Origin of the sequence: Tsuneonella deserti, from assembly GCF_014644315.1 — a bacterium.
GTDB classification, from domain to species: Bacteria; Pseudomonadota; Alphaproteobacteria; order Sphingomonadales; family Sphingomonadaceae; genus Tsuneonella; species Tsuneonella deserti.
Genome location: NZ_BMKL01000001.1, coordinates 1 through 55146 on the forward strand (window position 1 = coordinate 1; position 55146 = coordinate 55146).

The window sequence follows — 55146 nt, forward strand, 5'->3', positions numbered from 1 at the left end:
GGCCCTGCGCCGCAGCGCTCCGAGGCGCCGGCGCGTACGCGCACGCGTCTCGCCCCAGGCGATCAGCGGGAGCTCGGCGCCCGTCCGATTGCCGCTCCGGGGGCGCCTCGTGCGGCAGGGCGCGCTTCGCTCAGCCACGGTCGCCGCCGCGCGCGCGGGCCTTCGACCAGGCTTCGATGTCGTCGATATGATAGCGCCAGGTGCGCCCGTGCAGGCGGCACAGCGGGCCGGTGCCGGCGGCGCGCATCGCCTTCAATGTCGAATAGGCGAGGCCGAGATGGAAGGCGGCCTGCTTGGCGGTGAGGAACGGGCATGTGGCGCGCGCGGCCTGCGCGCGGGCGGCGGTATCGTCCATGGGTCCAGGTCCGAAGCGGCGGCGCCCAGTTGCGCCGCGACGCGCCCGGGATCGCCTGTCCCGGCCGCCGCCGGCAGGGTCGCAATCGCGGGCATGCGTTTTCGACCCCCATGCGCCCGTGGCCGAGGACCAGGACCCCCGCGCGCGGGGCGCGGGGGCCGGCGGCCTCAGTCGGCCGGGTTCCAGATGATCGCGTAGGTCTCGCCGTCCTGGCCGGCGGCGCGGCCGAGATTGGCGTAGAGGCGGCGCGGGCCGAACTCGGGAGCGGCGAGGCTCAGCGAGACATAGTCCTTCCCGCTCGTTTCGCCGCGGCGGACCCAGCCGGCCCCGACTTCGACGCCGCCGGCGGTGACGCGGTAGTCGGGCTGCGCGTCCGAGCTCTTGGCGTGGTTGGGCACGATCTCGATGTCGGTGCGGATCGACAGCGTCTTGAGCTGGCCCTTGAAGCCTTCGCCGTCGCGGGTGACTTGACCGATTGCGGGCATTGTTCGTCTCCTTGCCTTGATTCGTCCGGACCGTTTTCCGGGCGATGGGCAGGCCGAACGGGACGGCCGTACAGCCGCCCGCGCGAACCCGATGAGGGCCGCAGCGAAGCGGAGGACCGGAGCGCCGCGCTTATTTGAAAGCGAAGCGTGCGCGAGGAGCCGCGCCCCGGCGCGGCGGGGAAATAAGCGCATGGGCGCGATGGTTTGGCGCGGGCGGCGGCCGTCCCAGGACCTCGCCCGAGGAGCCGGAAACGTGGCCGGAAGGAACGGCAAAGGGAGCAGGAGACGATGCCGCCGGCTGGTGTCGCACCGCTTTCGGAAGGCGTTCGGGGACAGGTTGTGATGCGGAGTTTCGCACCGGGCGAGACGCGGCTGCCGCCCCTGCGTGTGGCCCGTCGCACGACCTGCGGGGGCATCCCGTCGGCAGCCAGGGCCGCGGCCGGGACCGCCCAAACGAACGCGGCCGCATGGGCTAACGCGGCGCGAGCCCGCTGTCGTCCGGCGTCGCGCCGTGCGCTCAGGTCTCGACGATGCGGAAGACTTCGCCCGAGGCGGCGTCGCGATAGAGGTCCACGCGCGTGCCGTCCCAGTGGTAGTCGAGGTGGCGGCCCTGGCGCGGATTGCGTGCAAGGTCGGGATAGAACAGGGCGGCGCATTCGCCGCCTTGGGCGCGCGTGCTGGGATAGACGACCCCGTCCGAACCGGCGGCGCGCAAGGCCGTGCCGAGCTGCCGGCCTGCGGCGTGGGTCTCCGGATCGAGCGCCTCAGCAAGCCCCGGCTCGCCGGTACGCAGCTCGTGCAGCTCGGCGTCGATATCGAGCAGGATCTCGCGAAACTGCGAGGTCCAGCCGGCGGCTTCGCGCGTCTTCGCCATGAAGCGGGCGTGGTAGTGGATGGTCTCGAGCAGCGCGGTCTCGAAGCGGTCGCCGGCATAGAGCACGCCGTAGCTGCCGTCGGTGAAGCGGCTCGGCCGGTCGCGGCTGACATGGGTGAACGGCGCCATCAGCCAGCTGGCGCCGGGGCCGGCGACGCGGCGTTCGGGCGGGACGAGGTCGAGCGCGCCGATCGTCTCCATCAGCCGCGGATTGGTCTTCTGCTCGGCGGCGATCAGGAGCGGCCAGTCGGCCGGGTCGGCGATGTCCTCGAACAAGTCGATCGGCGGATAGAGGCTGCGGATGATCCGCACCGCCCCGTTCCATTCGACCCGCGTGCGCGCCACCGCTGCGGGCGCGATCACCAGCCGCCGCGCTCCGCGTCGAGGTAGCGCCGCAGGCGCATGAGGTCGGTGAGCTCGCCGCCGAGCATCACGTCGAGCGCGGTGCGCCCGGCGAAGGCCTCGTTCGGCGCCTTGACCCAGGCATAGGCGCGCTGCGCTTCGCGGAAGACCAGCCGCAGCGCCTTGTGGATGCCCATGAGGTTGGACAGGCGCGCCTTCTTGTCGCGGTCGAGCCGGCCCCCGCCGCCCGCCTTCCAGCGGCGATAGGTACGCACCGGCATGTCGAGGAGGGTCGCGGCCTGCTCGTCGGTCAGGTCCCAGGTCCGGAACAGGTTGACCGCCGCGCGGAACATCGCCGCGCCTTCGGCGTCCGAGATCGGCTCGGCGGCAAAGGGCGGCGGGGTGGTATCGACCCGGTGCAAAGCGGTCATCGGTGGTCTCCTGATGGCAGCATATAGGAGTTTAGTTGCCATTTGGCAACGTCGCCCCGCGTGTCCGGCCTGCTCTCCGGCTCAACACGGCCCCGACTGCCCACAAAAACCGCGCGCCGAGGCCCGACAGGCCGAGACGCGCGGCAAAATTTTCGAGCTTCCGAGGAAAGGGGCAGCGGCCGCCGGGCCGCTGCCCCAACCGAGAAAAGCCCACCGGCGATGCCGCGAAGCATCGCCGGGCGGTTGGGAGGAGCGCCGGTCAGGCGGCGAGCGGCTCGGCCTGCTGCGGCTCGCCGTCCTCCCACGGCGGCGTTTCGGCCTCGTCTTCGGGAGCCTCGACACCTGCGGCGAGCGGGCCCGGCGCGTCGGGGTCGGGCTCGCGAAGACCGGCGCGGGCCGCTTCGACCAGCGCATGGGCCTCGACCGTGCCGACGCCGCCGCGTGGCGTGTAGGCAGTGGGCGGGAAGGCCATCCACCGGGGCACCCAGCGCTCGGCCTTGGGCCGTCCGTTGCTCCCTTCGAGGCAGTCGCGGGCGATGGTCCGAAGCGTCTTGAGCTTCTCCTTGGCGTTGGCCTCGGCGGCGGCTTCCCCGGCGAGTTCGGCGACGATGGCAACCATGGCCTCGCGGTCGCGGACGAGCGCGAAGAACGCCTCGTCCGGCTGCCACAGCGCGGCCATGTCGACGCCGATCTCCCGGCCGACCGCCTCGATGACCGCGCCGCCCGCCATGAGCGTCTCGCCCATGATGACGGCGAGCACGTCCATGACCGCCTCGTCGTCGAGCGCGAGCAGGCGCAGGAACACCCCGACAAGGCCGTAAGGATCGCCGTTGCCCCGGGTGACGGTGGGAGCCTCGGGGTCGAAGCCGAGACGCTCAAGCATCGCGCGGCGGCGCTCGTCGAACAAAGCCTCGGCGGCGCTGGTTTCGACGCTCTCGCGCACCTCGTCGCTGCGCGCCGTCTGCGGCTCGATGCGCACGGTCCACAGCGGCGAGCCGGCAATGGCGTGCGCCACCATCAAGCGCAGCGCCACGTCCGGACGGGCGAGCAGGCAGACGCGCACCGCCGCATGGCGATGCAGATCGATATAGGCCTGCATCGTGCCGGTGATCTCCGGGCGCTGCGGTTTGCGGGCTTCCTCCGCCTCGCCGCCGCGCGCGGCGCGGCGGGCTTCGGCGCGGCTGACATAGCCTTCGTGGAAGGTGACCTCGCCGCTTGCGCGCACGTCGATATAGACGCGCCCGCCCTTGCGCTTGGCGGCCTTCTCATATTCCCAGCTATGGAAATGTTCGTCCGGCGGCACGATCACCACGTCGGGCCAGCCCGCCTCGAGATAGGCCTCGCGGCGCGCGGCGATGGCCGCGTTCTGCAACGTCCAGAACGCATCGGTGTCGGCGACATGGCATTCCTCGCCGAACAGGTCGGCGACGGTGGCGATGCCGCTGGCGTCGATGTCGAACAGGGCATGAGCGGCGTTGATCGCCTGTCCGCCGAACAGCCAGCCCTTGAGCTGGTAGCCGGTCGGGAGATAAGCGTCGGGGTCGTCGGCGAGCGCCAGCCAGGCCTTCTGCTGGCTTTTGCTGGCGAGCGTCAGGTGCCGAACCGTGGCGCGGTCGATCTCGCCATCGCGGTAGAGCTGGCGAATGCGCGGCAAAAGGTTGCCGAGCGCGAGCACGCGTTTGACGCCCAGTTCGGGCAGGCCGAACGTGGCGGCAATCTCATCGACGCTGCGGCCTTCGCGCACGAGGCGGGTGAAGGTTTCCCACTGGGTCACCTCGTCGGGATCGAGCCGGGCGAGGTTCTCGATCAGCGAGGCCTCGACCGCAGCCGCGTCGTCGCCGTCGTCGAGAATGGCGCAGGGAAGCCGCAGGCTGTCGGGGTCCGGCTCGCCGGTTTCGCCGCGCCGCTCGTCGGCGACGATCTTGGCGGCGTGGAAGCGGCGGCTCCCGGCGACGATCTCGAACGCCTCGGGCGCTCCCCCTTCGACCCGCTCAGGGCAGAGATTGGGACGTACGATCAGCGGCGTCAGGACGCCGCGCGCGCGGACGGTCGGCAGGATATCCGACAGGTCCGGGGGACGCTTGGCGTAGCGCATGTTGGTCTTGCTCACCGAGAGCTTGTCGAGGGCGATAAAGTCGAGTTTCATTGGACTACTCCTCATGGAGGGCCGGTCCGTCGCTCTTGATCGGGATGGCGGACCGGCTTTCGTGGAAGCGGCGGAACGCGCCGCGCGTCATCCGCCTCCCTCGTCGTTCGAGGGCAGCGGAAGGTCGGGTGCCGCGCGGCCATGGCGGACGGCGTGGCGCAGCAGCAGTTCGGCGGCGGCAATCGAGCCGCATTCGCGCGCGGCGCTTGCCCAGCGCGACAGCGGCTGCGCGCTGATGAAAAGGAGGTCGCGCTCTATCCGCATGCCGAACGGCAGGCGCAGCGCAGCGATTTCCGACAGACCGAACGTGCCGAGTTCGGGACAGCCGAAGCCGAGGTCGGCAAGGCCGAACAGGGTGTCGCGGTCCTCGGCGAGTTCGCTCGCCAGCCAAGTCGCGGGTCCGAGCGGGTTGAACAGCTTGAGCACCGGCGGCGGGTCGAAGCCCCGGCCTGCGGTGTTCGCGGCGGCGCTGGCGGCGGCGTTCGCGCGAAGCCGGGCGGCGAGCGGAGGCGGGAGCAGGATCATGCCGCTGCCCTCCCGTCTTGGTCTTGCGCTTCGGCTTCGTGCGCGGCGCGCCGGCGCGCGAGCAGCCAGTCGGCGGCGCGGCTCGCGGCGGCGGCGGCGCGGAAGATCGCGCGATTGTCCTCGCGCAGCACCGCGAGCCACGAGCCTATATAGTCGGCGTGGCGCACGGTCGGCACGATGCCGAGGCTCGCGCACAGGAACGCCGAGCCCATTTCGGCGACCAGTTCCTCGCGCGCATAGCCCGCCGAGCCGAACGGGTTGGACAGGTCGCGGCCCACGCGCGAGGGGTGGCCGGTCGCGTGGGTCAACTCGTGCAGGCAGGTGCGATAATAGTTGATCGGCTCGAAGAAGGCTTGTCTGCACGGCACCTGCACCAAGTCGAGCGCGGGCATGTAGAAGGCTTCATCGCCGCCTATGCGGAAGCGGACGCCGCTCGCGGCGATCACCTCCTCGGCGACGGGAATGGTTTCGCACTCGGGGAGCGGCACGGGGTCGGGCGCGAGGCCGGGGCGCAGCCCCTCGCACTGCGCGACGTTGAACACGGTGAAGCGCTTGAGGAACGGAATGGCGCGCGCGTCCTCGCCGCTCTGGCGGGCGCGTTCCTTCTCGCTCTCGGGGGTGAAGCGGTCGGCATAGACGACGCACTGCCCGCGCTCGCCCTTGCGGACATTGCCTCCGGCTTGCAGCGCCTGCCGGAAAGTCAGCCAGCCTTGGCTCGGATAGCCGTGCTCGATCACGGCGCCCCACAGGATGAGGATATTGATCCCCGAATAGGGGCGGCCGGTGAGCGCGTTGCGCGGCAGCGCGGGTCCGGCCCCGCCCGCCGTGCGGCCCCACGGCTGGACCCATGGCAGCCGCCCGGCTTCAAGCTCGCCGATGATCCGCTGGGTGACCTCGTCGTAGAGATTGGCGCGCTCGGTGGCGGCGTTGCCGCCACGGGCTTCTTGGTGTGACGGAGTCCGGCGCGCGGAACGGGCGCGGCGGTGGTGGGTCGGGCGCATGGCTTGCCTCCTCATCCGCCCCAAAAACCCGCAGGCCTCCCCGGAAAAGCGGGGGTGGGCGGCACCGAGCGATCGGAGAGGCCCGCGTCACAGCGCCGCCGGCACCACAGGCCGGAACCTCAGTGGAGGAGCCGGGGCCGAGCGAAGTCGAAGGGCCCGGCTTGCCGGCGGGGCGCGCGGGCCTAGGCGGGAGCGCCGCCCACGCCCGCTTGGACGGGAGAGGCCGACCAAAGCGCCGCCGCGCAAAAGGCGCGGCGTCCGCTTTGAGGGCGCCGCACGGCGCCCGATGCGCCAGCCGATCGTTACCGTGAGGCCGAGACCCGCGTCAGCGGGGCTCGGTGGCAAGGCCTTGGCCGCGCCATAGAGCGCGGTCGCGCCGAAGGCGCGAGGCGCGTCACAGCCGCTTCGGTTTCGAGGGGTCTCGCCGAGACCGCTTTCCTGCTTTCATCGCCCTTTCGGGTTAATCGAGCAGCCACGGGCCGAAATAGCCGTGTACGCGGCGGACCTCGGCTTCGGTGTCGAGCTTGGGCATGCCGCCAAGTTGCTTGCGCAGCTCACGCTCGAACGTTGGCCAGCTAACCGCGCGCGAGCGTAGTTCCGTGAGCAGCTCAAATGCGTTCTGCTCGTCGCTCGGGTGTTGCGCAAATTCCCGATCCTCGAGGCCAAAGCACCAATGGATCATCGATTTCCAATCCTTCATGGGACACTCCTTATTGCCAATTGCGGCGAAACAAATTGAGCACCGGGCATTGCTGCTCGACGCGCCTCGCCTTGTGGCATTTTTACAAGTGTGGCTTCCGCAAGGGTTTCGCCCACGGTCGTGCGCGATCAGACGCCACTTCGGCTCCGGATACCGTGCGGGCTAGACGCCGTTGTGAGTCCCCGCTGCCGGCGCCGGCTCTTCGGCCGCTTCGGTCTCGGGTTCAGATTCAAGCAGTGCGTCGAAGTCATCAGGATCGCCGTAATCGAATTCGATTTCGCCGAAATCGACGCTGTCGATTGCCTCGACCACCTCGACTTCGCCTACGTCGATATCATCAAGGGGACCCGCGAGATCGCCGTAGAGCGTGACGAGGAACGCGCCTTCGAACTCGATCTCCGTTTCGGCCGACGCACCGCCCATGTTCACGTACTCGCGATCGATGCCGTCCCAGACGGCCAGCGAGAAATCGGCTTCCGCCGTGGCGGTGAAGGTTGCGCCAATACGCGCCGCCACGATCTCGTGGCCGAGGCGCACGACCGTGATGTCGTAGTCGTCGCCGATCTTGGCGAGCTCGTACGAGCCGAAACGCAATGTGTTGCTATCGGCCTCGAGGTAGAAGCTACCGCTGCCTTCGGCGGAGAACACCCAGTCAGCGAGCGATGCGGTCAGTCCTTCCTCGATCGCGTTCGCGGCGTCGGGCTGCGTGCCCGCAACTACGGCTTCCATGAGCTTCGCTACCGTCGCTTCCGCTGCCGCGGCATGTTCCTGGAGCGTCTCGAGCGCTTTGGCGAGATCCTCCTCGACGTCGATTTGTTCGGACGTCTCGGCGAACGCCGCCCAGCCCTTGTCGGCAGACACCGCTAGAATGCGCTTCCCGCCGTCCACGGCCCATTTCTGCAGGCTGAGCAAAGCGATGGCGTCGGGGAATTCGAACTTCTTGTCGCCGGTCGGCTCGAACGGCGCAGAGGCAGCGAAGTAAAGCTTCAAAAGGTCGTCGATCGAACAATGCGAGGCGCGGACGGCCTGCGCCCCCGTTGCTTCGAGGAACCGAGCGAGGCGCTGGCGAGCCGCCTCGCGGGAGTCGACTACACTCTCGGCAACCTGTTTAAGCCGCTCGCGGTCTGCCTCTGCGACAAGCTGAAGCTGTTCGAGACGCGTCAGCGCGGCGAGGCCGGCGTCGCGGCCCTTCTTCGTCATCTGCTGGAGGTGCTTGAGGACTTCGCGCGTGACGATCTCGGAAAGCACGAGATCGACGGGCGCTTCCTTGAATTGCTCGAGCTGAGCGAGCAGTCCGGTCTCCAGCGCGATCCCGGTCTGAATGAATGTGTTCGTGTCGATGGTGATCGCGTCGTAAGGCATTCTGGGCACTTAGCAGGCCGCGGTTCAAACGCCGATATAGTTGCGGAGCGCCGGGTGAGGTACGGACGGACGGGGACAGCATGGACGCCGACGACGAAAGCGCCAGCGACAAGCGCTCCGACGACGAGCAATCGAAGCGCGCGCGCAGCGAATCCCTTACCGCGGCCGAAGATGTTGTGCGCGGCCTGCCCGACCTCGCCGCCGAACGGCTCGCGCGGGACTATCTGGAATCGCCCGCCGTCAAGATGGCGCAGGATTATCTGGAGTCTCCTGCGGCAAAGCTCGCACGCGACTTCGCCAATTCACCCGCGCAGCAGCTTGCCAGACAGGCGGCCCTTGGGCTCGGTCCGAATTTCGGGGCCGCCGATACCGCGCGGATGGAGGCCATCCGCAGGGCACTGGAACCGCCCGCCGGTCTCGCCGCCAAGCTCTCCGCATTTGAGCCGATTGCGATCGAGCAGGCCAAGCTCGGCGCGATCATGCCGTCGATCGACCCGTCGGTGATCAAGGCGATTCAAGGCCTCGAGCCGCTCAAGATCGATCCCGCGCTCGGCCGCGCCATGCAGGAAGCGCAGAAGTCGCTGGATGAGATGATGCGGCCGTTCGGCGGTATCGGTTCGGCCATCGCGCATTTCGAGGAGCAGCAGCGCGCGGTGCAGAAATCGCTGGTGGCGTCGCTCGCCGGCCCGATCGGCGACATTGCCAAGACCGGGCAATGGGTGAGCGCGCTCGCGAGGGCCGACATGCCCGACGTCGCCGGCCTGTTCGGTGGCAGTCTCGGTACGGCGCTGGACGACGTGCGGGCGAGGATCGCGACCACGTTTACCGGGGCGATCGCCGCCGACCAGGCAAAGATGAGTGCGCTGCTCGGCCTCGATGGGCGCTTTGCGGCGGAGTTCGAGACGACGCGGCTCAAGATGTCGGCGCTCGCCGGCATCGGCGAGGCATTCGGGCCGCGCAGCAGCCTTCGCCTTGACGCCTATCATTCGCTGTTCGGCGAGTGGCGCAGCCGGCCGGACCTGCCGGAGAATTTCTGGCGCGACACCCGGGTGCGCAGGCGCATGTACCGCGAGGCCGAGGTCGACGACGGCCTGATCGAGGCATCGCCCGGCGTGGCGCTGGAAATCATGATAGAGAGCGGTCTCACCGCCGGCCTGCGCTCCGAAGCGAATGCGGTCGCCGTGTTCGCTTTCGGCGAAGTCTCGATGACCGTGCGCTCGCGCGGCACGCGAAAGGATGCCTATGCGGCGCTCGATCGGTTCGAGCAGGAACTGCGTGCCTATGTCGCCCGCAAGCTCGAAGAGCGGTTCGGCCCCGACTGGTTCAAGGCACGGGCCTCGAACCTGATCGGCAAGGCAAAGGGGATCCGCAAGGCGGCGATGGAGCGTGGCGAGGCGTTCGCGCCCCTGATCGAGTTCGTCGAACTGGGCGAACTGGCCGGGATCGTCCTCAACACCAAGAACTGGGACGAAGTGTTCGGCGACGTCTTCATCAACCGCGCCGAGTTCGACCACGACATGCAGAAGCTGGTCGCGACGCGTCGCCCGACGATGCATATTCGCCCGATCGACGGCGTACGGCTGGTGGAGATGCTGTGCGTCATGAAGCGGCTGTCGGAACAGATGACAGACGACGGGGCCTGGAAAGTCGCCGCCGACTCCGACCGCTGAGCGCCCTGCGCGCTTCGTGGTTGGTGCCGGGTCGCGGACGCGTCGTCGCTTGCGCCGCCCGATCGCGCCGATCATCATGGACGCGAGAAGTCGTCGAGACCGAAGGCGGCACTCGCACAAAAGGGGGCAGGAAATCATGGGCAAGCGAAACCTCGCCATCGTCGGCACGCACGAGGATTTCTTCGCCGACATCCTTGACGAGAGGACGGGCATCGACCCGTCTCTGGTGAGCCGCTGCGCCTCGGCAGAGGATGCCGCGACCACCTATTTCGACAGCATGTTCAGGAATTCGGACGGCCTCGTCCGCTCGGCCGTCGTGGCGGTCTGGCCGGTGGCTGGCGGACGCGAAGCGCAGACGGTGTTCGATGCGCGCGCGATCGTGACGCCGTGCACCGAGGCGGACGCAGAACCGGGCGAAGTGGAGGTGTTCCTCGACGTGCGGGCGCGGACATGATCGTCGACAAGGCGCAGATGCTGGCCGACTTCGAGAGCCTGCTCGTGATCGAAGCGACGGTCGAACAGGCGCTCGCCGAGACCGCGCGGGCATACGGCTACACCGTCGAGCAAGTCCGCTCGGCTGCGACGGCCCGGTTCGGCAACCTCGAGGAATACGCCTGGAAGATCGCCGCCCGCCGCTGACGTTCGTGCGCGGCGGCTGGTTCGGTGGGCGGCCTATGCGCTTCGCCAGTGCCGGGGGGGCATCTCCTGAATGTGCGGGCACCGCCCAGTTAAGGGCGCTCATCCCTGCTATCTCGGCGACGGTCCGAGGGGATGGCGTTCCTCCACAACACGCCTTCCTGCTCCTCCGGCTTGAACAGGGGTTCGTGCCGAGCCACGCCTTCCCGGCGCGGCTCCGATGCGGGTTGCTCGGTCTTGGTCCTGAACCCGAAATAGGGATGCGGCTTACGCAAGGCCGGCTCCGCCGAGGGCATCGGCCGTGCTCGCCTGTGGCCATGCGCGCAGGTCCCGGCGGGCGGGCACATGGGACAGCTCGACCATGCTCAGCCCTCGCAGACCTGGGCGGTCGATTCGAGCACTTCCTGCTGCGCGTAGGCGATCGTCCGGCGGCACGAGCAGGCGGCCGCCTCGAGCCGCGGGAAATCGAGGATGTCGATGCTGCCGCGCCGGCTGCGGATCAGGCCGCTGCGCTGGAGCGCCGAGGAGGTGACGGCGATCGTCGAGCGCTGGACGCCGAGGATGTTGGCGAGCTCCTCCTGGGTGAGCGTCAGGTGGGCGCCCCGGTGGCTGCGCGCCGAGGCATCGAGCAGGACCCGGCACATGCGGTGCTCGACCCGGTGGATCGCGGTGCAGGCCACGAGCTGGCGCGCCTCGATGATCAGCGCCTCGACATGCTTGTGGATCGCCGTGCGCAGGTTCGACGACTGGTCGAACAGCTCGCGGTAGTGGCTGTCGCGCATGCGCCAGGCATCGCCGCCGATCTGCACCAGCGCGCGGGCATAGCTCAGGCGGCTGCCGCAGGCCTCGAACGCGCCGAACGCGCCGTTTCGCCCGACCATCCCGCCGCTCACGGTTTCGCCTTCGACGCTTTCGGAGGCCATGCAGATCAGCGTGTCCTCGGGAAACCAGACCCATTGCACCTCGGTGCCGGTCTCCTGGAGCACTTCCCCGCGGCTGAGCGTCACGCGCTCGAAATGGGGTGCAAAGCGGAGCGCCACCGCGGGCTCGAGTTCGGCGAGGATTTCGTTCTTGGGAGTAAATGTCATTCGGTCCGCGGGGCCCCTGGCGATCCGGAAGAAGTCCGGAAGCGGTGGTTGATGGATACATGAGCGCCGGGCGGTTGTCCGGCAGGATTTGGCTCAGCTTGGAACTGGTACCCGCCCTATCGCTTTATGCGGTAGCGACGACGCACCGGCAGGTTGGAGAACGCGGGAATGACGCTGAACGCGGAAGAACAGCCCCTCAACGTGGACGTGCTCAACGGGGAGGTGGTCATGACCGGCCCGCGCGTCGCCATCGCCCTCAAGCCCGGAGCGGCAACCGAAACGGCCCGGCGCCTGGTGGCGGCGGCCGACCTCGCCTCGACGCAGGCGGGGATTTCGTTGCAGCAGCTGGACGCAAGCCCGTCGAACGACCTGAGCTAACGCCGGCGCGCGCGGCAGCCGTCCGGCGTCCGGCAATCGGTCGATTCGTCCGGAGAACTGCCCCACCTTTCCCCCTTGCGCCTCAGCCGGCGCTGCGCCCGAAGATGCCGGTGAGCGCGGCCCCGCAGGTGGGACGCGAGGCACAGCAAGGGCGTAGCGAACAGGTCAGGACAGATGCTCCCGCTTGGCGCAGCGCGATCCCGGCGGGGGCTGCTCGGCGCGGCTACGCTTAGCCGATACAATCGCTCCGTTCTGTCGGGTAAGAAACACAACGGTTCCCCGCCCTTGCCTATAGCGCACCCTTTGCCAGCCAAGGGATGCCTCGATGGAATTTTCGTACCTTCCCACCGCCCTCATTCCGACGGGGGTGCCGGGACTCGATCCGATCCTGGATGGGGGGTACGCTGAAAACCGTGTGCACCTGGTCGAGGGCCAGCCCGGCTCGGGCAAGACCAGCATGGCGCTCCAGTTCCTGATGGACGGGGCCCGGCAAGGCGAGCTCGGGCTCTACGTCACGCTGTCGGAGACCAAGGCCGAGCTCTGCGCGGTGGCCGCCAGCCACGGCTGGACGTTCGAGGGCATCGAGATCTTCGAAATGGTCCCGCCCGAGCTCTCGCTCGATCCCAATGCCCAGCAGACGGTGTTCTACTCGTCCGAGGTGGAACTCGGCGAGACGGTGCGGATGGTCATGGCCGAGGTCGAAAGGGTCAAGCCCAAGCGGCTGGTGTTCGACAGCCTGTCCGAAATCCGCCTGCTCTCGCAAGGGTCGCTGCGCTACCGCCGCCAGGTCCTCGCGCTCAAGCACTTCTTCCTTAAGATGGGCTGCACGGTGCTGATGCTCGACGACCTGACGAGCGAGCAGGACGACCTCAACCTCCACAGCATCAGCCACGGGGTGCTGCGCCTCGAGCAGCTCGCGGCGCTCTACGGCGCCGAACGACGGCGCATCCGCTGCATCAAGATGCGCGGGGTCAAGTTCCGCGGCGGCTACCATGACTTCACGATCGAGCGCGGCGGCCTGCGTGTCTATCCGCGGCTGGTCGCCGCCGAGCACCATGTCGATTTCGCCGCGGACGTGATCGGTAGCGGGGTGGCGGCGCTCGACGCGCTCGTCGGCGGCGGGCTCGACCGCGGCACCAGCACGCTGATCATCGGCCCTTCGGGTTCGGGCAAGTCGTCGCTTTCGCTGCAGTTCGTCTATGCCGCGCTCCAGCGCGGCGAGCCTGCGCTGGTCCTCGTCTTCGACGAAGTGCGCAGCGTGTTCCTGAGGCGGGCGCAAGGCATGGGCTTCGAACTCCAGCCGTTCCTCGACCAAGGCCTGCTGCACTTGCGGCAGATCGATCCCGCCGAACTGACGCCGGGGGAGCTGACCGCTTGCGTGCGCGATTCCGTCGAGGGACACGGCGTGCGCGTCGTCGTGCTCGACAGCCTCAGCGGCTATCTCAACGCCATGCCCGAAGAGCATTTCATGATGCTCCAGATGCACGAGATGCTTTCGTACCTGAACCAGCAGGGCATCGTGACGATTCTCGTCCTCGCCCAGCACGGCATGGTCGGGCACATGGCGAGTCCGGTCGACCTGACCTACCTCAGCGATTCCGTCATCATGCTGCGGTTCTTCGAATCCGGCGGCAAGCTGCGCCGTGCGCTGTCCGTCCTGAAGAAGCGCACGGGCCATCACGAGGAGACCATTCGCGAGTACCGGATCAGTTCGCACGGGGTCGCAGTCGGCGAGGCGCTGACCGAGTTCCAGGGGGTTCTGACCGGCGTTCCCACTTATCTCGGCGCGGAATCCGACCTTCTTGAAGAGGCGGCGGGGCGTGAGGGGTGAGACGCGAGTCCTGATTTGGGCTCCGGTCGGGCGCGACGGCCCGGTCATCGAACGGCTTCTCGCCGGCGCGGGAATCGCATGCCTGCCGTGCGGCGGGGTGGCGGAGCTCCTGTCGCGGCTGGACGGTGCGGCCGGGGCCGTCATTGCCCAGGAGGGGCTCGGCGGCGCGGACCTCCTGGCGATCGATGCCTGGGTCAAGGCGCAGCCGAGCTGGTCGGATTTCCCGTTCGTGCTCTTGGCGCACCGCGGCGGGGCGATTGACCGGCAGGTCGTCGACCTGCTCGGCAACGCGACCGTGCTCGAACGGCCGATCAGCCAGACCGCACTTATCTCCGCAGTGCGCTCGGCGTGCCGCGCGCGCACCCGCCAGTTCGAGGCGGGCGAGCAGGTCGCCGAGCAGCTGCGCATGCGCGAGGCGCTGGCCGAGGAAACCCGCACGCTCGGGATCCTCAACGCGCTCGGGGCGCAGCTCAACGCCGAGCTCGACCTCGAACGCGTGGTGCAGGCGGTCACCGATGCGGGCGTCGCGCTGACCGGCGCCGAGTTCGGCGCGTTCTTCTACAACCTCGTCGACGAGAAGGGCGAATCCTACACGCTCTATACCCTGTCGGGGGTGCCGCGCAGCAAGTTCGAGGGCTTTCCGATGCCCCGCAACACCGAGGTGTTCGCGCCGACCTTCTCGGGCGAAGGGGTCGTGCGCTCGGGGGACATCACCAAGGATCCGCGCTACGGGCGCAACGTGCCGCGCTCGGGCATGCCCGAAGGCCACTTGCCGGTCCGCAGCTATCTCGCCGTGCCGGTGATGTCGCGCAGCGGCGAGGACCTGGGCGGGCTGTTCTTCGGCCACTCGAAAACCGATGTCTTCGGCGAGCCCGCCGAGCGGATCATGCTCGGCGTCGCGGGCCAAGCCGCCGTCGCGATCGACAACGTCCGCCTGTTCGTCGCCGAGCAGCGCGAGCTCGAAGAGCGCCGGCGTGCCGAAGCCGAGCTGCAACGACAGCGCGACGAATTCCTGACGCTGGCCGACAATATCTCCTCGCTGTGCTGGCTCGCCTACGGGGACGGCACGATCTTCTGGTACAACCTGCGCTGGCACGAATTCACCGGCGGGAGCGCGGAGCGCGCGCGCGAGTGGGAATCGGCGCATGATCCGGAGATCCTGCTCGAGGTTCGCCGACGCTGGCAGCACTCGCTCGAGACGGGCGAACGCTTCGAAATGCGCTTTCCGCTCCGGCGCCATGACGGCGAGTGGCGCGAGTTTCTCTGCCGCATCGTGCCGATCCGCGACGAGGCGGGGCAGATCTATCGCTGGTGCGGGACGCATGCCGACATCACCGAGCAACGCGCCGTCGAAGCCGCGCTCGAAATCCGCGTCGCGGAGCGCACGGTCGAACTGCAGCGCGCGCTGACGCGGCTCGAGGAGGAAGCGGCCGAGCGCGAGCGGGTCGAGGATGCGCTCAGGCAATCGCAGAAGCTCGAGGCGATCGGCCAGCTGACGGGCGGCGTCGCGCACGACTTCAACAACCTGCTCACCGTGATCCTGTCGGGCGTCGACGCGCTGCGCCGGCCAGAGCTGAGCGAGGCACGCCGGCAGCGCTACATCAACGCGATCGCCGAGACGGCGGAGCGCGCGGCGAAGCTGACGTCGCAGCTGCTGGCATTCGCGCGGCGGCAACCGCTGCACGAGACCGTGTTCGACGCGGCCGACAACGTGAGCCGCATCGTCGAGATGCTGACCACCGTGGTCGGGGCCAGGGTCGCGCTCAGGACCGAGCTCAAGCTTTCGCCGGCGCCGGTCAAGGCCGACCTCGTCCAGTTCGAGACCGCGCTCGTCAACATGGCGGTCAATGCCCGCGACGCGATGAACGGCGAGGGTTCGATCGTCCTCACGGTCGAGGAGAGCGCCGAGATCCCGGCCATGCGGGCGCATCCGGCGGTGCCGGGCCGGTTCATCGCCGTCAGCATCGCCGACAGCGGCACCGGGCTCGCGCCCGACCAGGTCGACCGCATATTCGAGCCGTTCTACACCACCAAGGAAGTCGGCAAGGGTACCGGGCTGGGGCTGAGCCAGGTCTATGGCTTCGCCCGGCAGTCGGGCGGCAACGTGCGCGTCGAAAGCAAGCCCGGGCAAGGCGCGACCTTCACCATGTACTTGCCTCGGGCGTCCGACGAGGCGGTCCCGGCGGCGCCCGACGCGCGGGCCGAGGCGCCCGGCGGGACCGGGAGCGGCCGCATCCTCGTCGTTGAGGACAACGAAAATGTCGGCGAGCATGCCGCGCAGCTGCTGAACGACCTCGGCTACGAGACGGTGCTCGTCCCCGATGCCCAGCACGCGCTCGACATCCTCGAGAACGGACACGAGCCGTTCGACCTCGTCCTCACCGACGTGGTGATGCCGGGCGGGATCAGCGGGCTGGACCTGGCGAAACGGCTGGCGCGGAGTCACCGCGCGCTGCCGGTGGTGCTGACGAGCGGATACAGCGACGTGCTGGTCGACGAAGGTACCAGCGAGGTCGAGCTGCTGCGCAAGCCCTACTCGATGGACACACTCGCGTCGCTGGTGCGGCGCGTGATCAAGGCGAACTGACGGCGGCCGGCCGCCCGAAAACGACGAAGGTTGGAAAGGCTCGATGAGCGAATTCGAAGGCAAGCGCATCCTGGTGCTCGAGGACGAGCCGCTTATCGCGATGATCCTCGAAGACGTGCTCCAGGACCTCGGCTGCGCGGTCGTCGGGCCCGTCTACGACGTCGCCGAGGCCGAGGCGCTCGCTCGCGACGCTCCGATCGATGCCGCGATCCTCGACATCCATGTCGGCGACCACACCAGCCATTCGGTGGCCGAACGGTTCGCGGAAAGGGGCGTGCCATTCGTGGTCGCGAGCGGATCCGACGAGGCCGGCGAGCTGCCCGGAGCGGCCGGCCTGCTCGGCAAGCCGTTCAATCCGGCGATGGTGAAGCTCGCGTTGGAGCGCCTGTTCCCGTGAGGGTACGCCCGGGCTCACGACGCGGCCGCTCAGCGGCCTCGCCGCAGGAGCTGGCGATAGCCGCCGCGTGCCGTGACCCTCGCCTCGTGCACGAGCCGGCGCACGCGCGAGCGGAGCGAATCCGACCGCTCGCTCCAGTCGCGGTGGACATGATCCTCGCCGAACAGCGCCGTACCGATCTCGCGCTGGCTCGCCCCGTCGGCGAGCGCGTCGTGGACGCGCAGGACGGTGAGCAGGCGCTCCATGCGCCGCTCGCGCGGGAACAGCGCTCGGGCGAAGCGGCGGTGGCGGCAGAGGTCGAGCAGGCGGCGCAGCGGCAGGATGCGGCGCTCGGCGGAGACGGTGCCATGGAGGCGGTAGTGCAGCAGCACGGCCTCGGCGCCCGCCAGCCGGCCGGCCTCGACGTCGAGGCGGATATGCCGCCAGCCGTCCGAGAGCACGGCATGTTCGCCGCCCGACGGGTCGGTGGCGATCGCCAGCCACGGCGCGAGCTCGGCAAGCCGGATGGCGTCGGGATCCGCCGGGTGCGCCGGGTGCGCCGCGACGACGAGCGTGCCGGGATCGAGGTCGGCGTGCCAGATGATCCGCGCCTCGGGAGCGATGCGGTCGGGCGCCTCGGCGAAAGTGGAGCCCCCAGCACAGCGGATCGGCGCCGCGCGTGGCGGTGCTCGCGCGGACATACCAGGCGACATAGCCGGGGTCGCGGCGCAGCCATTCCCACATCAGCCCGGCACGATCGATATCGCGCAGCCGAGCGTAGCGCGCGTCGTCGCGCCAGTCGCTCACGGCCGCGGCGCCGCAGGATCTGGCGGGACGCCCGGCCGGAATCGCGGGTGATGAAAGGTTTTTGTCGGAGGCTTGCGGCGGCGGCCTGAGAACCCGCCGGCCCGGCCATAGCATAAGGGAAGGCCGATCGCGGGATTGCCGGCGGCTTGAGACGCCGCCCGCGGTCGAGGCGATGTCCGATGGACATGCATCGGATGGCGATGCAGTTCGCGCGCATCGTCGAAGGGGCCGACAGTGCCGACGATCTGATGGCGGCGATGACCGGCGTCACCGCCGACCTCGGCTTCCAGTATTTCGCGCTTACCCATCACGTCGACGTCCTCGCCGCCGGGGACAGCGCGATCCGCATCCATAACTATCCGGCGCGCTGGGCGGACTATTACGACGCCCAGGCGCTCGGCGTGTCCGACCCGGTGCACCGCGCGAGCCACGTGACGAGCATCGGCTTCTGCTGGTCGAGGATGCCGCAGATGATCCCGCTGACCGCCGCCGACCGCCGCATCCTGGCGATGGGCCGCGACGAAGGCATCGGCGACGGCTTCACGGTGCCGGCGCACGTGCCGGGCGAGGCGCGCGGGTCCTGCTCGTTCGCCAACGAGGCCGGCCGGCCGATGCCCGAGACCATGCTGCCGCTCGCGCAGCTCGCGGGCGCGTTCGCCTTCGAAGGCGCGCGGCGCCTGTGGTCGACCCGCGGGCACCTCCAATCGCCGCCCGCGCCGGTGCTGACCGATCGCCAGCGCGACTGCCTGCTGTGGGCCGCGCGCGGCAAGGGGGATTGGGAAATCGGCCGCATCCTCGGCGTCAGCGAGGAAACGGTCGCGCGCCATATCAAGCAGGCCTGCGAACGGTACGACGTGAACAAGCGGACATTGCTGGCGATCCGGGCACTGTTCGACGGAACGCTCACTTTCACCGACATCTTCCGCCGCTGATATGACCCTTTCGGGGAATAGCGGGGCATGGCCCCGCTCGGAGACCTTTGGCCGGCAACGGTCCGGAAAGGCCTTCGAGAATGCTCCATACCTTCAGCGCGGGAGCGCGGCCGGCATCCGATGCCGTGCTGCGCGGCATGTTTGCGGCACGCAAGTCGGTGTTCGTCGACCTCCTCAAGTGGAACGTGCCGGTCATCGACGACGCCTATGAAGTCGACCAATTCGACGACGCGCACGCCAGCTACCTGGTCCTTGCCGACCCCGACGGGCGGCACCTGGGGTCGGCGCGGTTGCTGCCGACCGCGCGCCCGCACATCCTCGGCAGCTTCTATGCCGACCTGTGCGCGGACGGGCCGCCCTGCGGGCCGGCAATCCACGAGATCACCCGCTTCTGCCTTGACCGGCGGCTGCATGCCCGCGAGCGGCGGCAAGTGCGCGACACGCTGGTGACTGCGCTCGTCGAGCACGCGCTGGCCGCCGGGATCAAGTCCTACAGCGCGATCGCCGAGATGGGCTGGTTCCAGCAGATCCTGGCGTTCGGCTGGCGCTGTACGCCGCTCGGGCTTCCCAAGGCCATCGACGGCGCCATGCTCGCGGCGCTGCGCATCGACATCGACCGCGACACGCCCGCCCTGCTTGCCGCGGCCGGCATCGTCCCGGCGGCGAGCCTGCGTGCGCATGGCCGAGTCGCCGCCTGAAGCGAGGAGGAACGTGATGGACACCAGGACTGCTCAGGCTGCGGCGCGCGACACCGGCGATGCGGTCGACCACTGGACGGCGCAGCTTCTCGAGCAAGGCTATTGCGTCGTTCCCGATGCCTTGCCGCGCGGCGCGATCGCGGCGCTCGACGATGACCTTGCCGCCGATTTCGCGCGAACGCCGTTCGGCCAGGGCGGCTTCTACGGCACGACGACCAAGCGCTTCGGCCGTCTGCTGGTCCGCTCCGCGCGCGCCGCCACGCTGGTGCAGCATCCGCTGGTCCTCGGCATCGCGCAAAAGGTGCTGGCGCCGTGGTGCGAGCGCATCCAGCTCAACGTGACGCAGGCGATCGCCATCGACCCCGGCGCACCCGCCCAGCTGCCGCACCGCGACCAGGACATGTGGCGGGGGCCCATCGGCGAGACCGAATATCTCGTCAACGTCATCTGGCCGCTGAGCCCGTTCACCGCCGACAACGGCGCGACGCGCGTATGGCCCGGCAGCCATGGCCGCCAAGCGCTCGCGTCCGAGCCTGCGGGCGAGCCGGTGGCGGCCGAGATGGAGCCCGGCTCGGCGCTGGTCTTCCTGGGTTCGACGCTCCACGGCGCCGGCGCCAACCGCACGAACGAGGTCCGGCGCGGCGTGGTCGTCGGCTATTCGCTCGGCTGGCTCAAGCCTTACGAGAACCAGTGGCTCGCCTATCCGCCCGAAGTCGCGCGCCGATTCCCGCCCGAGCTCGCGGCGCTCGCCGGCTACTGCCAGCACCGGCCGAACCTCGGCAACTACGAGGGCCAGTGCCCCTCGGTGCTGTTCACGCACGGCGCGGACGAGCCTCTGGGAGCGATCGATGCGCTGAGGCCCGACCAGCAGGCCCTGGTCGAGGCGTACGTGCGGGACGAACAGGTGGTGCCATGAATTCGGGGGCGACCGCCGAGCGCGTCTACGACGCGCTCAAGCAGCGCCTGATGAATCACGAATTCCATCCGGGCGACCGGCTGGACCCGGCGATGCTCGCCGACCCGCTTGCGGCGAGCGTGACGCCGGTGCGCGATGCGCTTCACCGGCTCACCGGCGAAGGCCTGGTCGAGACCCGCACGAGCGGCGGCTTCCATGTGCCCCAGCTCGACGAGCCGGCGCTCAAGGATCTCTATGGCTGGTCGGGAGAACTGGTCGCCCTGGCGCTGCGCGGCTGGCCGACGGAGGGATCGGCAGGCAAGCCGACCCCGGTGGAGGGTACGGTCGCTGAGCGGGCCGCCGCCGTCTTCCTCGCGGTCGGCCACCGCTCGCGCAACGGCGAGCACGCCCGCGCGATCGACCGCCTCAATGCGCGGCTCCACGCCGTCCGCATGGTCGAGCCGCATGTGCTCGAAGCGGTGGATGGGGAGCTGGCCGAGCTGGCGGAGGCCACGAACCGGAGCGAGCGCAAGCTGCTCGGCCGCCTCAGCGTCGCCTATCACCGCCGCCGCGACCGTGCCGCCGCCGCGATCGTACGGGCGGTCTATCGGGCCGGCTAACCCGGCTGGAAGCCGGCGAAAACAATCGCCGTATAGAATCCGTATAAAGTTCGGATAGCGAGCACCGCCACCTACTCTCCCAAGGCTGCATCGACGCAGCAAATGTAGGAGAGTGGTTATGAAGTGCGAAAAGAAGGTCATCGAACTCGGCACCGCCAGCACCGCGACCAAGGGTGCTTTCGGGCCTGGCGTCGACATCCGGCTCCAGCTGGCGTCGCCCGGCCTTGCCGACGATTGACGCCAAGGACGCGCGCGGCCCGTCCAGGTCGCGCGCGCTCCGGCGCGGCTCCATGTCCTCGCTGCGACCCGGCCTTTCCTATTGCGACGTGGGTGAACGTCTCGTTTTCCTCGACGTCGCCGCCGACTGCTATTTCTGCCTCGATGCCGAAGCCGAGGCGGAGTTCCGACGGCTCGATCGCTGTCCCGGATCGGGTGCTCCGAGCGCATCATTGCAAGACACGGGATTGTTTGCCTGTTCGGCGCACGCAGCACCGCCGGCGCCCTGCAAACAGCCCGTGCCCGCGTCCCGCAGCCTGTTGGACACGCCGTTCCCGTTGGCCGGGCCGGCGGCGACAATAGCCGCGATCGCGCGGCTTCACGAGGCGAAGCTTCGCTTCAGGCTGCAGGGCCTGGCAGGAGCCTTGGCCTCGCTTCGGAAAGCAAAGCTCCGCAGCCCGGCGCGGTCCGGCAGCCGGGACGATCTCGCCGGTGCGATGGCGAGTTTCGTGCGCGCCGAGCGGATCGTCACCGTGGCGGATGCGTGTCTCAGCCACTCCTATGCCGTCGCCCGGCAATTGCTCGCGCAGGGCCTCGACGCGAGCCTGGTGCTCGGCGTGCGGCTCGGACCGTTCGCGGCGCATTGCTGGGTGCAGCATGACGATTGGGTCATCAACGACCGGCTCGACACGGTCAGGACCTTCAAGCCCATCCTGGTGGTATGATGCGCGAGCACTTCGTCGCCATCGTTCCGCTGGCGGGCCGGCCGTTGCCCGCGATCGATCCTTCGCGACCTTGCCCGGACAATCTTCTGCCCAAATTCGAGGGCGACCATTTTCGCATACATGGCACCAGCGGCCTGCGCGCGGTCGTCTCGCCGGCCGGGGCGATCCTGGGCCTCCTGTTCGATCGAGGCCAGCGCCGTCCGGCTGATCGCCTTTCCGATGCCGACTGGGCGGGTATCGCTGCGTCGCGCGGGCGCATTTTGACCGAACGTTATTGGGGGAGCTACGTCGCGATTGTCGGTGTTGGCGACGATGTAGCGATCGTCCGCGCGCCGTTCGGCGACCTTGCCTGCTATTACCACCAAGGTGCGGATGCACTTTACATTGCGTCCGACCTGTCCCTGCTCCTCGAGGCCGCCCGCAGCTCGCGGAGGATTTCAGCCGACCATGTATCTCGCCAGATTGCCTGGCCCGACCACCGCTTCCGTGAAACCTGCCTCGCGGACATCAAGGAATTGCGCGGCGGCGAGCGCCTGACGGTCTCCGAGGGAGACATCCGGGTCGAGAGCATCTGGACGCCCTGGCCGTTCATCGACCCCGGTCGCCAGCTCGAGGACGGGATCGAAGCCGGCCGCCGCTTGCGGGACGCCGTGGGCCTCGCAGTCGCGGCGCGATCGGCCGCATGCCGGCGGCCCCTGCTCTTGCTGTCCGGCGGGCTCGATTCGAGCGTCACGGCCGCTTGCCTCAGGGCGGCAGGAGCGGACTTCTCTTGCCTCAATCTCCGGGCGGATGACCCTCTAAGCGATGAAACGCGCTATGCGCGCTGTGTTGCGGACACGGTCGGGGCTGACCTCAGCGTCGAGCGACTGGCGGCGGATTATGTCGACGTGCGCCGTTCGGGCGCTGCGCATCTGCCCTATCCGGTCCATCGCTGCTTCACCCAGGCGCAGGACGCCATTGCGCAGCAGGTCGCCACCCGGCTCCGCGCCGACGCGGTTTTCGACGGCGGCGGCGGGGATAATGTCTTTTTCGCGTCGCGGTCGGTGTCGATGCTGGCCGATTGCCTGCTGACCGCCGGGTTCGACCGGCGCTTCAGGTCTGCGGCGGAAGCGCTCGGCGATCTCGCGCAGGTCGGGATGCCGCGCCTGGTCGCCAAGGCCATGCATCGCGCGTGGTGGCGGACACGGACGCCGCGGCACGCAGCAGCCGACCAATTCCTCAGCCCCGACCTCAGGCGCGAGCTTGGTCGAACCACCGCTCACGAGTGGCTTCAACCGCCCCCGTCTGCACTGCCCGGGCGGGCAGCCCATGTAGGCCTGCTCGTCCCGGCCCAGAGCATGGTCGAAGCGGTCAACGCCGGCGCACCGTACGAGGCCGTGTCGCCGCTTGCGTCCCAGCCGGTCATCGAAGCCTGCCTTCGCATCCCGAGCTGGCTCTGGCTTGCGCGAGGCCGTGACCGGGCAGCCGCGCGCGCCGCCTTTCAGGAGCGGCTCCCCGCCGCCATCGTCGACCGCCGCTCAAAGGGCACGCCCACGACATTCGTGGCGCAGATCCTCGAACGAAACCGCATAACCATTCGGGACATGCTGCTCGGCGGCTGGCTGGCCGGACAGGGCTTGATCGACACGGCCGCCCTTTCACGCCTGTTCAACGACGATACCCCGGCGCACGACTTGAGCTTCGTATCGCTGATGACGCTCGTTGACGCGGAAGCCTGGGCGCGCGCCCAGGGCTAACGCTCGGGCGTCGCGTCTGCGCTCGGGTGGGCGGCGCGGAACGATTGCCACCGGGCATATTGCGCCGCCTTTGCCGGATCGGGATCTACCCGGTGCTGGAGCCAGAATGAGAACCAGTCGAGGTTGCGCTCGTAGACGGCCTGGCGGTGGACCGGTTGGACCTTCGTATGAAACTCGTCGGGATAGACATACATTTCGACGGGCTTGCCCTGCTCGCGCAGGGCCGCGTAGGCCTCGAGAGCGAGCCTGTATTCGGTGTCGGCGAGCTGCATCAGGAGCGGCGTGTCGATCCGGGCTGCATTTTGGGCGAGCGACATATCTCGCCAGAATGCGCGGCCGTCGGCCGTGCCCGGGGGATAGCCCATCCGGCGAAGCTGGTCGGCCCATCCGATCCCGCCAAATGCCATCGTCGTCAGCGGCTCCAGGCAGCACGTGCTTATCGCCGCTGCCGCGAAGGCATCTGAATTGATCAAGGCGAAGGCAACGGTCGCCGCGCCATCGCTCAGCCCCGAGATGCCCACCCGCTGCGGATCGATCGTGCCGGTTTCGATCGCTTTCGATACGCCGCCCAGCACCGAGGACAGCAGGCTCTTGCGCTCCGCCCAGCCGCGTTGGTTGGCTGCATTGATCGCCTCCCAATCTTTCAGGCTCGGATCGGCGGCGGCAGCGAATGTCGGGCGCTGGATGCTCAGGACCGCGAAGCCGCGCTGCGCGAGGAGGAAGATCGGATATTCGTCACCCGTCCCCCCGCGCAGGAAGCCGAGGCTGTAATATTGAACGACGACCAGCGGCAGCCGATCTCCCGCCTTATGGTCCGGAGGCAGGACAAGGTCGCCCCAGCTCTCGAGCCCGATGGCATTTTTCCACCGCAACCGCCTCACGGACCCGAGCCGAATGCCGTCGAAGTCCGGATTGGGGTTGAACAACGTCGCGATGGCGCCGGTCCGTGTGTCGATCGACACCAGGCGGCGCGGCTGGGTGCTCGTCTCGTGCGTGCAGATCAGCGAAGCGCCCGCCTGGACGCAGCCGTGCAGCACATCGCCGGTACGCATGACGGGAACGGCAGCCGAGGCGCCGACGGACCAACGATAAAGACCCAGCATCTCGTTGTTCCAGCCCTCTCGGCGTAGGAACAGGACCGAGCCTCCTTGCCACCAGATCGAGACGATGCCCCCTGAACAGCTCTCTTGGGCGCAGGCGACGGTTCGACCTCGCGGGTCCGTGGCGGTCAGGACGGCGGGCGCGAGCGGGGATGGCTGGCGCCGTTCGACCCACGCCCTGCGGCCATCCGGGCCGATTGCCGCGGCGTCCACCGGATATCCGGGAAGGCCCGGGACTTGCAGGCGTTCGCGGTCTTCGCCTTCTGCCGGAGCGATGCGACCTGAGGACAGGTCGACGGTAAAGACGTCGATCGCGTGTGCAGCCGCAATGGCCGGCCGCGGCGAGATATCGGCAATGACCCGCTCGTCGTAGAGCCAGCCTAGCTTGCCCTCCTCGTCGATCGATTGCCTTTGGGCGGCGATCCCGCGCCAAATGGCATAGATCAGCCGCCGCCCGTCGGCGCTCCAGGCCGCAGCCATGACATCATGCCCGTCCATCGATACGGGACGGGCCTCGCCGCCTTCGGCATCGACGACCCAGGCCCGCGTAACGCCGCCGTCGCGCCGCCGATAGGCGATGCGTCGGCCGTCGGCGGACCAGACCGGCGTGATCACCTCCGGAGCGCCGCTGGCCAGGTAGTAGCCTCGAACCGGATCGTCGACCAGGATCGGGTCGCCACCGCGATCGAGGATTCGTGGAGGCCCCGGCGCCCGTGCCGAACTGACGACCAGGGCTCGACAGTAGCTGTTCGAAGCGAGGTCCGCCCTCGTGAGCAAATACGCGACGCGTGCCCCGTCAGGCGAGACCGCGAGCGGACTGGGACCGGTGAACGTCGGCGAACTGAGCGTGCCGATCTCGCGAAGCTCGATCAAGTCCTTGGCGGCGAGCGACTTCGCCGGCTGGGGAGCATCCGTTCCGGCAGCGACAAGGCTCTCGCAAGCCGCGACGGCCGGGCTGCCGAGCGTCGCGGCGCAGGCAAAGGCCGCGAGCGCGATGGCGAGGTGTACAAACCTTACCATTTCTTGCGAACCTCGATCGCAAGCAGTCGCCCGATAGGCGAGTAGTTCGTTGAATCGTACGGTGTCTGGTAGGGAGCACCGACGCTGATCGGATCCGGCTTATCGTTAAGGAGGTTCTGCACCGACAGCGCGAATTCCGTACCCTCCAGCGGGCTGCCCGTCCCTTCGACCCGATAGCGCGCCGTCAGGTCGAGCATCGTCATCCCGTCGATGCCACGGGCTGGCGAGAAGCGCGTGTCCCGCACGCCGCCGATATAGCTCAGCGCGGCGGTCAAGGTGAGCGGGCCGCCCGACCAGCTTGCGGAGCCCTGTCCGCGCCAGTGCGGCGGATTGAAGATCGTGCCCGCCAGCGGTTCCACGGGCTGGCCGGCCGCGAGTTGCTGCTCGCTTTTGAGGTAAGCGACATTGGCCGAAAAGGTCAGCTGCTGGCCCGGGCCGATCGACGTGGCATAGCTTGCAAGAACGTCGATGCCGTGCGCGGTCTGGCGTCCCGCATTGACATAGGCATTGTCGACGACCGCTATGATGTTGGCAGGGTCGTAGGAAACGCCCGTGTAGTTGATGAAGGAACCCGTGCTGGCGAGCGCAGCCGCCTGCTCGGCAGAGTTCGGGTTTAGGATGACCTGGTCGCGGTAGGACGGATTACTGAGCGACTGCGACAGCAGCGTGATCGGCGAGACGATACGGTCGCGATAGGCGATATGGAAATAGCCGACCGCGAACGCGAGGCCGGGTGCCGCGCGGGGTTGCAGGTCGACGGTCGCCGACCAGGTCGTGGCCCGCTCCGGTTCGAGAGCCGGATTGCCGCCGACCAGCAGGATTGCGCCGGAGGTCGGGCTTGAACCGGACGCCCCGAGAAGCGCCGAAGGGTAGAGGACGGCGGTGCGGGGCTGGTACTGCTGGAACAGGGTCGGCGCGCGAAACGATTGCCCCCAGCTGCCTTTCATGGAGACGTCGGGCGTGATGGCCCACGCGGCGCCCACCTTGGGCGTGACCACGCCGCCGATGCCAGGGTAGCGTTCGTACCGAACAGCGACGTCGAGATCGAAGCGATGAACGAAGCGAAGGCCCTGTTCGGACCCGACGAGCGGCAGGCTTACCTCCCCGTAGGCAAAATAGCTGTCTTGCCGGGACACCGAGTTGATGGCGGCGCCGAGCGCGGCCGAGAAGCGGTCGAACCCGATTTCGCGGTATCCGGCACCGATCGCGACTTTGGACATGCCGCCGGGGAGTTCGACGACATGGCCGCTCCCCGAGACCTCGACGGACCTGGCGGTATTTCGATAGTAGTTCCACCCTGCGTCGCTGCAGTCGGCGCCGGCGCACTGGACCTGATGGAAGTCCACCCGCTCCATTCCGTAGGTGCCCGTGAGGGCCAGGCGCCAGTTCGCCGGGAGGCTGAGTTCCAGCGACGGGGCAAGTCCGTAGGATTTGTCGATTGAATGAAAGGTCGCCCGACCCGCGTTCAGGTCGCCGCTGGGCAGGGTCGGCATGACCGAATCGCTCCAGCGGATGTTGTAGAGGCCGTCGATGCTGAGGGAGAGATCGCCGGCGAGGTCTTTCCGCCCGCTGGCGACGACGCTGTGGTGCCGCAGCGCCGGGAAGAGGTCGAGCCCCGGCGACCGGGAGCTGGCATAGGAGCGGTCGTGGGCGCGGATCGCGCTGTTGCTGCCATATTCATAAGCCGCCCAGACCCCGCCGCTCGACCAGGTGGCGCCGGCGAGCGCGTCGTAGCGCTGCTGGAAACCGCCGCCGTCGGTCGAGGTCGCGAGGCGTACGCCCGTCTCCAGTCCCGAATAGCGCTTGCGAAGGATGATGTTGGCGACCCCGGCAACCGCGTCCGACCCGTAAATGGCCGAAGCGCCGTCCGGTACGACTTCGACCCGCTCGATTGCGGCAAGCGGGATCGCCGACACGTCGACGCTCTGGAGCGCGGCAGTGTAGGCCAGCCGGTGTCCGTTGAGCAGGGTCAAGGTGGCGTCGCTTCCGAGGCCGCGCAGGTTGAGCGACGAGCCGCCGCCGACATCGCCTCCGCTCGCCGTAGGGACATTCGCGCCGATTCCCGGGTTCTGGCCGCCACCAAAGCTCTGCGGAATCCTGCGCGCGACTTCACCGAGGTCGGAGAGGCCCTGGGCGCGAATATCGTCCTCGCCGATTGCGATGACCGGAGACGCGACAGGCGCCCCGCGAATGCGCGTACCGGTCACGAGGATCTCCGCCTCCGCGGTCGCTGAGGACACGTCAGCGGCGGCGGCGAGAATAGGGCGGATGACGAACGCGCCGTCGACGAGCGTGAAGGAAAGCCCGGTGCCCGCAAGCAGCCGTGCGACGGCCTGGTCGGGCGCGAGCTGCCCGACGACTGGCGCGCTTCGCTTGCCCTCGAGGGTCTCGCTCGGCGCTATGACCTCGCGGCCGGAGGCGACGGCGAATGCCTTGAGCGCGCCCGCAAGATCCTGCGCCGGAATATCGTAGGTCCGAACGTCCTCGCTCTGCGCGGCGGCCATCTCCGGCATCGCGGTCATCAACAGCGCGGCTACGGCCGCGCCTGCCCAATTCGGCCTCATCAAATTCGCCTCCCCTTGCGTCACCGGGTGGTGCGTGTCGGAGTGGCTTGACGATGCGCCGCGAGCGGTGGCCCCCTGCCGGGGCAAATAATTTCCTATCGGGTAAGGACGACCTCGCCGCCCCGGTCGTCGACCTTGAGCTCAAGGGCCGCTGCAAGCTTGCGCGCGAGCGCGCGCGTATCGCGAAGATCGAGCACCGCCGTGACTTTCAGGGTGCCGATTCCGTCCGACCCAAGCCGGATGGGCGGTCCGCCGAGGCGGTTTGCCGTCGCGACGATCTTCTCGAGCGGCGTGTTGTCGAACGAGAGCCGCCCGGCAGGCCAGAGGCGATCCTCACGCGAGACCGAGGTCATGTCTACGCTGGCGCCCTCGACCTGAACGGCGGCTCCGTTGGCGAGCGGCACAGCCGGGCGGTCGCTTCCGTCCGGTGAGACATGCACGTCGCCCTGCAGGGCCACGACGGTCATTCGATCCCCATTCAAGGCCACGTCGAATTCGCTGCCGTTGGCGGTCACGCGCCCGCCGTCGGAAGAGACGGTGAAGGGACGGTCCGGCTCGTCGGTCACCTTGAACCGGGCGCGACCCGAGCGGATGCGCACCTCGCGCGAGGCGGGCTTTATGGCGACGTCCAGGTTCGTGTCGGCATCGAGCGTGATCGTGGAGCCGTCGGAGAGCCGGTACAGGCGAATGGCCGGCCCCGGATTGGCCACCGCCGCATACGTCGCCGCTTCCCGCCCGGTGACCAGCAGCAGCAGCCCGGTTGCGGCGGTCGCGACCAGCGCGATCGCTCCGAACGCCGGCGCCAGGCGACGCGGGCCAACGGCTTGCCGTCGCGGTCGACGCTCGGGTGCGGGCAGCCGCTGCGACAAGGTGGCGAAGCGCTCCAACGCGTCATAGGCCTTGGCGTGCGCCGGGTCGGCGCCGAGCCAGGCTTCGAACTCGGCGCGCAGCTCAGGCGCGTGCGGCTCGAGCATTTCTGCTCGCCAGAGGGCCGCCTCATGCTCGATCCGCCGGGCGCGAAGACCGCGAAACCAAGCTGCCATCAAAGCGGGCCCACGTCGCGGCGGAGCTGGAAAAGGGCCTTGGCCATCTGCTTCTTCACGCCCTTGACGCTCATCCCGACTTCGTCTGCGATCTCTGCATAGGTAAGCCCCTCGACCCGATGCAAAAGGAATATCTCGCGCGTACGGCGGTTCAAGCGCGCGACCGCCTGTTCGAGGCGAGCGAGCGCGTCCCGGTCGTCCAGGAGGCGATGGGGGTCGACCTGGCCATGGACCTGTTCGTCATAGGAGACGTGGCAGGAAGATGATCGCCGGGCAGCGAGCCTGGCGCGGTCCTTGACGAGGTTGGCTGCGATCCGCGTGAGGAAAGCGCCCGGGCTCTCGATGCGATGGCAAGCGGCCGGTTCGATGCGCGCCATGCGCACAAAGGTCTCCTGGACGAGGTCCGGGGCATCGGTGGTGCCGGCACGGCGGGAGAAGAAGCGCAGCAGCCGGCCGGAATGGGCATGGTAAAGGGCCTCCAGCCCGTTTTCCCGCACCGGCGCCCGGTTCTCGGGCGGCAGCGGATCGCCATCGTCCAGGCGCGGCTCGGGCAGGCCCTCGAATTCGGCGGCCGTCAGTCGCATTGCGCGCTTCCGGGCTGTGCACCCCCGGCCACTTGCCAACCGCACTGATCCGCACTTGGGTCCATCCGCCAGCGCTCCGCTTGCGAGGCGGGCCGGCGAGAGCCGGACGTTGAGAACATGCTTGAGACATGCGCCGACGCCTTTGGCCGCGAGCGGCTTGGACATGCGCGTCGGCCATCCGGCCGCACGAAGCGGGGTCAGGGCCCTCAAGCGAGGTTCTCATGCCTCGACGCCACTCTGGTGGCGCAGGACCAGACTAAATCGACATGGCCGATAATCAAGCCGGTCTGGCGGAATGCCGTCACCAAGCCTTGGCATGGAGAATATTGCGGATCGCCATACTAATAGACAAATATATGCACAATCTCTGAAACTGTGAAATAGAACATCAGTTCCAAATATAACAATCCATTCAGGCTGTGAAGCACAGCTTTCTATTTCATGAACAGACCTGAATAAGATCGCCCGCTTGTTGTCATTGGGAACCTCGATCGTTCCGCAACCGTTAGACGGATTAGACATTGGTTCAACTTTGTTAGTCGGTTGCGATGACTGGTTTGCGGATGATCTTTCGGCGCTTGGAGGAAAGCGTGCCTCGTCCGCTGCGATCGCAGCCCAGGAGGCAACATGATGGACGCAATCCTTTCGGGGAACGCGCTGCTCGCCGAACTCGAGCCGTCCACGCGGGCGCGGTTCCTTCCCCATTTCCAGCGCGCCGAATTGCGGCGCGGCGATGTGCTGCACAGCGACGGGCAACCGACAGAGTGGGTCTACTTCCCGCTGACCGGACTGGTCGCCATCCTGACCCAGACGATTGCGGGCGAGAGTGTCCAGACCGGCATGGTCGGCTGCAACGGAGGCGTCGGCGTGCTGGAGGCCTTCGGCAGCGGGCGCTTTCGCTCGCGCGGAGAGGTCCAAATTCCCGGTACGGCGGTGCGTCTCGGTGTCGCGCGCTATCGCGAGATGCTGCATTCGTCGCCCGGACTCGAGCGTGCGGTCGAGCGGCATCTCGAGATGCTGGTGACCGAGGCGCGTCAACTGATGGCCTGCAATGCCCTGCATCCGATCGAGGGCCGGCTGAGCCGCTCGATCCTCGATGCCCTGGACCGGAGCTGCCTGGACAAGGTTCTGCCGCTCACCCAGGAAGCGCTTGCCCAGATGCTGGGGGCGCAGCGCACGACGGTCTCAAGTTGCCTGGCCCGGCTGCAGCGCGAGGGATTGATCCGCAGCAGCCGCGGAGCGATCGAGGTCCTTGATGTGCCGCGACTGGAGCGGATCGCGTGCGATTGCCGCGAGAGCCTGGCGATCGCCAAGGCGGATATCTGGACCCCCGAAGAGCAGCAGTCCGCGTCCGCATGACGGCGAGCGTGCGAGCCTTGTGTTTGATGCCAGACAGATGTTTTCGTGCATCACGTCTAAGATAGCGCGGCCGCGCACGGTGCCGGCGGTCGGATACTGCTGGAGTTCGGCTGTTGCGCTTGATGGGCTTTCTCGGCTGCCTGATGAAAGGCCATATCTGGGTCCAAAGCCGTCGCAAGAGCGGCTACATGACATGCACCCGTTGCCGCCTGAGGCGGGCCCGGGCAGGTACCGGCTGACCGCCGCATGCCCTTGCCGCAAGAACGACTCAGTGGATCGAGTGCTGAACATGGCCCGAGAGTTTAGCCGCGAAGAATTCTACGCGCTCGTCTGGTCCAAGCCGATGACGCACCTCGCCAAGGAGTTCGCCATCTCCGACGTCGCGCTGCACAAGATCTGCCGCAAGCACGACATCCCCAATCCGCCGCTCGGTTGGTGGGCGAAGAAGGCCGCAGGCAAGCCTGTGACGCAGATACCGCTGCCGACATCGAAGAATAGCGCCGGCGGCAAAGTCACGATCGCTGCGGGGCAGCTGGGAACGGAGCCGGAATTGATCGCCGCGGCGCGGGAGAACGCGCGCATCCTTGCGTCCTCGATCGACGCCGGCGCCGACACGCCGCCGAACCCTATCGTCGAGCGCACTGCGGCCAAGCTTCGCAAGGCGAAGCCTAACTCCGTGACCGGCCTCGTCTCGGTCGAGGGCGCAGGCCTCATCAAGGCGACCATCGCCCCAGCCTCCGTCGATCGCTTCGAACTGGCGCTGGGTCGCATCGTGGCGGCGGCGGACGCGCTCGGGATCAAGCTCGTGCGCGGCGACAAGGGAGCCGCCTTCGAATGCGACGACGAGACGATGGGTTTCTCGGTGACCGAAGGCACGCGGCGTGAAAAGCACGTGCCGACGGAGAAGGAGCTGGCCGAGCAGGAAGCGGCGCGTCGCAGGCGTGCCCGTCGCTGGAACAGTCCTGGCAGTTGGGATGACGATGACTTCAGCCTGTCGTTCCTCCGCGGGCCCGAATGGGATTACCATCCCACCGGCAAGCTCTCGTTCGAGCTCGAGAACTGCTACCTGCTCGGCGGAGGGCCGCGACGGTCGTTTCGCGACGCCAAGGTCCAGCGGCTGGAGACGATGGCAAGCGACATCGCCGTCGGCATGGCGGTGCTCGCCGCCGCCAAGAAGGCCGACAGCCTTCGCCGCGCTGAAGAAGCACGCCAGCGCGAGGAGGCACGCCGTCGGCGCGAGCTGGCGTTGCGTGCCCAACATGTCGAGAATCGCCGCGCCAAGGCGCTCGACAAGATCCTCGAAGACGTCGGCGCGCTGGAGCGCCTGCGCTCGTTGGTGACGGCGCTACGGACAGAGTTGGCATCCCAACCTCATGACGCGAGGGTGGAGGCGTTCCTTGCCTTTGCCGAGCGGCGCCTCGCCGACCGCGAGACCGCGCTGTCCGCGTCAGGGTTAGCCAATCGGTTTGCCGAAAAGCGACTGTTCGGCGAGGACGACGACCATGATTTCCGGCTGCCGCACTACTATTGACGCGGCCTGCTGAGCCTGCGCACGATGTCTGCTTCGCGCCCTCAATCCGGTCGGTGCGGGAGCATTCGACGAGCTCAAAAGCGGACGTCAGAAGCAGGCTCCTGTTCAGTTCCCGCCCGTCAGGCGGCGCGTCATAACATCAAAGGCGTCCTCGTCGTCCTCGGCCTCGTCAAAGCGGCTTGTGCGGATCACCCGCTCAAGGTGCAGCAGCGAGATGGTGAAGTCGTACTGGTCGGAGGCCAGGGCGATCTCCTCGCATGGTTCGGCGAACCAGACGTCGCTGTCGTGCGTCATCTGTCCCCGACTTTTCTCTAAAAGGTCAGGTTGCGCCGCGAGCGACCGCGTGGGCACCGCAATCGGCGGCCGGCCTGCTGTCTTGAAATAGGCTCCCGTGCGCAAGGCCGTTGGGCTCGACCTTGCCCACAGGACGTAGCCATCGCGCGAAACGACCATCACCGAGCGGCGCTCGGTATATTGCAGCCAGCGCAACGAGGCGGCGACGAGCGAAACGCCATAGCGTTCCGCGCATCCGCCAAGATCGTCCAGCGTGGGCTTTGTCTTGCCGTCGATCTGGCGGCGGAAGTCGTCGAGTGGCATCAACAGGCTGGCGGCGAACTCGTTGGCTTGCGCCTCGATCTGGCGATACTCGCTGTCCCAGCGCATCATATCCTGCTGGCCGCATTCGAGGCCATCGGGAAAGCGCAGACGGTGCAGAAGGTAATGCCCGAACTCGTGCGCGATCGTGAAGTTGATCCGCCCCCGCGAGGCTATGGCGCTGTTGTAGATGATCCCCCAACCCTTCTTGCCGGGTGGCGCTTTGTAGAGCGCCCCGTCGAAGGTCGGCAGGATGTCGCCCGCGACCAGCGACACGGGATCGTCGGGGAATCGGTGGCGCGAATATTCCTTGGCCAGCTCGGGAACCTGCACGGGAAATCTCTCCGCTGCAGCGCCGTGAACGCCGTTCAGCAATAGCGTCAGGGTGTTCGCCCAGCGTTGCGGCGAAAAGCTTTCCGTCATGCGTCGTCGCCCCACAGTTTGACCATCCGCCTGATCTTCTCTTTGGTCGAGGAGTCCATCTTCCGGTATTGGCGGTAAAACTGAGCGTCGGCGGCTTCCTCCGCGCTGACGCTCTCTCCTTCATCGAGCAGGAACTCGATGGTGGTGTCGAGCTTATCGGCGATCTTGGCCAGCTTTTCAGCCGACGGCCGGGGCGGGTTCTTGTTCTCCAGCTCCCAGATGTAGCTCTTACTGGATTCGGTCAGCTCGGCGAGTTTGTCGAGGGTATAACCCTTATCTTTCCTCAACTTGCGGATCTTCTCTCCGAGGGTGTTTTGCAAAGCGACATCTCCTGTCTCCGTTGTTCGGTGTAGGCGCATTTTATGTTCTTGACGCCCGAATGGCAATGTGAGAGTTTGTTCGGAGTAGAGGTACTTTTTTTGCTTTTAATCACGAATCGGAGCGCGAAGATGGATACCAACAAGAACGACGATCCCGGCCAAGGTCACGGCAACAGTCAGGGTCACGAGGACGATCACGGACAGGGCGGACACAGCAAGACGACGATCATCGTCAACACCCGCGAGAAGGAAGTCGAGGGCAAGGAGGTTACTTACGGCCAGATCCTTGCGCTCGCGTTCGAGAACCCGCCCAGCGGCGAGAACATTGAGATCACCGCCACCTACCGCGACGGTCCTGGCCAGAACAAGGAAGGCACCCTCCAGCCGGGGGAGACGGTGCGCATCAAGAAGGACATGATTTTCGATGTCACCGCCACTGACAAGTCGTAATCCCGACCTCGCCCGCCTTGTGGAGGATGGCTACGAGCTGGCCATCCTCCACAACCATCTGGTAATTTCCGGCGTGCCCTATGTGAACAGCAAGGGCGAGATCCGCCTCGGCACGCTGGTGTCGGACATGAGCAGCATTTCCGGTGATGTGACGGCATCGCCCATCGGGCAGCATGTCGCCATGTGGGCTGGCGAATATCCGTGCGACAGCAGCGGCAAGCCGCTGGAGCATATGCGCCACTCCAGCGGCGATCAGCCGCTCGGCCCTGGCCTTACCGTGAACCACTCGTTCTCGAAGAAGCCGCGTGAGGGCTACCGCGACTATCACCACAAGATGACCACCTATGTGACCATGATGGAGCGCCACGCGCAACAGCTCGATCCGAACGTCACGGCGCGGACGCACCGCTTCGTGGAAAGCGACGATCCGCAATCGCACTTCCACTACCCCGACACGGCCTCGGGTCGAGTGGGCATCACCAACGTCATGCGCAAGCTGGAACTGGCGCGGGTCGGCATCTTCGGCGTCGGCGGCACCGGCTCTTATGTCCTCGACCTCGTGGCCAAGACGCCGGTGCGGGAAATCGCCATCTTCGATGGCGACACCTTCCTCCAGCACAACGCTTTCCGCGCGCCGGGCGCGCCGTCGGCCGACCAGCTCCGCGAATTGCCCAAGAAGGTGGATTACCTCGCGGGGATCTACTCGCGGATGCATCGCGGCATCGTGCCTCATGCATTTGCTATCGCAGCGGATACGATAGACAAGATCGGCGCCCTGGACTTCGCCTTCATCTGCATGGACCCTGGCACGCCCAAGCGCCTGCTCGTGGAATATCTCGAACAGAACGGCGTGCCATTCGTCGATGTCGGCATGGGCATCGAGATGATCGACGATGGCCTGACGGGTCTGGTGCGTGTGACCACCAGCACACCGGACAAGCGCGAACATGTGCGCGACAATCGCCGGATTTCCTTCAAGGACGGCGGCAAGGACAACATCTACGCCAAGAATATTCAGATTGCCGATCTGAACGCGCTCAACGCCGCCCTCGCGGTCATCCGGTGGAAGAAGCACTTTGGCTTCTACATCGACCTCGGGCATGAGCATCACGCCAACTTCGCGCTGAACGGCAACGTCATCATCAACGAGGACAGGATATGAGCCGGGCCGCCTACGACCACAAATTTGTCAAGGCATTCCCGGACAAGCTCGATGAGGGAATCCTCTACGTGTCGGTGGAGTTCAGCACGGCGGCGCACCGCTGCTTCTGCGGCTGCGGGAGCGAGGTCTATACGCGGTTCTCGCCGCGCGACTGGTCGATGAAGTTCAACGGGGAAGTCGTCTCTATCAACCCGTCCATCGGGAACTGGAGCTTCCCCTGCCAGTCGCATTACATCCTTGATGGCGGGCGGGTGCATTGGGCTGACAAATGGTCGCGTGAGCGGATCGAACTCGGCCGCTTGCTAGACCGCGACCGAAAGGAGCGGCATTACAAGGGTGAGTTGCAAGCTTCACCCCCGCCTCGGCCGATCGAGCCGGCCTCTCGCCCTGGCATTCTCGCGCGGTTCACGCGCTGGCTTACCGCCAGGTAGGGTGGCGGCCGGCGGTATAGTTGCTGGGCGGTAGAGTTGCGATGACATCTCCTAATTTCGAGCACCTCAAAGCTCACATCCTCCCGTTATCGGTAGCATCGAATTTTGAGGCCGCGCGTCAGGAATGGGAGCTCGTTGCCGTCGAGATCAGCGACGAGTGGGACAATTGCCCCTGCGGTCAGGAGATCAAGGAGCATTGTTACATTCGCAACCGCTGCAATGGAAACACCACCTACGTTGGCAATGTCTGCATCAATCGTTTCATCCAGATCGACACGGGGAACCTTTTCGATGGCCTGAAACGCATCGCCCAAGATGACACTGCAAATGCTAATTTCGATTTGATCGAACATGCCTATCGCATGGGCTATCTGTACAGCGAGAAAGAGTATCACTTCCTCATGCAGACTGCTCGGAAGCGCGTTCTCTCGGCGGCTCAACTGAATTGGAAGCGTAAGATCAATCGCCGCATTCTCGCGCAGACGATCGTGCAACGCCGAACGAAACGCTAGCCAACGTGAACCAACGGCCCCTTTTGACTGTGTGAGGGATAGGGTAGCCAGCAGCATGTGTTCGCGATCTCAGCGAACCGGCTGTTTCCGTCATACGCGAACGCAGAAGCTGACCGTCGGCTATCGGCCCAGCAGCTGAACTCAAGCGCAACGCGCGGATATTCGTCCCCGCACGTCCAGCCTTTTCCACGCGACGCGCTGGTGCTAATGGTGGTCCTGGCGATCTCTCATTGCTAATTTGCATGAGAAATCAACTGTTTGCAGGACAAATACAGTCCTCTTCTGGGCACCATTTGTTCTTCCGCCGCGGTTCGCCAGCGGTCGACAAAAGCATCTGAAATGATGTAGAAAATCGCCAGGGTTGATCGCTGGCGTTCGCGTTCGTTCATCTTCGACCTTGGGGGCCCCGGGGGCCTTTCTTTCCCCGGTGCCCCTATCGAAACGGGACTCGAACTCGCCAGATTTTCAGGTGAGGCCCCCATGGCGTTGACCGATCTACAACTCAAGCAGGCCGCTCCGCGCGACAAGGACTGGAAGCTCGGCGACAGCGGCGGGCTGTACATCCTTATTCGAGCCAATGGCTCGAAGCTGTGGCGCATGAAATATCGGCAGGACGGGCGCGAGAAGCTCACCTTCGGCCGCTACCCCGAGGTGAGCCTGCGCGAAGCGCGACTCAGGCGCGACGAGGCGCGAGTGGAGATCGGCCAGGGCGGAGACCCGGCGCGGCGGAAGCGCGAGGAGAAGATCGCCGCGTTGATCCGAGCGGGCGACACCTTCGAGTCGGTCGCGCACGAGTTCATCTCGAAGCGTGAGGCCGAGGGTCTCGCGATGGCGACGCTCGTCAAGATGAACTGGCTCGCGGCCGTGCTTAACAAGTCGATCGGCGGGCGGCCGATCGCCGAGATCACGCCCCACGAGATGCTGAGCGTGCTCAAGAAGCACGAGGGCGAGGGCAATTACGAGAAGGCGCGGCGCCTGCAGCTTCGGCTCGCGGGTGTTCCGTTACGGGGTAGCGACACTGCGCTGCGAACACGATCCATGTTCGCCGCTCCAGGGCGCGCTCATCTCACCCAAAGCCAAGCATTACGCAGCGATCACCGATCGCGACGAGCTCGGCGGGCTGCTGCGCGCGATCGACCGCTATGAAGGGAATTTTACCACCAAGTTCGCGCTGCAATTCGCGCCGCACGTGTTCGTGCGGCCGGGCGAGCTGCCGCACATAGATGCTGGCTCAATTTCACATCTAAGCTGTCGAAAGATGGTGGACGCACTAGGGCTCGAACCTAGGACCTGCTGATTAAGAGCGGTTTCGAGACCGCGAGCGTTCTTTAGTGTGCACACATTTCCGCCTACTTGCACTGATATCAACCAGTAACCTGGTGCTGGTCATTGAGGATGAGGCGGCGCTTGGAACGTATGGCCGCCACCCTGCGGCGCAACCGTGGCGCCGATCGCAGCAAGTAAGGCGCGTTCGTGAGCGCCCGGCCCGCGGCGGGGAGCGAACCGCTCGGCAACAAGCCTGCTCCCGGCGATCTGACGATTATGTCGTCAATTCATCCGGATTCGTCATAAACCGCGAAACAAGGCCCGACCCGACAAAAAAAGAAATTGTCAGTATCACCAAAGCTGTGAGCGGCCGAAGGGCGTCCGATAACGGCGCGCCCATCTGGTCGGTGAGAAGGAGGGCGCGGCTGGCGTGGGTTGAAGGGAGCAGTGCGCCCAGCGCCGAGACCCAGCCTGGCATCGCTTCGCGCGGCCAGGTCGCGCCCGAGAGGAAAAAGATCGGTAGCGAGGTGGGGATTAGCAACAGCAGCGCGGCGCGCGCGTTGGGGAACAGCCGGGCGGCGAACAGCGAGAAGGCGGCGATGGCTCCTGCCGCAAACAGCGCGACGATCAGCAGGGCGTCGATTCCGGCTTGGCGCGGGATATCCTGCGCAGCGAAGAACCAGCCGAAATAGGTCACCGTTAGCACGAACGACACGAGGCTCAGCGCCAGCCATTGGCCGCCCAGTTCGTTCCATCCGCGCCGCCTGCGCCCGGCGAACAACACGGCGGTACCAAACAGCATGGTCTGCTGGAGGATCACCGGTGTAACGGCGGGAAAGATATAGGTGCCGTATTCCAGATCGGGGTTGAACAGCGGTTGCGACGCGACCGGATCGGCAATGTCGATCCGCACCCCGAGCCGTCCTTTCGCCTCGTTTTCGAGCGTGTTGACGATGGCCCCCTGGATCGCCTCTCCCAAAGCCTTGGTTCGCACGAGGTAAGTTCCGTTGATCCACAGGGCTATGCCACTGTCCTGCCCGCGCAGGGCGTCTTCCAGCACTTGGCCAGGAAGCAGCAGCACGCCATCGACCTTTCGCTCGACCAGCAGGGTGCGCGCCTCGGCAAGGTTGGCGGGGCGGGCGGCGACCTTGGCCAGCGGACTGGCCTCGATCAGCTCGACGAGCTGTCGGCTGAGCGGGGTGCGCGCCTCGTCCACGACTGCCAGCCGCACGTCCTGCGCATGGCCCTGGCTGTAAGGCGCGGGATAGTAGAAGCCGTAGAACAGCGCTGCGACCACGATCAGCATCAGCGCATCGGTGTTTCGGCCAAGCTGACGCGCGGTGTCGATGAAGGCGGCGCGCACGCTCATGCCGGCGATTTACTCCGGCCCAGCCATGTCGCAAGAGCGAGACCCGCCGCCGCGTAGCCCGCGAGCAGCAGCGCCGCCCCCCAGGCCTGGCGCGCAGGTGCGCCAAGGAACTGGTCCATTTGCGCGGTCAGGTAGTGAGTAAACGGCAGCACCTGATGCCAGACCCCCGCCACTGTCGGCGCGCCCTCCATCGGCAGCGAGCCGCCCGAATAGGCCAGCGCCGAGCCGGCATAGAGCGCGCTCAGCGAATAACCGAAAATGTCGCGCCGCGCGCCCGCGACGAAGCCGAATGACAGCGCCAGAGACGCGGCGATCAGGGCGATCTGTGCGGCAAAGGTCGCCAGCAGCGATCCTTCCATCCGCCACCCCTTGAAGCCCACCAGCCAGACCATCCAAACCGCTCCCCAGAAGCTCAGGAGCGTCAGGTAAGGCACCAGCTTTCCCGCCAGCGCAGCCGCCCCGCCACCCGTCTCTGCGCGCCATGCGTCGAGCGAGCGGCCATCGGGCCCACCGAGTTCGCGCGCCATCGCGTAAACCGCGACACAGGCCGCCAGCAGGTGCAGCATGGCGGGCTGAACCAGCGCCTGCAGATACCATTCAAAGCTCGCTTCGGGATTGAACAGCACCGAAATCTGCACCTGCGGGATCGCTGCCCGGTCTGACAGCACACCGGCGCGCCAGGCGGTGTCCTCGAATCCGGCGATGATGGATCCGCGCAGCGCGGTCGTCAGACTGCGCTCGATCGTCGAACCCACGCTGAGGTAGGCGGCGTTATAGAAAAGGCGGATCGGCTCGTCCGCCGCGCGGGCTTGGCCGAAACCGCGGGGAAGAGAAACGAACGCCCAGATCTGCCCACGCCGCATCGCAGCTTCGGCCGCCGCATCGCTGACCGGTTGGGCGGCGATCCGCACCTCGGGACGGCCCGACAGCAATCGGACGAGCGCCTGGCTTTCGCTGGTGCGGGCATTGTCCACCACCCCGACGGGGAGGGCCTGCAGCGCCCCTTGCGAAAGCATCGCGGCGATGACCGCAATCGCGCAGAACGGCACGACCACCAGCGCCAGCAACATCACGCGGCTGCCGGCGATGAAGCCCGCTTCGCGCCGCGCCGAGCCGCCCAGCCGCGCGAGAGCCGAGGGCGCTGTCACTGAGGCCAGTCGAACAGCACGCTCATGCCCGGCCGCAAGCCTTCGACCCGCTCGGCCGGTTCCAGCTTGATCTCGAAACTGCGCGCGTCGAACCCGGCATTCTGACGGGTCGCCTTTTCGCTGGTGAAGCCGGCCTGCGCGGAAATCGCCGTCACGCGGAGGCGCACCGCCTTGTTGCCGAGCGCGGGGACGGTGCCGGTCAGCACCCGGCCTTGGGCCATGCCCGCATAGTCTTTCTCGGAAATGCGCAGGGTCACGCGGGGATGCGCCAGGCCGACGATCTGGAACAGCGGCACGCCAGGCGCCACGACTTCGCCTGGTTCGATCAGGCGGCGGCTGATCTCTCCAGCGATCGGCGCTGTGACCTTCGTGTCGGCGGCAATCTGGCGCGCGGCGCGGTTGCGCGCTTCGGCGGCAACGGCCTGCGCGTCGGACACGGCGCGGGTTTCGCCCCGCGTTCCGGCCATTGCCTTGCGATACTGCGCGTCCGCCGCCGCCGCGTTGGCGCGCGCGGCGACGTTGGCCGCGGCGGCCTCGTCGCGCCGCTGGGCGGAGATGACCCCTTGCGCGTAGAGGCGGTTCATGCGCCCGGCGGTGACGGCGGCGAGGTTGGCGGCGGCGCGGGTCGATGCCGCGATCCCCTGCAGCGATGCGATGTCTTCTGGCCGGGCACCCTGGTTGGCGATGGCGTCCAGCGCACGGGCGCTGTCTAGATTGGCCTCGCTCTGGCTCACCAGCGCATCGATCCCCGGGCTGGAGAGGGTCGCCAGGTGCTGGCCAGCGCCGACCTCAGCCCCTTCGGCCACCGCCACCTCTTCAACCCGGGCCAACATCTTGGTTGCGACGTTGACCTCGGTCGCCTCGACCGTGCCCTGGAGCGGCACCGGTAGGGGCCGCGAGGAATACCAGATGCCGGCCAGCGCCAGCAGTCCGAGCACGGGCAGCGCCCACAGCAGCCAGTTCGCGCGGCGACCTGTTTCCGGCGCCGCATCGTACGGTTCCGGCGCCGCTTCGGCGGGTGCGGGATCGGTGTTATCGGTCATCGACGGTCTGCCTGTCGGGCGCTTCGGCGTAATCGACGAAGCGTTCGCTTTGCCCGCTGGCGGCGAGCAGCGCGGCAAGCGAAAGGTTGTATTCGTAAGCCGCCGTCGCACGCTGGGCACGGGCAAGGCCAAGCGCGGTCTGGGCGTCGGTCACTTCTGCCGCGGTCCCGACGCCTTCGCGGAAGCCGATCTGCTTGACGCGCAGGTTTTCCTCTGCCGCCGCCACGCTGCTGGAGATCGAGGCAAAGGCGCGCCGGGCGTTGTCGGCCATCAGCCAGGTCGTTTCGATCTCACCGTCGGTGCGGGTGCGGGCATCGGCGGCGCGCAGACGAGCCGCCTCGCGACGGGCCTGCGCTGCGGCGACAAGCTCGCGGCGGTTGACCGCCGAAACCAGCGGGATTCGCACCGTCGCCCCGACGATCCAGTCGGGATCGACGGGCAGCGACTGCTTGCGCACGGCGTTGACCGATCCGAAGGCATAGACCGAAGGCCGCATGGTCGCCCGCGCGGCGCGTTCTCCGGCGGCGGCCAGCTGTTCGGCGCCTTCGGCCATGGCGATCTGCCCATTGCGCGGGACATCGCCCGTCCACGCCGTCAGCGGCGGCAGCGGCGTCGTATTGACGAATAGCGGGGTGGATGGCGCGGGGTTGGCCGTGCCGGTGATGCGGGCGAGCGCCAGTTGGGCCATGTCGGCATCGCGCCGCGCCCGATCGTTTGCCCGCTTTGCGGCATCGCGAGCTACAACCGCTTCCAGCGTGAGTGAATGCGGCACAACCCCTTCGCGCTCCATCGCGCGGACATTGCCCAGGTGCTGTTCGGCGGAGGTCAGCGTCTGCCGGCTCGACACTTCGAGCTGGCGGGCGAGTTGGGCGCCAAAATACACTTCGGCCAGCCGCACGCTGTCCGCCCCGCGCGCCAGTTCGCGCCCGCCCTGCGCCAGCGTGACCTGTGCCTTGGCCGCGTCGCTCACCGCCTCCAGCGCGCCGCCGGTGTACAGCGGCATGATCGCGGCGACATTCGGCCGCACCACCACGTCTCGCTGGGTATAGTCGTACTGATCGGGTATCGGCGCGAGCAGGCCGGGCAGGGCCTGGCCGATCCGCCCCGCGATCAGCGCGATAATATCGGCATAGACCGGCGGATACTGCCCCGGCAGCCCGCCGAGATAGTTCTGGGCACCACCGAGGAACTGCTCCTTGGGCCCTGTGAGGTCAAGGCTCAGCGATTTTTCGTAGGCGATGACCGAGGCCGAGGCGATGACGGTGGGGCGGTACAGATGAGCCACGGCTTTGGCCTGATGCTCGGCGGCGCGCAGGTCGGCCTCGGCCGCCACCGTTCCTGCCGGGGTGGCCTCCATAGCGGTTTCCGCTGTACGGTAATCGAGCGCAGTTTGCGCCAGCCCGGGACTGGCGGCGATTGCCAGCATCAAGGCCGGCACCAGAGGCAGGGCGCGCTTCATTACGGCCGACCCAGCATCGCGCGCATGCAGGTGATGAAAATATCGGCCACCGGAAGGCTCGTGTTGTCGTCGTCATCACGGAGCGCCAGGCCGCGCCACAGGACCAGCAGCGTCTCGACGATTTCGGTCGATCGGAACCGTGGGCTCAGCCCGAAATGCCCGACCAGATCGTCGATCCGTTCGGCAAACAGCCCATCGATCCGCTGCTCGGCCGCGGCTATTGCGCGGGCGAGGGCCGGGTTGCGCACCGCCTCGAGCCGCAGCTCAATCGCCATCTGCGCCCATTCGCGGCGGCCGGATACGGTCGCCAGCCACGCGCCGATCCGGGCCATGGTCTGGTCGAATGTCATCGCGCGATAATCGAGCGTCATTTCGGCAAGGGTATGGACGCGCTCTTCCAGATTGCGCTCCATTACCGCCAGCAGCAGATCCTCACGCGAAGCGAAATTGGAATAGAACGCACCCTGGGTGAATCCGGCACGAGTGCAGACCGCTCGCAGAGACAGACCCGGCATCGAACTTTCAAGGATCATCGTCTCGGCCGCTTCGAGCAGCGCCGTTCGCGTTGCCGCCTGCGAGTATTCGCGACGGAGAGGTTTGGCAGCGGCCATTGCGCGCAAATACAGATATCAACTGATATTTCAAGCTTTCGTTTTTCAGATGCCGTGCGGAACGTCAACCTTAAGGAATGTTTGTGAAGTTCAACCGGCGTCGGCCGGCCGAATGAAGTCCATCACGTTGGCGACGTCATGGCTGTTGCTGCCGTCTTGTCCTTGAAGTCGGTCATGACTTCGCCGATCAGCGCCCGTAGCCAGCGGTGGGCGGGATCGTGGCGGTAACGGACGTGCCAGGCCATCTCGACGGGCAAGCCGTCGAGCGCGCCGGGGGTGCAGGAGATGATCACGCTGGCGAAGGCGATCGACATCGGCGAAGGCAGCGCGCTGGAGCAGCGCCACGTGCGCGAGCGGATAGCTCGCGCCTATATCGCCGACCAGGGAATCGCGCTCACCCGCATGCGCACGCTGAGTGCGCTATCCAGCGGTCGCACGCCGGGCCCCGAAAGCTCTATCTCGAAGATCGTCGTCGCGCAGACGATGCAGGAAATGGGCCGCTTCGCCAGCGATTTGGCCGAGAGCGCTGGGATCGTCACCGGCGAGGACACAGTACCTGAACTGGCTCGCTTCCAGGGCAGCTATTTTGGCGCGGCGGGACTGCGCATCGCCGGCGGCACTGACGAAATCCTCAAGAACATCATTGCCGAGCGCGTGCTCGGCCTGCCCGGTGAGATACGGGTCGATAAGGATGTCCCGTTCAACCAGGTGGGAACGGGCAAAGGAATATAGTTCGCCGCTGGTTGACACGCTCATCTTGCTCCGCCGTCGCGCCCTCCCGATAGCGGCCATCTACGTATAGGTTCGGCTTACTATCCGTAGGTCAGCAAATGGGCCGGTTGCGGACCGTCAGGTCCCGAGAGAACTTTGTCTGAAGCAGACTCGACGGAGGAAAGTCTAAGCTGGTGCGAGTGCGCCAGTCCTCGTTTATGTTCGTCGACCGATAGGACCTTGATCGAGTATGTCTTACGGCCCCGGAATTGTCGTGCGACGCTTTAAAAGGGAGGACCTTCCGGCTGCGCTCAGGATACAGTCGGAGGTATATCCGCAAGTCTTGCGTGAGAGTGAGGACGCGTTCGCCAGCAAGCTGCATGTTGCAGCGCCCTATTCGGCGGCCGCGACCATCGACGGCCAGCTCGCCGGTTATTTGCTCGCGCATGGATGGCCAAGCCATTCGCCTCCTTCTTTAGGCGAGATCCTTCCTCACGAGCAGCGAAGCGAAATCTTGTTTATCCATGATCTGGCCGTCGGCTTTACGGGGCGCGGCCGGGGCATCGGTCGATTGCTAATCGAATGTGCATTAGAACTTGCGGCTCTCGACGGGCTGCAGGACGCCGAGCTTGTCGCGGTGAAAGGCGCAGCAAGCTACTGGCGCAGGTTCGGCTTCAACGATGCGCCCTGTTCGGAGGCAATGGCCATGAAGCTAACTTCCTACGGGCCATCAGCGCGATGGCCTCTCAATGAGTTTCACTATGGCGCGTTGCGATGCTCGCTCCTGACTGCCCGCCTAAGAAACGGTTGAAGGGGCATGTGCTGCGGCTTGATTGCCAAAGGCAACTACGGAAGCATGTAGCGATTATCATGAGCGGGGTGGCGTACTCGGGTAAATAGGGAGCGGTACGGGAGCTGCTAACGCGCTTATGGTGCCGCTCCTATCCTCCTTCCCGCGATCCGAGTCAAAAAATTAGGTGCGCGCTTCTCAACGCTCGAAAAACCACCGTCAGCACGCCACTGCCGCAGCGCGCCGTGGAAAAATGGACGGTACTCCGAGCGATGAATAGCTCGGCCGAGCGGCCGCCCGGTTATACCGGTCAGAGCACATTTACGCCGAGCGTTGCGTCTTCCCGGTTGGCATATGGATCGGGGCCGCAGTACGCCTCAACTTTCGCGCGATCCTTGATAATGATCCGACGTCCGCGGACGTACAGGCCGTTATCAGCCAGCGTCTGCAACGCCCGTGACAGGGTCTCTGCGGTCATTCCGACCCGGCCGGCCAAATGCCGCTTGGAAATCGGAAGACGCGCATCCGTGTCGGATACAGCATTATCTGCCAGGCGAAGGAGGAAGGCACCAAGGCGCTCCGGAGCGGTTCGACACTTGAGGTCGAGTATGTGGCGCACGGCCATCCGCCACTGACCCGAGACGAGGCGCAGGAGTTCCATAGCCAAGCCGGCATCGTTCTTCGCCAGCTCTCGCAGTCGGTCAGCGTCCATTACCAGAACGCGACTTTCGGACAGCGCGCGGCCTGATGCCAGGTAGGGCTCCTCGAAGAGCGCCGCGGCGGGCAGGAACACGTCCCCGCCCGTGAAGATCATCACCGAGCAGCCACTGCGCGTGGCGGCGAGCGACAATTCCACCATTCCATCAAGCAAAACGTGGACCGAGCGCGCAGGCTCGCCCTCCCGGAACAGGAAGTCGCCTGCGGCGATCGTCCGGACAACTGCACTGGCCGCGAGTGCTCTTCGCGTTTCAGGCTCAAGAGCCAAAAACAGGGGAAACGCGTTGAGCGCTTCTGGCTCCATAAGAACACTCCCGCCGGTCCGGCCTGAGTTAGACTCAGCGCAGGCGCGGTCAAGGTGTACGCTTGGAACCCGGATCTCGGGCGAGCGACATCGCGCTGCCGTTCGCTCGGAGATTGGTTTACATCAAAGTGGCGGAGACCAGCTCAGCCGGGGTTATCCGCCAATCGTGGTTGACGTCGACGTGCTGAAACTCGTCTGAGGTGGCATTGAGAAGCGCGGTTCCGGCCGAAGGGGCAAGCTGTTCCGGAGCTCCGGCGTGGGTGAACCGGTCAAGCGCAGGAAGCTTTGGATTTCCCGCAACGGGGTCGGCTGTCGCCAGAAAATAGAGCGCCTGGGCAAACTCCATTGGCCCGTATGCGCCGTCCTTGTTGCGGTCGTAATCTCCAAAGTTCTGGAACCGCACGGTAGTTGCTGCCGCAATGCCGGGCACTGGGGTGACCTTGAACACACCGGGGGCAAGCTTGGTCACAGCGGTGGCCGGGGGTACGACAGGGGTGATCTTGGTCCGAGCTTCCGGCGCGAGCGCACCGGCGATCTGGGCGTTGGCGGGCACGCACGAAATGAAAGACGCGGCCGCAAGTGCAAAAATGAGATGTCGTAGCATTTAATATATCTCCTTGTATTTGAGAGTCTTCCTGCATGATTTGAGAGTGCAAATGGCAAACCGTCCAAATGATCATACTATACCCCGGTCAAATGGATTAACCCGATACATGCGGTGCCGGGGTAGAGTGGTGACTATATCACTAACCATAGTATCACTAACCATAGTCCGATCTGTTCCCTGAATTGACCGCTATCAATTATCGGAACTGACTCGTTCGATCGTTCGTAGGGCCAAGCGGTACGAGCGAGGCCATTGGCGTGAGCGTGCCCGAGTTACTCCCGCGTCGAGCGGCGCGACCCGGTCAGACCGCCCGCATCGTCCACGCGTGATGCGTATGCGTTCTCGAGGTCGCTTCTCTGCCATCGGTCCTGGTTGTCAGTTTAATTCAAAAAAAGAGGATCACGATGCTTGGTGATACAGATCGTCCGATATCGACAACGAAAATCGCGGCCACTGTCTTTGCGCTATCCGCTGCTCTCGCTCTTTCGGGCTGCGGCGATACGTCGGAAGTTCAAAATGCCGACGCGAGCGTTGCGACAGTCGCAAAGCCCGTGAACGGTGACTGGATTACTATCGATGGGGTGATAGCATCCAAGTTCCCCGACCAGTTCATACTGGATTACGGCACCGGCAAAATCGATGTCGAGATGGACGATTGGGACAAGACTCTTGAAGGTGTTGCCCTGCTACCCGGTGACAAGGTCTCGGTTACGGGGCGCGTCGACAACGACTTGTTCGAAAAGGCGTCGATCGAGGCGAGTTCGGTTTATGTCTCGAACCTCAATACGACTTTCTTCGCCAGCGGCGCGGACGAGGAAGACCTTGGCCTGCATCCCGTACCGGAGACGACGTTGAACAGCGGGGTGGACTACACCGGTTGGGTCACAGGCACTTGGGACAAGGGCTTCTCGCTCGGGGCAGGTCCAATGCTCGTTCGTGTGGACACCAGCAACGTCAAGAACCCTCTCGTCCGCAACGGAATAAGCGCCGGCGATCGTGTCTACGTGTGGGGTGACCTGGCATTCAAGAAAGGTGAGAGTGTCCTCGAGGCCGACGGACTCATGCGGCTGATCGACGGCGGGACCGTGAAGAATTCAGGCGCGTCGAATGCAGCGGCGACGCAGGCCGCATCCGCCCCTGGAACCGATCCAGAAAAGTCTGGGACTCCTTCGTCATCGACTGCGGACGATTGAGCTGAAGAGCGGAGATGTCCAGCGCTCCCACAAGAGGCGCCCGCTGCTCAAGCAGCGCCATGCTGAACAGCACGGCGCTGCTGTGGCTTGCGCTGGGCATCGCAATGTTCGCCTTGGGCGCATCCGCATGGCTGGCCACCCACGGAAAAATGGGTGAGGCCGCGCTCATGGCAGGTTTTGTCGTGACGGCGGTCGCATTCGGCTCCTCACGACCCCGCTTGCCGCCCATCTTCACCCTTCTGTTCGCACTCGCCGCCGGGATCAACGCGCTCGGGTATGTGCTCGAACTCTGGCACAATCCCGTTTGGTTCGACGAAGTCGTTCACGTGCTGACGCCATTTACTATCGTCGCCGCGATTGGCTGGTTGAGCATCAAGCGGACGGGCAAACCGTCGCATTACCTGGCAAAGATGGTGCTGGTCGGAATCGCGTTGGGACTGGCGTGGGAAGCTTTCGAGTGGATGATCGGGATCATCGGGACCTTCCAGGACACGCTGCTCGATCTGCTCATGGATACGATAGGTGCAACATTGGCGAGCTGGTTCAGCTTGTCCGTTTACCCGAGCGAACCTTCGTTCCATCAGAAGTGACCGAGCGTCCGCGAAGGTGCCTGCGGCTTAAAGACACTTATCAGTCACGGGGAGCGCGTGGCGCGGGAGTGTAGTTCGCCGCTCCCACTCGACAACTGCCTGCTCGCACTTTCCAGTTTGTCAGCCGCGTCCGGAAACCCTCGATGGCGTAACATATCTACTAGGCTATAGCAGGCGTCTTCGAGAACTTGGGTGAAAACATGGTCTCCAAGAGCTGTTAGCGATCGAAGGGTGATATCAGCCGCCCGCGATCCGAGCTCTCGAGGGTCCTGAGAGGCTGTGAACGCAAGCGCATGATAGGCGGCGGCGAGCGTTTGATGCTGCATCGATTCCGAAGCGACAACTGTCAGGGACTCGAGCCCATCCAGCAGCCTGCGAAAGACATTGTCGGTGTATATGACAGGGAAGCCCACAACGCTGCGGGACTGGCGCTTCGCATCAAGCGCGAACCATTCTCCTACAAGATCTTGCAAGCTCAGACACGCTAATATTCCCGGTTGAGGATTGGATTTCGCGGTCGAAGTCGAAGTCCAGCCGACCGTCACCAGCTGCTCGATGCCGTAAGCCGGGTCGGTATCCAAGTCTCGCTGATCGTCCAGGCGGATCGCCGCGAGAAGTTTGTCTGCAGCCCTGTCAGTGAAGCCACCCTGTGCACGGCGTAACTCCAGCACGTATTCTCCCCGACTTACATAATCACCGATCGACGGCAATATACCTACCGCCTCGGCCCCTTCTTTTCGCGCTTGACGCGCCAGCATTTCGACGTCGATCCGGGTCACATACCCACTGTCCTTGGATGGGACACGAGCGCGCGGCAGCACGATCGCGGATTCTGGGAAATGCTCCCAGGTATGCTCGAGCATCTTCCCTTGGTCGGATCGAGCACGCCGAGTGTGCTGTAAGATGCTTTTCACGATCATGACCGGGCGCATCTGATCGATCGTGGAGTAAATAAGTATGATGAGCAGAAATAGCGCCACGACGGTCAGAGCGAACGCCATCATCGCACCATAAACCGGCGTATAATCTGGGTGAACGGCCGCAAGGATGACTAGGCAATACAGGGCGAGACCCACGAAGAACCCAAAGAAAACCTGGTTTGCTCTGCGGCGTAGAAACTGATCGTACACTTGGCTTGTCAGCGCTGCGGCGCCCTGCTGAACTGCTACAAGCAAAAGCGAAAAGGTGATCGACGTGACCGTGATGATCGCACTCGCGATAGTCCCGAGCAGGGTCTGAACCGATTCATGCGACCCAGGCAAGATGGACGGCCATCCATGCTTGATCCGCATGCTATCGAGCCAAATGACGGCCACAGACAGTGCGAGAAACGCCGCGATAACGAGTGTCGGGATCGTCAGGAACTCGGAGAATGCGCGTCGGACACTCGCGTACAAGTGCGACAAGCGCCCTCTTGCCTTATTGTCCTCGCGGTCCTCCACTTTGCGCAGCGTCTGTGAATTGAGCAATCTCTGCAATTCGTCCATGTCGCCTCGCTATAGCTTGACCGAACAGCAAACTGACGGGCGAGCGACCCGCTGTCAAAATGCCTCCCTCCCTCCGATCGCTAAAGTTTGCAGGTGGGCGGCGCTTTCGGAACGTCACCATTGCAGGCTCGTTCGCTCCTCAAGGGGCTAGCAATGCAAGAAAATCAACACAGATCGATCCTGCCGTCCATTCTGGCCGCGCTACTCGCGCTCATGGGGGCCGCGCTCGTCGTTGGAGGCGTATGGCTCGTATCCAGGGGCGGATCTGCGTATTACGCCATCGCCGGCGCGGCGCTGCTCGCGAACGGGTTGCTGATGTGGCGTCGGCGCCCGGCCGCGTTGTGGCTTTACTCCGTCATTCTGCTTGCCACGATGGCGTGGGCGGTGTGGGAGGTCGGACTCGATTTCTGGCAACTGGCGCCGCGAGGCGACATTCTCGTGCCACTTGGTCTGGTCATGCTGCTCCCCTGGGTCGTGCGCCCGCTCAGTCGGACGCGGAGCTGGCCCGGTCCGGCATGGCCGCTAGTCGGAGCGCTGGGCATTGCGGTGGTCGTCGGGATTGCCGCGCTCGCTCACGACGAACATCGCCTCGAGGGACGCATCGCTGCCGCACCCCGCGCGCCGGTCGCGCTCGATCCGCTGCTCGCCGCAGGCGACTGGCCGGCGTACGGAGGCTCGCTCAGGGGCAACCGGTATTCGCCGCTCACTCAGATAACTCCGGCGAATGTCGGCGGCCTCGAGCAGGTCTGGCGCTTCGAGACCGGCGACACAAAGACCGGTAGCGATCCCGACGAGTTCACGTACGAGGTGACTCCTATCAAGGTGGGCAACCTGCTGTACGTCTGTACCCCGCATAACCTGGTGATCGCGCTCGACGCAGAGACTGGCAGGCAGGTGTGGCGGTTCGATCCCAAAATCAGGGCGTCGAAAGACATGCAGCACCTCACCTGCCGCGGAGTTTCGTATCATGCGGAGGATGCCGTCGCTGAGCAGGCCTCCGGCACCGATTGCGCACAGCGCATCATCATGGGGACTAACGACGCGCGCCTGATCGCGCTCAATGCGCTCACTGGCCGTCCATGCGCCGGTTTCGGGAACAACGGGCAGGTTGACGTCTGGCCGGGTCAGGCGGGGCAGGAGCGGGGGTGGTGGCAGATCACCTCGCCGCCGGTTGTCACCCGCGATCTGATCATCTTTGGCGGAGCGGTATTCGACAACAAGTCTACCTTCATGCCTTCGGGCGTCATCCGCGCTTATGACGTGCGCACGGGCTCGCCGGTGTGGGCGTTCGATCCGGGCAATCCAGGCAAAACTTCGCCGCGGGGGACCGAGGGCAGCTTCGTGCCCTCGTCACCCAATAGCTGGTCGATGGCAGCGGCGGACGAGGAACTAGGCCTCGTCTACGTGCCCATGGGGATGGCGGCCATCGACCAATGGGGTGGCCGGCGCACGCCCGCGACGGAACGCTTCGCCACCTCGGTGCTCGCGCTAGATATCGCGAGCGGACAGCTACGGTGGGTGTTCCAGACCGTCCATCACGATCTTTGGGACATGGACGTCCCGGCCCAACCGTCACTCGTGGACCTCACGCTGCCGGGCCGTGGGCGGGTACCTGCATTGGTGCAATCGACCAAGACCGGCGACATCTACGTGCTCGACCGCCGGACCGGCCAGCCGGTCTTTCCGGTCGAGGAGCGCCGCGTCCCGGGCGGCGCTCCTCCCGGGGACCGGCTATCTCCCACTCAGCCATTTTCCTCGGTCAGCTTTATGCCGAAGGAGAACGCGAGCGAAGCGGGCATGTGGGGCGCGACGATGTTCGACCAGCTCGCCTGCCGGATCAAGTTCAAAGGCTTGCGCTACGAAGGTCCCTACACCCCGCCGTCGCTTCAGGGAACGCTAGTGTACCCAGGCAATTTCGGAGTGATGGATTGGGGCGGCATGGCCATCGACCCCCAGCGGATGATTGCCTTTGCCCATCCCAACTACATTGCCTTCGTCGACAGGCTGATTCCCAGTGGCCCCGTTGCGCCTAGGTTCAGGGCACATGGCGACAAGCCGCCGACGCCGGCCGACCAGAACGACGAGCCCTCGTCGGCCAGCGTCGCGGGATACAACCCCAACACGGGCGCGCCTTTCGCTGTCGCGCTGAACCCGTTCCTGTCCCCGCTTGGGCTGCCCTGCCAATCGCCGCCCTGGGGCTACGTGGCGGGCCTCGACCTCTCGAGCGGAAAGGTCACCTGGAAGCATCGCAACGGCACTATCCGCGATCAGAGCCCCGTTCCCGTGCCGATCGAGCTCGGCGTGCCGTCGCTCGGGGGACCGATGGTCATGGCCGGCGGGGTGGCATTTCTGGGTTCCGCCCTCGATTACTACCTGCGCGCCTACGATACCGAGACGGGCGAGGAGCTCTGGAAAGCGCGCCTGCCCGCAGGCGGCCAGGCAAGTCCGATGAGCTACTGGTCTAAAGCCAGCGGCCGCCAGTTCGTGGTCATCGCTGCCGGGGGGCATGGCTCGCTCGGGACGCGCAAGGGAGACAGCATCGTGGCCTATGCGTTGCGACAGGAATAGTCCAGCCTTCGGCAGGCGGAATGGTCAAGTGAGATCAAGAGAGTGGCAGGCGGTCGCTTTTAGAGGCGGCGTCCACTTTGACGGCGTGGGAACACCTTGGGTTCATTGATTGAAGAAGCTGGGTCCTCGCCAATTCTCCCTGTCTCGATGGATGAAAACGCGGAACGTCTGGTTGCGCGCGCTCGATCACGCCTTTGAGGCGGTGTCTCTTCTGTTTGAACATGTCGGGGCAAGGCAGGACTAACCGATGCTTGGTCTGCTTTCGGGCAAATTGAAGCTGGCATGGTATGTCCGATAAGAGGGCGCATAGCTGACTGGCAGCTTCTGGGCCGGGTTCGGAAGTTAGAGGTTGCGCCGTTTGCGGATAGTCCGCCCTGTTTTCCATTCAGCCGATGCAGCCACGGCGCTTGCGAACTGAGACGCATTATTGCCCTCGGATGCGTTGGTGCTGTCGAGCAGGCTTTGGAGGGTGAGAACCTAAATGGCGATGCGGCAGGATCGCTGCAGCAGCCCTCTGTGCTGGTCGTGCTAGTCAGGAATGATGCGCGGGCCCGCTTGGTATCGCGGTAAGTTTCTTCTGCTATTAATGGGCCTTATGCGAGATTTGAAAAAACTCCAGCGCGCGCTGGTGACCCTAGTTTTCCTGGCCGTGCCCCTCGCGCTCGTCGGAATGTTTGTGCTGGTCCAACAAGAGTTCCAGCAGACCCGGTCCCTGAGGGCTTCGGTGGAGCAATCGGCCGCGGCGCGCCGCTACCTGGTGGAGGTGCTGTCCCAGCACCAGGACATCGAAAGCGGCCAGCGCGGTTTCGTCCTTACGGGCGACCGCGCCTTTCTCCAGCCCTATGACGACGGGCGCGCACGAGCCCGGCTGCTGTTGGCAAGCAGCCCTTCGCTAAGCGAGAGGGCCCCTGCTTTGGCGCTTGATCTGCGGCGACTGCACGATCTGTCGCGCGCCAAGATCGCCTTTGCCGACAAGACTGTTGCCCTGGTCGAGAACGGCGATCTGGCAGGCGCACGCGGAATGATTGCGGCAGGCGAAGGCAAGCGGCTGATGGATGCCTTGCGGACGACGATCGCGACCCTCGGTTCTCGGGAGGAGGCACATCTGGCGCAACTGACAAGCGCCCGCGACCACAACCGGATGATCCTGGAGCGGACTATCAATCTCACGCTGGGAGCGCTTGCGCTTATCCTGACGGCGCTAACTTACGTCATATGGCGCACCTTGCGGCACCGACAGGTAGCCATCCTCCGAGTGAAGGGGTTGAGCGACCGTCATCGCGCGATCCTAAACAGCGCGGTCGACGGCATGATGGTGCTCGACGAAATGGGGACCATACGCGAAGCCAACCCAAGCGTGAGTCGCCTGTTTGGCTACCGCAGCGATGATCTGGTCGGGATGCATAATACGGCGCTGATGGCCAATCCCCCCACGCTCGAGGACAGCAACGCATGGCTGCGATCCCTGGATTCGACCGGCGTCGGGTTCGGCGGGCGCCAGGATTTCATTGGCCGCCGCGCCGATGGCACCACTCTTGCGACGGATGTATCGGTTGCCCGCTTCGACGATGATGGCCGACCATGTTACGTCGCGGTGGTGCGCGACGTGACAGAGCGCAAGCGGATCGAGCAGATGAAGACCGAGTTCGTCTCGACCGTCAGCCATGAACTGCGCACGCCGCTGACGTCCATCGGCGGATCGCTGGGCCTGCTGGCGGCCGGCGCCGCGGGCCCGCTGGGGGACAAGGCAGCGCGCTTGGTGTCGATCGCGCACAGCAACTGCGAACGCCTCGTGCGCCTCATCAACGACATCCTCGACATCGAGAAGATCGAATCGGGCAAGATGCAGTTCGACCGAAGGCGGATGTCCCTTGGTCCGCTCGTCGAGCGGACGGTGGGGGCCAATGCGGCGTTTGGCGATGCGCACGCGGTCAGGATGCATACGCACATGCCGCCATGGCCGATCGCAGTGCTGGGCGATCCGGACCGGCTTGAGCAACTGCTCACCAATCTCCTCTCGAACGCCATCAAGCATTCGCCCGAAGGCGGAACGGTGGACGTGCGGGTCGAAGCGGCCGGCGGCACCGCGCGGATCGACGTGAGCGACCGCGGCGCGGGCGTTCCGGCCGACTTCCGCCACCGGATTTTCCGCAAGTTCGCGATGGCCGATAGCTCGGACAGCCGCGGGCGCGGCGGGACCGGTCTGGGTCTCGCCATCTCGCGCGAGATCGCCGAGCGGCACGATGGATCGATCAGCTTCATCGACCGGGAGGGCGGGGGGACGACTTTCTCCGTCGAGTTGCCGATGGCCGACTGCCTCGATGTCGCATCCGGCCCCGACCAGGACTCCCAACTTCCGGTGCTGCTCCATCTCGACGACGATCACGATTGCCTGTCGGTAATCGCGAGCGCGTTCGCCGGCCGAGCCTCGGTGGTCTCGGTATCCTCCGTCTCAGAGGCCAAGCGAGCGATCGCCGCCAAGACGTTCGCGGGCGTCATCGTCGATGTGGTCGTGCCGCCCCTAAGCGGGCTCGACCTGGTGCCCGACTTGCGCTCCGCCGCGCCCGGTCTGCCGATCGTGGTGTTCACCGCGCTGGACGATGCGCCACAGGCAGCCGAAGTCGACGCCGTGCTGGTCAAGGGCCGCACCTCGTTCTCCACCCTTGTTGAGACGATGATGGCCCTGGTGGGCCGCGCCGCACGGGAGGCTGCATGATCCGCGTCCTTTACGTCGACGACGAGCCGGACATCCGCGAAATTGCCGAAATGGCGCT

Annotated in this window: 55 protein-coding genes and 1 pseudogene (1 of these 56 only partly in view); 28 read left to right on the forward strand and 28 right to left on the reverse strand. The window is 66.0% G+C overall.

Annotation, left to right across the window (positions count from 1 at the left end):
• Positions 1-130 precede the first annotated feature (130 nt).
• From IEW58_RS00005 to IEW58_RS00045, 9 genes are all read right to left on the reverse strand, one after another.
• Entirely contained in the window at positions 131-355 is a 225-nt protein-coding gene (locus IEW58_RS00005; RefSeq protein WP_188643248.1) for a helix-turn-helix transcriptional regulator, read from the reverse strand.
• 167 nt (positions 356-522) lie between these two features.
• A complete protein-coding gene (locus tag IEW58_RS00010) occupies positions 523-840 on the reverse strand; it encodes a DUF736 domain-containing protein (RefSeq protein WP_188643249.1) in 318 nt (105 codons plus the stop codon).
• A gap of 517 nt (positions 841-1357) precedes the next feature.
• On the reverse strand, positions 1358-2077 hold the full coding sequence (locus IEW58_RS00015) for an RES family NAD+ phosphorylase (protein ID WP_188643250.1): 720 nt from the start codon (positions 2075-2077) through the stop codon (positions 1358-1360).
• Positions 2074-2487 carry an MbcA/ParS/Xre antitoxin family protein gene (locus IEW58_RS00020; protein ID WP_188643251.1) on the reverse strand — a complete coding sequence of 138 codons (414 nt, stop codon included), beginning with the start codon at positions 2485-2487 and terminating at the stop codon, positions 2074-2076. The genes IEW58_RS00015 and IEW58_RS00020 overlap by 4 nt, the downstream gene beginning before the upstream one ends.
• A gap of 259 nt (positions 2488-2746) precedes the next feature.
• Positions 2747-4633: a ParB/RepB/Spo0J family partition protein gene (locus tag IEW58_RS00025; protein WP_188643252.1), complete on the reverse strand. Its 1887-nt coding sequence runs from the start codon at positions 4631-4633 to the stop codon at positions 2747-2749.
• Between the two features lie 87 nt (positions 4634-4720).
• Positions 4721-5158 (reverse strand): DUF2958 domain-containing protein, encoded by a 438-nt coding sequence (locus IEW58_RS00030; protein ID WP_188643253.1) that lies wholly within the window; start codon positions 5156-5158, stop codon positions 4721-4723.
• The gene (locus IEW58_RS00035; RefSeq protein WP_188643254.1) at positions 5155-6159 is read right to left on the reverse strand and encodes an ArdC family protein; all 1005 of its coding nucleotides are present in this window, start codon (positions 6157-6159) and stop codon (positions 5155-5157) included. The genes IEW58_RS00030 and IEW58_RS00035 overlap by 4 nt, the downstream gene beginning before the upstream one ends.
• Before the next feature lie 460 nt (positions 6160-6619).
• Entirely contained in the window at positions 6620-6859 is a 240-nt protein-coding gene (locus tag IEW58_RS00040; RefSeq protein WP_188643255.1) for a hypothetical protein, read from the reverse strand.
• A gap of 162 nt (positions 6860-7021) precedes the next feature.
• Positions 7022-8221 (reverse strand): PIN domain-containing protein, encoded by a 1200-nt coding sequence (locus IEW58_RS00045; protein WP_188643256.1) that lies wholly within the window; start codon positions 8219-8221, stop codon positions 7022-7024.
• 80 nt (positions 8222-8301) lie between these two features.
• Here IEW58_RS00045 and IEW58_RS00050 point away from each other — a divergent pair, with 80 nt between their 5' ends.
• From IEW58_RS00050 to IEW58_RS00060, 3 genes are all read left to right on the forward strand, one after another.
• Positions 8302-9891: a hypothetical protein gene (locus IEW58_RS00050; protein ID WP_188643257.1), complete on the forward strand. Its 1590-nt coding sequence runs from the start codon at positions 8302-8304 to the stop codon at positions 9889-9891.
• Between the two features lie 136 nt (positions 9892-10027).
• Positions 10028-10345, forward strand: coding sequence for a hypothetical protein (locus IEW58_RS00055; RefSeq protein WP_188643258.1), 318 nt, complete (start codon positions 10028-10030; stop codon positions 10343-10345).
• The gene (locus IEW58_RS00060; RefSeq protein WP_188643259.1) at positions 10342-10530 is read left to right on the forward strand and encodes a hypothetical protein; all 189 of its coding nucleotides are present in this window, start codon (positions 10342-10344) and stop codon (positions 10528-10530) included. Before IEW58_RS00055 ends, IEW58_RS00060 begins: the two co-directional genes overlap by 4 nt.
• A gap of 362 nt (positions 10531-10892) precedes the next feature.
• Here IEW58_RS00060 and IEW58_RS00065 read toward each other — a convergent pair whose 3' ends face one another.
• On the reverse strand, positions 10893-11615 hold the full coding sequence (locus tag IEW58_RS00065) for a Crp/Fnr family transcriptional regulator (protein ID WP_188643260.1): 723 nt from the start codon (positions 11613-11615) through the stop codon (positions 10893-10895).
• 168 nt (positions 11616-11783) lie between these two features.
• Here IEW58_RS00065 and IEW58_RS00070 point away from each other — a divergent pair, with 168 nt between their 5' ends.
• From IEW58_RS00070 to IEW58_RS00085, 4 genes are all read left to right on the forward strand, one after another.
• Complete coding sequence (locus IEW58_RS00070; RefSeq protein ID WP_188643261.1) at positions 11784-11993, forward strand: hypothetical protein; 210 nt, start codon at positions 11784-11786, stop codon at positions 11991-11993.
• Positions 11994-12318: 325 nt separating this feature from the next.
• Complete coding sequence (locus IEW58_RS00075) at positions 12319-13824, forward strand: ATPase domain-containing protein (RefSeq protein WP_188643262.1); 1506 nt, start codon at positions 12319-12321, stop codon at positions 13822-13824.
• Positions 13814-16411 carry an ATP-binding protein gene (locus IEW58_RS00080; protein ID WP_188643263.1) on the forward strand — a complete coding sequence of 866 codons (2598 nt, stop codon included), beginning with the start codon at positions 13814-13816 and terminating at the stop codon, positions 16409-16411. The genes IEW58_RS00075 and IEW58_RS00080 overlap by 11 nt, the downstream gene beginning before the upstream one ends.
• A gap of 43 nt (positions 16412-16454) precedes the next feature.
• Positions 16455-16808, forward strand: coding sequence for a response regulator (locus tag IEW58_RS00085; protein WP_188643264.1), 354 nt, complete (start codon positions 16455-16457; stop codon positions 16806-16808).
• Positions 16809-16837: 29 nt separating this feature from the next.
• Here IEW58_RS00085 and IEW58_RS00090 read toward each other — a convergent pair whose 3' ends face one another.
• Both IEW58_RS00090 and IEW58_RS14055 read right to left on the reverse strand, forming a co-directional pair.
• Positions 16838-17500: a DUF2285 domain-containing protein gene (locus IEW58_RS00090; RefSeq protein ID WP_188643265.1), complete on the reverse strand. Its 663-nt coding sequence runs from the start codon at positions 17498-17500 to the stop codon at positions 16838-16840.
• Positions 17487-17708 (reverse strand): annotated as a pseudogene (locus IEW58_RS14055) (transcriptional regulator domain-containing protein); the annotation flags it as partial. The gene IEW58_RS00090 and the pseudogene IEW58_RS14055, both read right to left, overlap by 14 nt.
• Positions 17709-17773: 65 nt before the next feature.
• On the opposite strand from IEW58_RS14055, the gene IEW58_RS00095 reads away from it, so the two are divergent.
• From IEW58_RS00095 to IEW58_RS00125, 7 genes are all read left to right on the forward strand, one after another.
• On the forward strand, positions 17774-18526 hold the full coding sequence (locus IEW58_RS00095; protein WP_229658342.1) for a LuxR family transcriptional regulator: 753 nt from the start codon (positions 17774-17776) through the stop codon (positions 18524-18526).
• 80 nt (positions 18527-18606) lie between these two features.
• A complete protein-coding gene (locus IEW58_RS00100) occupies positions 18607-19224 on the forward strand; it encodes an acyl-homoserine-lactone synthase (RefSeq protein ID WP_188643266.1) in 618 nt (205 codons plus the stop codon).
• A gap of 16 nt (positions 19225-19240) precedes the next feature.
• Positions 19241-20140 (forward strand): phytanoyl-CoA dioxygenase family protein, encoded by a 900-nt coding sequence (locus IEW58_RS00105; protein ID WP_188643267.1) that lies wholly within the window; start codon positions 19241-19243, stop codon positions 20138-20140.
• On the forward strand, positions 20137-20739 hold the full coding sequence (locus IEW58_RS00110) for a GntR family transcriptional regulator (RefSeq protein ID WP_188643268.1): 603 nt from the start codon (positions 20137-20139) through the stop codon (positions 20737-20739). Before IEW58_RS00105 ends, IEW58_RS00110 begins: the two co-directional genes overlap by 4 nt.
• A gap of 118 nt (positions 20740-20857) precedes the next feature.
• Complete coding sequence (locus IEW58_RS00115; protein WP_188643269.1) at positions 20858-20977, forward strand: benenodin family lasso peptide; 120 nt, start codon at positions 20858-20860, stop codon at positions 20975-20977.
• Positions 20978-21065: 88 nt separating this feature from the next.
• On the forward strand, positions 21066-21680 hold the full coding sequence (locus IEW58_RS00120) for a lasso peptide biosynthesis B2 protein (RefSeq protein ID WP_188643270.1): 615 nt from the start codon (positions 21066-21068) through the stop codon (positions 21678-21680).
• Complete coding sequence (locus tag IEW58_RS00125) at positions 21677-23416, forward strand: asparagine synthase-related protein (RefSeq protein WP_188643271.1); 1740 nt, start codon at positions 21677-21679, stop codon at positions 23414-23416. The genes IEW58_RS00120 and IEW58_RS00125 overlap by 4 nt, the downstream gene beginning before the upstream one ends.
• Here the strand turns inward: IEW58_RS00125 and IEW58_RS00130 are convergent.
• The 4 genes from IEW58_RS00130 to IEW58_RS00145 form a co-directional block, all read right to left on the reverse strand.
• On the reverse strand, positions 23413-25536 hold the full coding sequence (locus tag IEW58_RS00130; RefSeq protein WP_188643272.1) for an Atxe2 family lasso peptide isopeptidase: 2124 nt from the start codon (positions 25534-25536) through the stop codon (positions 23413-23415). The two genes, IEW58_RS00125 and IEW58_RS00130, sit on opposite strands and share 4 nt — an antisense overlap.
• Complete coding sequence (locus IEW58_RS00135; RefSeq protein ID WP_188643273.1) at positions 25530-28100, reverse strand: TonB-dependent receptor domain-containing protein; 2571 nt, start codon at positions 28098-28100, stop codon at positions 25530-25532. Before IEW58_RS00135 ends, IEW58_RS00130 begins: the two co-directional genes overlap by 7 nt.
• 95 nt (positions 28101-28195) lie before the next feature.
• Positions 28196-29143: a FecR family protein gene (locus IEW58_RS00140; protein ID WP_268237087.1), complete on the reverse strand. Its 948-nt coding sequence runs from the start codon at positions 29141-29143 to the stop codon at positions 28196-28198.
• Positions 29143-29727, reverse strand: a complete 585-nt coding sequence (locus IEW58_RS00145; RefSeq protein ID WP_188643274.1) for an RNA polymerase sigma factor — start codon at positions 29725-29727, stop codon at positions 29143-29145. Before IEW58_RS00145 ends, IEW58_RS00140 begins: the two co-directional genes overlap by 1 nt.
• Positions 29728-30354: 627 nt before the next feature.
• Here IEW58_RS00145 and IEW58_RS00150 point away from each other — a divergent pair.
• Together IEW58_RS00150 and IEW58_RS00155 are read left to right on the forward strand one after the other, a co-directional pair.
• A complete protein-coding gene (locus IEW58_RS00150) occupies positions 30355-31086 on the forward strand; it encodes a Crp/Fnr family transcriptional regulator (protein ID WP_188643275.1) in 732 nt (243 codons plus the stop codon).
• A gap of 289 nt (positions 31087-31375) precedes the next feature.
• On the forward strand, positions 31376-32617 hold the full coding sequence (locus tag IEW58_RS00155; RefSeq protein WP_188643276.1) for a hypothetical protein: 1242 nt from the start codon (positions 31376-31378) through the stop codon (positions 32615-32617).
• A gap of 105 nt (positions 32618-32722) precedes the next feature.
• On the opposite strand, the gene IEW58_RS00160 is transcribed toward IEW58_RS00155, so the two are convergent.
• Both IEW58_RS00160 and IEW58_RS00165 read right to left on the reverse strand, forming a co-directional pair.
• Entirely contained in the window at positions 32723-33634 is a 912-nt protein-coding gene (locus IEW58_RS00160; protein WP_188643277.1) for an ImmA/IrrE family metallo-endopeptidase, read from the reverse strand.
• On the reverse strand, positions 33631-33954 hold the full coding sequence (locus IEW58_RS00165; RefSeq protein WP_229658343.1) for a helix-turn-helix domain-containing protein: 324 nt from the start codon (positions 33952-33954) through the stop codon (positions 33631-33633). The genes IEW58_RS00160 and IEW58_RS00165 overlap by 4 nt, the downstream gene beginning before the upstream one ends.
• Before the next feature lie 129 nt (positions 33955-34083).
• On the opposite strand from IEW58_RS00165, the gene IEW58_RS00170 reads away from it, so the two are divergent.
• Genes IEW58_RS00170 through IEW58_RS00185 form a run of 4 tightly spaced genes read left to right on the forward strand, consistent with a single transcriptional unit; the run spans position 34084 to position 36509 of the window.
• Complete coding sequence (locus tag IEW58_RS00170; RefSeq protein WP_188643279.1) at positions 34084-34404, forward strand: multiubiquitin domain-containing protein; 321 nt, start codon at positions 34084-34086, stop codon at positions 34402-34404.
• Positions 34379-35566, forward strand: a complete 1188-nt coding sequence (locus tag IEW58_RS00175) for a ThiF family adenylyltransferase (RefSeq protein ID WP_188643280.1) — start codon at positions 34379-34381, stop codon at positions 35564-35566. Before IEW58_RS00170 ends, IEW58_RS00175 begins: the two co-directional genes overlap by 26 nt.
• Complete coding sequence (locus IEW58_RS00180; RefSeq protein WP_188643281.1) at positions 35563-35997, forward strand: ubiquitination-like system serine protease family protein; 435 nt, start codon at positions 35563-35565, stop codon at positions 35995-35997. The genes IEW58_RS00175 and IEW58_RS00180 overlap by 4 nt, the downstream gene beginning before the upstream one ends.
• Before the next feature lie 41 nt (positions 35998-36038).
• Complete coding sequence (locus IEW58_RS00185) at positions 36039-36509, forward strand: hypothetical protein (protein ID WP_188643282.1); 471 nt, start codon at positions 36039-36041, stop codon at positions 36507-36509.
• Between the two features lie 233 nt (positions 36510-36742).
• Here the strand turns inward: IEW58_RS00185 and IEW58_RS00190 are convergent, their stop codons facing one another.
• The gene (locus IEW58_RS00190; RefSeq protein ID WP_188643283.1) at positions 36743-36898 is read right to left on the reverse strand and encodes a hypothetical protein; all 156 of its coding nucleotides are present in this window, start codon (positions 36896-36898) and stop codon (positions 36743-36745) included.
• Between the two features lie 91 nt (positions 36899-36989).
• On the opposite strand from IEW58_RS00190, the gene IEW58_RS00195 reads away from it, so the two are divergent.
• Positions 36990-37655, forward strand: coding sequence for a tyrosine-type recombinase/integrase (locus tag IEW58_RS00195; RefSeq protein WP_188643284.1), 666 nt, complete (start codon positions 36990-36992; stop codon positions 37653-37655).
• A gap of 394 nt (positions 37656-38049) precedes the next feature.
• On the opposite strand, the gene IEW58_RS00200 is transcribed toward IEW58_RS00195, so the two are convergent.
• From IEW58_RS00200 to IEW58_RS00225, 6 genes are all read right to left on the reverse strand, one after another.
• Positions 38050-39144, reverse strand: a complete 1095-nt coding sequence (locus tag IEW58_RS00200) for an ABC transporter permease (RefSeq protein ID WP_188643285.1) — start codon at positions 39142-39144, stop codon at positions 38050-38052.
• Positions 39141-40292, reverse strand: a complete 1152-nt coding sequence (locus IEW58_RS00205) for an ABC transporter permease (RefSeq protein WP_188643286.1) — start codon at positions 40290-40292, stop codon at positions 39141-39143. Before IEW58_RS00205 ends, IEW58_RS00200 begins: the two co-directional genes overlap by 4 nt.
• Entirely contained in the window at positions 40289-41335 is a 1047-nt protein-coding gene (locus IEW58_RS00210) for an HlyD family secretion protein (RefSeq protein WP_188643287.1), read from the reverse strand. Before IEW58_RS00210 ends, IEW58_RS00205 begins: the two co-directional genes overlap by 4 nt.
• Positions 41325-42794, reverse strand: coding sequence for a TolC family protein (locus IEW58_RS00215; protein ID WP_188643288.1), 1470 nt, complete (start codon positions 42792-42794; stop codon positions 41325-41327). The genes IEW58_RS00210 and IEW58_RS00215 overlap by 11 nt, the downstream gene beginning before the upstream one ends.
• Entirely contained in the window at positions 42794-43405 is a 612-nt protein-coding gene (locus IEW58_RS00220; RefSeq protein WP_188643289.1) for a TetR/AcrR family transcriptional regulator, read from the reverse strand. The genes IEW58_RS00215 and IEW58_RS00220 overlap by 1 nt, the downstream gene beginning before the upstream one ends.
• 122 nt (positions 43406-43527) lie before the next feature.
• Positions 43528-43719, reverse strand: coding sequence for a type 2 periplasmic-binding domain-containing protein (locus IEW58_RS00225; RefSeq protein WP_229658344.1), 192 nt, complete (start codon positions 43717-43719; stop codon positions 43528-43530).
• On the opposite strand from IEW58_RS00225, the gene IEW58_RS00230 reads away from it, so the two are divergent.
• Positions 43691-44137, forward strand: coding sequence for an acyl-CoA dehydrogenase family protein (locus IEW58_RS00230; protein WP_188643290.1), 447 nt, complete (start codon positions 43691-43693; stop codon positions 44135-44137). The genes IEW58_RS00225 and IEW58_RS00230 overlap by 29 nt on opposite strands.
• A gap of 229 nt (positions 44138-44366) precedes the next feature.
• Positions 44367-44927, forward strand: coding sequence for a GNAT family N-acetyltransferase (locus IEW58_RS00235; protein WP_188643291.1), 561 nt, complete (start codon positions 44367-44369; stop codon positions 44925-44927).
• 289 nt (positions 44928-45216) lie between these two features.
• Here IEW58_RS00235 and IEW58_RS00240 read toward each other — a convergent pair whose 3' ends face one another.
• Together IEW58_RS00240 and IEW58_RS00245 are read right to left on the reverse strand one after the other, a co-directional pair.
• A complete protein-coding gene (locus IEW58_RS00240; protein ID WP_188643292.1) occupies positions 45217-45927 on the reverse strand; it encodes a helix-turn-helix domain-containing protein in 711 nt (236 codons plus the stop codon).
• 118 nt (positions 45928-46045) lie between these two features.
• A complete protein-coding gene (locus IEW58_RS00245) occupies positions 46046-46531 on the reverse strand; it encodes a hypothetical protein (RefSeq protein ID WP_188643293.1) in 486 nt (161 codons plus the stop codon).
• Between the two features lie 407 nt (positions 46532-46938).
• Between IEW58_RS00245 and IEW58_RS00250 the strand changes: the two genes are divergently transcribed.
• Both IEW58_RS00250 and IEW58_RS00255 read left to right on the forward strand, forming a co-directional pair.
• Positions 46939-47727, forward strand: a complete 789-nt coding sequence (locus IEW58_RS00250) for a NirD/YgiW/YdeI family stress tolerance protein (RefSeq protein WP_188643294.1) — start codon at positions 46939-46941, stop codon at positions 47725-47727.
• A gap of 59 nt (positions 47728-47786) precedes the next feature.
• Positions 47787-48317 carry a DUF2238 domain-containing protein gene (locus tag IEW58_RS00255; RefSeq protein WP_188643295.1) on the forward strand — a complete coding sequence of 177 codons (531 nt, stop codon included), beginning with the start codon at positions 47787-47789 and terminating at the stop codon, positions 48315-48317.
• A 44-nt stretch (positions 48318-48361) separates the two neighbouring features.
• Here the strand turns inward: IEW58_RS00255 and IEW58_RS00260 are convergent, their stop codons facing one another.
• Positions 48362-49804, reverse strand: a complete 1443-nt coding sequence (locus IEW58_RS00260) for a DUF2254 family protein (RefSeq protein WP_188643296.1) — start codon at positions 49802-49804, stop codon at positions 48362-48364.
• Positions 49805-49957: 153 nt separating this feature from the next.
• Between IEW58_RS00260 and IEW58_RS00265 the strand changes: the two genes are divergently transcribed.
• The 3 genes from IEW58_RS00265 to IEW58_RS00275 all read left to right on the forward strand — a co-directional run.
• Positions 49958-52372 (forward strand): membrane-bound PQQ-dependent dehydrogenase, glucose/quinate/shikimate family, encoded by a 2415-nt coding sequence (locus tag IEW58_RS00265; protein ID WP_188643297.1) that lies wholly within the window; start codon positions 49958-49960, stop codon positions 52370-52372.
• A gap of 628 nt (positions 52373-53000) precedes the next feature.
• A complete protein-coding gene (locus IEW58_RS00270; RefSeq protein ID WP_188643298.1) occupies positions 53001-55088 on the forward strand; it encodes an ATP-binding protein in 2088 nt (695 codons plus the stop codon).
• A protein-coding gene (locus tag IEW58_RS00275; RefSeq protein WP_188643299.1) for a response regulator crosses the window boundary here: on the forward strand, positions 55085-55146 show its 5' portion. 301 nt of this gene lie beyond the right edge of the window; 62 of the gene's 363 nt are visible here — the first part of the coding sequence; the start codon lies at positions 55085-55087; its stop codon lies beyond the right edge, outside the window. Before IEW58_RS00270 ends, IEW58_RS00275 begins: the two co-directional genes overlap by 4 nt.

Coding starts and splice junctions, on each gene's coding strand:
- IEW58_RS00255 (WP_188643295.1), top strand. CDS start 47,787: ATGCTGAACAGCACGGCGCTGCTGTGGCTTGCGCTGGGCATCGCAATG.
- IEW58_RS00250 (WP_188643294.1), top strand. CDS start 46,939: ATGCTTGGTGATACAGATCGTCCGATATCGACAACGAAAATCGCGGCC.
- IEW58_RS00235 (WP_188643291.1), top strand. CDS start 44,367: ATGTCTTACGGCCCCGGAATTGTCGTGCGACGCTTTAAAAGGGAGGAC.
- IEW58_RS00060 (WP_188643259.1), top strand. CDS start 10,342: ATGATCGTCGACAAGGCGCAGATGCTGGCCGACTTCGAGAGCCTGCTC.
- IEW58_RS00090 (WP_188643265.1), bottom strand. CDS start 17,500: ATGTCGCCTGGTATGTCCGCGCGAGCACCGCCACGCGCGGCGCCGATC.
- IEW58_RS00050 (WP_188643257.1), top strand. CDS start 8,302: ATGGACGCCGACGACGAAAGCGCCAGCGACAAGCGCTCCGACGACGAG.
- IEW58_RS00070 (WP_188643261.1), top strand. CDS start 11,784: ATGACGCTGAACGCGGAAGAACAGCCCCTCAACGTGGACGTGCTCAAC.
- IEW58_RS00035 (WP_188643254.1), bottom strand. CDS start 6,159: ATGCGCCCGACCCACCACCGCCGCGCCCGTTCCGCGCGCCGGACTCCG.
- IEW58_RS00240 (WP_188643292.1), bottom strand. CDS start 45,927: ATGGAGCCAGAAGCGCTCAACGCGTTTCCCCTGTTTTTGGCTCTTGAG.
- IEW58_RS00225 (WP_229658344.1), bottom strand. CDS start 43,719: ATGTCGATCGCCTTCGCCAGCGTGATCATCTCCTGCACCCCCGGCGCG.
- IEW58_RS00210 (WP_188643287.1), bottom strand. CDS start 41,335: ATGACCGATAACACCGATCCCGCACCCGCCGAAGCGGCGCCGGAACCG.
- IEW58_RS00185 (WP_188643282.1), top strand. CDS start 36,039: ATGACATCTCCTAATTTCGAGCACCTCAAAGCTCACATCCTCCCGTTA.
- IEW58_RS00160 (WP_188643277.1), bottom strand. CDS start 33,634: ATGACGGAAAGCTTTTCGCCGCAACGCTGGGCGAACACCCTGACGCTA.
- IEW58_RS00180 (WP_188643281.1), top strand. CDS start 35,563: ATGAGCCGGGCCGCCTACGACCACAAATTTGTCAAGGCATTCCCGGAC.
- IEW58_RS00030 (WP_188643253.1), bottom strand. CDS start 5,158: ATGATCCTGCTCCCGCCTCCGCTCGCCGCCCGGCTTCGCGCGAACGCC.
- IEW58_RS00115 (WP_188643269.1), top strand. CDS start 20,858: ATGAAGTGCGAAAAGAAGGTCATCGAACTCGGCACCGCCAGCACCGCG.
- IEW58_RS00265 (WP_188643297.1), top strand. CDS start 49,958: ATGCAAGAAAATCAACACAGATCGATCCTGCCGTCCATTCTGGCCGCG.
- IEW58_RS00065 (WP_188643260.1), bottom strand. CDS start 11,615: ATGACATTTACTCCCAAGAACGAAATCCTCGCCGAACTCGAGCCCGCG.
- IEW58_RS00045 (WP_188643256.1), bottom strand. CDS start 8,221: ATGCCTTACGACGCGATCACCATCGACACGAACACATTCATTCAGACC.
- IEW58_RS00175 (WP_188643280.1), top strand. CDS start 34,379: ATGTCACCGCCACTGACAAGTCGTAATCCCGACCTCGCCCGCCTTGTG.
- IEW58_RS00260 (WP_188643296.1), bottom strand. CDS start 49,804: ATGGACGAATTGCAGAGATTGCTCAATTCACAGACGCTGCGCAAAGTG.
- IEW58_RS00245 (WP_188643293.1), bottom strand. CDS start 46,531: ATGCTACGACATCTCATTTTTGCACTTGCGGCCGCGTCTTTCATTTCG.
- IEW58_RS00100 (WP_188643266.1), top strand. CDS start 18,607: ATGCTCCATACCTTCAGCGCGGGAGCGCGGCCGGCATCCGATGCCGTG.
- IEW58_RS00005 (WP_188643248.1), bottom strand. CDS start 355: ATGGACGATACCGCCGCCCGCGCGCAGGCCGCGCGCGCCACATGCCCG.
- IEW58_RS00200 (WP_188643285.1), bottom strand. CDS start 39,144: ATGAGCGTGCGCGCCGCCTTCATCGACACCGCGCGTCAGCTTGGCCGA.
- IEW58_RS00095 (WP_229658342.1), top strand. CDS start 17,774: ATGGACATGCATCGGATGGCGATGCAGTTCGCGCGCATCGTCGAAGGG.
- IEW58_RS00125 (WP_188643271.1), top strand. CDS start 21,677: ATGATGCGCGAGCACTTCGTCGCCATCGTTCCGCTGGCGGGCCGGCCG.
- IEW58_RS00150 (WP_188643275.1), top strand. CDS start 30,355: ATGATGGACGCAATCCTTTCGGGGAACGCGCTGCTCGCCGAACTCGAG.
- IEW58_RS00155 (WP_188643276.1), top strand. CDS start 31,376: ATGGCCCGAGAGTTTAGCCGCGAAGAATTCTACGCGCTCGTCTGGTCC.
- IEW58_RS00170 (WP_188643279.1), top strand. CDS start 34,084: ATGGATACCAACAAGAACGACGATCCCGGCCAAGGTCACGGCAACAGT.
- IEW58_RS00025 (WP_188643252.1), bottom strand. CDS start 4,633: ATGAAACTCGACTTTATCGCCCTCGACAAGCTCTCGGTGAGCAAGACC.
- IEW58_RS00110 (WP_188643268.1), top strand. CDS start 20,137: ATGAATTCGGGGGCGACCGCCGAGCGCGTCTACGACGCGCTCAAGCAG.
- IEW58_RS00010 (WP_188643249.1), bottom strand. CDS start 840: ATGCCCGCAATCGGTCAAGTCACCCGCGACGGCGAAGGCTTCAAGGGC.
- IEW58_RS00230 (WP_188643290.1), top strand. CDS start 43,691: ATGATCACGCTGGCGAAGGCGATCGACATCGGCGAAGGCAGCGCGCTG.
- IEW58_RS00020 (WP_188643251.1), bottom strand. CDS start 2,487: ATGACCGCTTTGCACCGGGTCGATACCACCCCGCCGCCCTTTGCCGCC.
- IEW58_RS00130 (WP_188643272.1), bottom strand. CDS start 25,536: ATGGTAAGGTTTGTACACCTCGCCATCGCGCTCGCGGCCTTTGCCTGC.
- IEW58_RS00085 (WP_188643264.1), top strand. CDS start 16,455: ATGAGCGAATTCGAAGGCAAGCGCATCCTGGTGCTCGAGGACGAGCCG.
- IEW58_RS00105 (WP_188643267.1), top strand. CDS start 19,241: ATGGACACCAGGACTGCTCAGGCTGCGGCGCGCGACACCGGCGATGCG.
- IEW58_RS00055 (WP_188643258.1), top strand. CDS start 10,028: ATGGGCAAGCGAAACCTCGCCATCGTCGGCACGCACGAGGATTTCTTC.
- IEW58_RS00145 (WP_188643274.1), bottom strand. CDS start 29,727: ATGCGACTGACGGCCGCCGAATTCGAGGGCCTGCCCGAGCCGCGCCTG.
- IEW58_RS00195 (WP_188643284.1), top strand. CDS start 36,990: ATGGCGTTGACCGATCTACAACTCAAGCAGGCCGCTCCGCGCGACAAG.
- IEW58_RS00190 (WP_188643283.1), bottom strand. CDS start 36,898: ATGAACGAACGCGAACGCCAGCGATCAACCCTGGCGATTTTCTACATC.
- IEW58_RS00215 (WP_188643288.1), bottom strand. CDS start 42,794: ATGAAGCGCGCCCTGCCTCTGGTGCCGGCCTTGATGCTGGCAATCGCC.
- IEW58_RS00135 (WP_188643273.1), bottom strand. CDS start 28,100: ATGAGGCCGAATTGGGCAGGCGCGGCCGTAGCCGCGCTGTTGATGACC.
- IEW58_RS00075 (WP_188643262.1), top strand. CDS start 12,319: ATGGAATTTTCGTACCTTCCCACCGCCCTCATTCCGACGGGGGTGCCG.
- IEW58_RS00220 (WP_188643289.1), bottom strand. CDS start 43,405: ATGGCCGCTGCCAAACCTCTCCGTCGCGAATACTCGCAGGCGGCAACG.
- IEW58_RS00140 (WP_268237087.1), bottom strand. CDS start 29,143: ATGGCAGCTTGGTTTCGCGGTCTTCGCGCCCGGCGGATCGAGCATGAG.
- IEW58_RS00040 (WP_188643255.1), bottom strand. CDS start 6,859: ATGAAGGATTGGAAATCGATGATCCATTGGTGCTTTGGCCTCGAGGAT.